Below are 51,050 nucleotides of genomic sequence, written 5' to 3'. Positions count from 1 at the left end.
TCAAAAGGTCAAAGAGCGACCTTTCGTCCAACCCATCTTATGCTTGTCGCTGCTGAGCAGGCGCCTTCCGCTTTTCTTATTCCCAGCGATTCCCATCCTTAGTGTCGTCATCGAGTTCTTCATTCATTTCGCCGTAACCCTCGCCATTAGGGTTTTCGCCGTTATTTAGTTTTCTTCCCTGAGGGGATTTTTTCATTGTCTTGATGGTGCCGTTGATGATTTGGTCAATGTCCCTGCTGTTTGAGTCCAGGTAGCTGTATCCTTCAATTTCTTCAATCAAGCGGGGATCGTCCGATACGTATACGTGATAGTACCGGGGCGCAACGGATATGGCAGTTTTTTTGACCTGATCCGCTGTTTCAAAGCGATTTTGGGTATCAGATTCATATGCGACCAGAATTTCTTCATCCGTTACAAGTGTTGCGATGTCCTTGACGTTAGGCAGCTGCACGCTGAGTCCACTGACGATGTTGGCAAGCTGCTCCCGGTCAATTCCGTAATATTTATGTTCATTTTTGTCATTGGCTAATGGGCTTTTTTGAACGCGGACATACCCAAAGTTGGAAGTATCTCCATCATCATCGTTAGCAATGCCATCTTCGTTATAAAGTTCACTTGAATCATGGACATTGATGGTGGTTCCACTTTCCTCAAAAAGATCTTCTGTGTGATTTGCTCCGTATTGACACCCTGTTAAAACGGTTAATCCGATGATAAAAGAAGAAAGTCCATATATCTTCATGGTTAACACCTCCTCAACGATAGTATTTGCTGAGGAAGGATTTACTCTCTTAGTAATTGATGGAGAAGTTACTCTTCTATATGGTAATATAAAGGAAGAGAGAAGCAAGAAAGTGAGTGATAGGATTGATTTGTATTCAAAATCAATGCTTTGAGTTAATCAAAGAGGAAAGAAACGGCTTTAATGAAGAGGCATTTAAAGGACGCTATTCCGAAATTTTAAATAAATACGATTATATTGTAGGTGACTGGGGTTATAACCAGCTTCGTCTGAAGGGATTTTTTGATGATCAAAATCAAAAATCCACCTATGACACCAAAATCAGTACGCTGGATGAATATCTTTATGAATACTGTAATTTCGGCTGTGCCTACTTTATTGTTAAACGTGTAAGAAAGTAAAGAAATCGGGGCTCATCGCTTCGATTTTTTTCTTCACCTTTTTTCCGGTATTCCCGCCCGCCTGCCTCCTCCGATATTAAGCACATTACTACTTTTTCTCCTGGGGTTTTTCTTTATTTCTTGGGGCTCCGTAAGGTCCTTCGGGGTATTCTACCTGTACATGCCTGTCCTTCATACTTTCAACATTTACAAAATCACTGTAGAGCTTTTCATTTTCTTTCAATTTGTCTCACCACCTTCCTGAATTATTGTGACTAGAATGTCTTGAAATTATGTTTCAGCTGCACTTCCCTCTTTTCAACTGTATGCGTTTCAACATAGATAAAATTTCCAAGAATAAAGTCGAATTCAGTCAAAATGTGGTAAAATAGTAATGCAAAGAAATGGAGTACAGAAGGGTTGAGAATATGGATAAAGGATCCTGGGATACACTCACATCAAGAATCAAAAAATGGAGCAAGATATTTATGCCCTACAAATTTTTGCGTTATTATCCCCCGCAGTTCGTCCTGCGCAATCCTGTACTTGAAGGAGTGTATTCTGCTGTCTCCCAAGGTATGCAGGTCGCAGTCATTGTGTTTAATTTGTCTAATACAAAAGAGCTGCAGCAGCAGCTTGAATCAACACAAGCAGCAGCCTTTAAGGAAGATTTTAAAAAATCCTTCAGGGAAGCGCTGGAGGGTTCAGCTTACCGGGAAGATGTTCTAGTCGTTCATGATCACAGCAGTGACGGCCTGATCCTATTTTTGAAAAACAATGAACATAAGCAAAATGTTGTTTATATAGAAACGTTTATTAAAGATATATCTCCTGCAATAAAAAAGGGGATTTCAAAGTTATATCCGTATTTTGACCTGGATTTTGATATTGGTTATATGTTTATTGAAAAACAGCATTATTCTACTCAAGATGCAATTTTTAAAGCGCAGCAGCAGGCGATTGCCATGGCTCAGAAGCGCGTTCAGTCGCAATATATTGAAATGGTCCTGGAAATGAGAAACATCATACATAAGCGTCATCTTTCATTGCTCGCCCAGCCAATTGTTGATTTGGCTGAAAATCAGGTGAAAGGCTGGGAGTTTTTAGCGAGGGGGCCGGAGAATACTCCCTATGAGTATCCTCTTCAGCTATTTTCAGTTGCCAGGCAGACAAATATGGTCTATGACCTGGAGCTGCTGGTATTGGAAAAGGCTTTTCTGATGATAGGTGAGTCTCAGTGCAAAGAAGATATTTTCATTAACTTTACACCGCTTACACTCGGCAATAAAAGATTTGTGGCTGCACTGGAAAAAATGCTTCTCGAGTACCCTTATATCAAGCCGCAGCAAATTATTTTCGAAATTACTGAAAGAGATTCTATAGAGGGACTGAAATTTTTTCACGAGAATATCGGCAGCCTGAGGCTGAAAGGCTTCAGATTTGCTGTAGATGACACTGGGGCGGGTTATGCAAGCCTGCACACCATCAGTGAAATTATGCCTGATATTATTAAAATTGACCGTTCCGTCATTCAGGATATCGATACGAATTCTGTAAAGGAATCCATGCTGAAAGGATTATTATTAATTGCAAAAGAAACAGGTTCCCTTGTTGTGGCAGAGGGAATTGAAAAAAAAGAAGAGGCGGAAGTACTCTCGAGAAACCGGGTTGATTTGGCACAGGGATATCTGTATGCCAAACCTGGAAAACTTTTATTAGATCGGGTAGCATTGTAGGAAGGGTGGTGAAGAGGAATGTATTTTGTAGATCGGGAAAAGATAGAAGCAACTTTGGTTTATCTGGATTCCAGGCTTCAGCTTATCAGCGGAAAAGAAACCTGGGAAAATGCATTTGAGCTTCTGGCTTTGGAAAGAGCAGCTCATATGATTATTGAGTCTATTTTGGACACAGGCAATGCCATGATAGACGGATTTATTATGCGTGATCCGGGCAGCTACGAAGATATTATCGACATTCTTTTGGATGAAAAAGTTGTACCGGTTGACCATGAAGGCAGCTTAAAAGAGGTTGTTTCTTTACGGAAGGTGCTGGTTCAGCAGTATTTAGATATCAATCACAGTGAGCTTTCCGCTATTCTTCATAAAAACATGGGCCAACTTTCTGCCTTTAGTACCCACATTAGGAGATACCTTGAGAATGAACTTGGTCCAGTTTCGGCATTTAAACCAAAATAATGTGTTCCTGCCGGCAGGTCAGCCCTGTTTTATATATGCTGCGGGGAAGTAAATTGATTGACTTCTGCAGCCAATCAAGGATATGCTTTTTTTCAGGGAACAAGCGCAGCAAAGGGGCGGACTTAACAGCCTGCATAATCGAAGGAGTGCATCAACATGAAAAGCTATAAAGGATATTTAATTGACCTCGACGGAACCATGTATCGGGGAAAAGAAAAAATAGAAGAAGCTTGTGCTTTTGTAAGAGCGCTAAAAGAAAAGGATATTCCTTATTTATTTGTGACAAATAACTCTTCAAGAACACCTGCACAGGTTGCGGATAAACTGAACCAGTTTAACATACCGGCAGCTGAGGAGCAGGTATTTACGACGAGCATGGCGACGGCACAGTACATAGCTGAAAAGAAAGAAAATGCCAGGGTTTATGTTATTGGTGAAGAAGGAATTCAGCAGGCTTTGCTTGAACGGGGACATGAGCTTGTGGATGAACATGCTGATTTTGTTGTCACTGGCATTGACCGCGGCATTAATTATGAAAAGCTTGCAAAGGGCTGTATTGAAATTCGAAACGGCGCAGTATTTATCTCGACAAATGGAGATATTGCCATTCCGACTGAGCGCGGACTTTTACCCGGCAATGGCTCGCTTACTTCTGTCCTGACTGTCTCAACAACGGTGCAGCCTTTGTTTATCGGCAAGCCGGAAGCCATTATCATGGAGCAGGCCTTAAAAGTTATCGGAACGGCTAAGGAAGACACGTTGATGATCGGTGATAATTATGATACGGATATTATGGCCGGCATGAATACCGGACTGGATACTCTGCTTGTTCATACGGGTGTTACAACAGTGGAGCTGCTGGGCGGATATGAGAAAAAGCCAACTTATACAGCTCATTCTCTCACAGAGTGGCTGCCGTACATTTAAGGAAATAAAAGAAGCATTCGGAGACGCATGGCATCCGAATGCTTCTTTTTTAACTTACAGCTGCAGGTTTTCACTCTGTATTCTGGGCACGGTGGGCAAGCCTGCTGGAAGCAGCTGCCGCAATGGCTCCAACAATATCATCCAGAAACGTATGGCACATTCCTGATTCTTTGTCATTTAGGAAGCCGAGAATTCCGGGCTTTTCCTTGTCGATATATCCATAATTTGTGAACCCAATGGAACCATATATATTAACAATGGAAAAGGCGAGTATTTCATCTACACCATACAATCCTTCGTCTTTTTGGATAATGGACAGCAAAGGCTCTTGAAGCTGGCCCTGTTCAGCCAGTACATCCAGCTGAATACCTGATAATATTGCATTTTGCACTTCCCGCTTAGCAAGTACCCGATCAACGTTTTCCATGCAGTCCTGCATGTCTAAGTTAGGGTGATATTTCTTTTGTAAAAAATAAACAAGTTCAGCTATATCTGATTGTGTCACGCCTCTTTCTTCAAGCCATTCTCTGGCACGAAGTTCTACTTCATCCATTTTTGCTTTTTCCTTCATCAACTTCACCCAATCTTTTTTACTATTTTATACATTGTCATTTTATTTGTGCTATATAAATATACCCTTTTTAAAAAGTCCTTAATACAACATTTCTAAATCTATTCATAATCTCCAGGGGAAAGGACTAATTTTATATTAAACCGTTTCATCTGGAGGGTATGAAATTGAAAAAAACAATCAGGGAGCAATATGGCCTGCAGGTCTATGACCTGTTCAAGGCAGGAAGATATGAAGCCTTTCGCACTCAAAATTCGGTGTGCTGCATTGTTCCGGTCAGTTCGTTTGAAGACGAAGAGCTGTACGAGCTTTATTATATGAGCCAATTTCTGCAGGAAAAGGGCGATCCTCATGTCGCAGCATTTCTCCTGACGAAAGACAACGGACTGTATTTTGAAGAAAAATCTGTCCGGTACAGCATTTGCCGGAGCAATCTCAGCCAAAAAAGGGCTGCAAGTTCACCAGGAAGAGAACTGGCGAGGTTTCATCAAAAAGCACGGGCCTTTCCATATTCAATAACCAAAGTGAACCGTATCGGGCAGTGGAAGCATCTATGGGAAAAAAGACTGGATCAGCTAGAGGGGTTTTGGAGAGGCAAGGTTCAGGCACATCCGCTTGATCCTTTTGAAAAATTGTTTATCGAATCTTTTCCCTACTACTTAGGTTTAGCAGAAAACGCCATTCAATATCTGGTAGATACGGAACTCGATGATCATCCGCAGCCAATTGATGCAGCGACAATCAGCCATAATCGTTTTTCTGCGGGACTGTGGCAGGGTGAACATCCTATGAAAATGCCCACTGACTGGATCTTTGATCACTGCAGCAGAGATATTGCAGAGCATTTGCGCCATGAGTTTCACCACAGGCAGGCAGAAATGAGAGAAGAGGGCTTTCGCTTTCTTGAAGAATACGACCGCACCACACCGCTTTCCTCATTCTCCTGGAGGCTTTTATACAGCAGGCTGTTGTTCCCGCTTCATTACTTTGAATGCATAGAAGAGTATTATTTATCAAATGAAGCAGGGAAAAAAGAAGCGGAAACAAGATTGAAAAAGATGCTAAAAGACTCGAATAAATATGAGGAGTTTCTTTCCGCTTATTCAAGCATGCTTTCCATTAGAACGAGAAAAATTAATTTACCGGCAATTTCATGGCTCTAACTTGGACAGTGCCTCCGCAATTGATACTATAGGAGTATTCAAACTAATACGTATCAGGAGTGAAGGCATTGAAACCATTTGTGTTTATAACAAGAAAGCTACCTTTGGAATTTATCCAGGAAATAAAAAGAGCAGCGGACGTTGAAATGTGGGAGGAAGAAGAAGTTCCTTGCCCGAGAGAGCTTCTGCTGAAAAAAGCGGCAAAAGCAGATGGTCTGCTGACTATGCTTTCTGATAAGGTGGATCAGGAGCTGTTGCATTCCGCACCGCAGCTGAAGGTGATTGCAAACTTGGCTGTCGGCTTTGATAATATCGACATAGATCACTGTACTGAAAAGGGAATTACCGTTTGCAATACACCCGATGTTTTGACTGACACCACAGCTGATTTGACGTTTGCCCTGATGATGGCAGCAGCCAGAAGAATTGTGGAAAGTGCTCAGTATGTAAAAGAGGGCAAGTGGAAAAGCTGGGGGCCATACTTGCTGGCAGGCACCGACTTGCATCATAAAACCGTCGGCATTGTTGGCATGGGCAAGATTGGCCGGACCTTCGCCAAAAGAACAACAGGCTTTGATATGAAAATTCTCTATCATAACCGTTCCAGGAACAGGGAAGCCGAAGAGGAGCTGGGAGCAGAGTATTGTGAATTCCATGACTTGCTGAAGCGTTCTGATTTTGTAGTCTGCCTCGCACCGCTTACCAATGAAACAAAGGAGCTCTTCAACAGAGAAGCATTTCAGCAAATGAAAAGGGAAGCTGTTTTTGTGAATGCTTCCAGAGGAGCAGTGGTCGTGGAGGAAGCGCTTCTTTTAGCCTTAGAAGAAGGATGGATCGCAGGTGCAGGGCTGGATGTGTTTGAAAGGGAACCGATAGGAGGAGATCATCCCCTTTTACGCTTACCCAATGTGGTTGCGCTTCCACACATCGGAAGTGCGAGCAGGGAAACGAGGACAGAAATGATTCAGCTTTGCAGCAGAAACCTCAGTGCAGTACTATCAGGGAAAAAACCTGAGACCCCTGTTCAGTAAAAACGGCTGAAATCACTTTATAAAAATAGTGGTAGCTATTCCGTCATTCGGGAATGTCTCAAATTGTCGACAAAAGGTAGTGAGAAGCCCTTCTCGCTACCTTTTGTCATTTTTTGTTTAGGAATGGTGGGGGAAAAGCTGCTTTCCGCTCCATGTGCTTGCTTGCCGGGGGGGCGGCGAGCCTCCTTGTTGCTGCTTGACTTCTGTGGGGTCTCGCCCCTCCCGCCAATCTCCCAGGAGTCAGGCACCCTCCGCAGTTATTTTCTTAGTACTTTAACTCACGATCTATTTAATTTCAGAGACAAGCATCTTGCCAAGGCAAAGTTGCCAATTGTCACTTCTAGATAAAACGGATTTCTCTAGAGTAATAAATTGATTGGAACGGTGGATGGCGACTTCTGCGAGGGAAGAGGTTCGGCTCCGCCCGCGGAAAGCGAATTAAGTTCGTATAATTGTGTAATAGTCCTTTTATTCACTCTTGGCAACACTGTTTTCAGCTGCTGAACAATCGTTCATGAATTTTAAATTCACGAGACGAAAAATCCCATCAAAGAAAAAATAAGCGTATAAATTCCGGTTACATTCAGAATAGTTCATTTTATAGGGGAAATAAGGGAACGAATTCCGCTTAAGCTGCTGAAAATCATCCATGTAGCGGTTTTTTAGGTGCATAGGCGGAATTCCTCCGTTTATTTGAGGCCATTTACCCTGTTTTCTAGGAATAGACGGAATTCCTCCGTTTATATATGAATAGCGGCTTCCAAGGCGCTTTACCACCCTTTCAAAAACAACAATCTATTTCTATTTATTTAGGTATTTACACAATCTAATGGACTTCATGTGAAAGCGTCCATCGTGAGTGGAGATCTAACCACATTGGTATCTATCTTTATTGTTACGGTCTGTTGTATTCCGTCTTTTGGAATGTCTTTTTTCTTAGACTTAAACAATTTTCTTTATCCTTTTTAAATATTTTGACAAATTACCCTTGTAAATCAGTAAAGGTTTTTATATAATGACAATTATATTATTGTCTACTGTATATAAACAAATGTCTATTCTAGATAGACAAAAAGGGAGAGTTCATATGAAAGCCATCAAAGTGGGATTGCTGGGTTTGGGCACGGTAGGGTGCGGTGTGGTCAGAATTATCGAGGACCATCAGGACAAATTGATGCATGTAGTAGGATGTCCTGTTGAGGTAAAGAAAGTGCTGGTAAAGGATTTGGATAAAAAAAGAGCGGTTAACATAGACCGAGAGCTGCTTACCCTGGATCCCTACGAAGTGATTAATGATAAAGATATTGATGTGCTGATTGAGGTGATGGGAGGAATTGATGAAACAAAAATCTATCTGCTGGATGCCATCCAAGAAAAGAAACATATTGTTACTGCAAACAAGGATCTGATTGCAGCGCATGGAACTGAGCTCCTGACAGCTGCCACTGAAAAGAAATGTGACTTATTTTATGAAGCCAGCGTAGCAGGAGGCATTCCTATACTTAGAAGTTTAGTAGACGGGCTGGCGTCCGACAGAATTAACAAGATGATGGGAATCGTCAATGGAACGACAAATTATATATTAACTAAGATGAGCAAAAACGGATCATCCTATGAAGAGATTCTTAAGGAAGCCCAAGAGCTGGGCTTTGCTGAAAGCGATCCTGAAAGTGATGTTGAAGGGCTAGATGCAGCTAGAAAAATGGCAATACTTGCGAGATTAGGATTTTCGATGAATGTAGATTTAGAGGATGTGAGTGTAAAAGGAATTACGCAGGTATCAGATGATGATATCAGCTACAGCAAGCAGCTGGGGTACACAATGAAGCTGATCGGCATTGCAGACCGCAGCAGCGGAAAGGCAGAGGTATCTGTTCAGCCTGCACTCCTGCCGGACTCTCATCCGCTGGCAGCTGTGAATAATGAATATAATGCGGTTTATGTGTATGGCGAAGCTGTGGGAGAAACAATGTTTTACGGTCCTGGAGCAGGAAGTCTGCCTACTGCTACAGCAGTAGTTTCGGATTTGGTTGGTGTTCTGAAAAATATGCGGCTGGGGGTTAATGGCCGAAGTGCTGTAGCTCCGCAGTATGATAAGCAGCTGAAACAGCCGCATGAAATTTTTGCACAATATTTTCTCCGCATTCATGTAAAAGATCAGGTGGGGGCGCTCGCTAAAATTACGGCTCTCTTTTCAGAACGGGGCATCAGTTTTGAAAAAATTCTTCAGCTGCCGCTGAAGGGTGAAAATCTTGCTGAGATTGTCATTATTACTCACAAGGCATCGAAGAAGGATTTTGATGAAATACTGAGCGAGCTGCATGATTTGGATGTTATTGATCAAGTGAAAAGCAAGTATCGTGTAGAAGGGAATGGAGAATCATGAACTGGCAAGGACTGCTGCACCATTATCGGGAGCATCTTCCAGTAACAGATGCTACCCCTGCTCTGACGCTGCATGAAGGCAATACGCCGTTGATTTACTGCGGCAGGCTGTCAGAAGAGCTGGGAATAAAGCTTTATGTTAAAAATGAAGGTGCTAATCCGACCGGTTCTTTTAAAGACAGAGGGATGGTGATGGCGGTTGCCAAGGCAAAGGAAGAGGGAAGCACTGCCATTATGTGCGCCTCTACCGGCAACACATCAGCTTCAGCAGCAGCATATGCGGCAAGAGCAAACTTGAAGTGCTTCGTTGTGATACCGGAAGGAAAGGTTGCTGTCGGAAAGCTCGCGCAGGCTGTTATGTACGGAGCTGAGATTTATTCCATCGAGGGAAATTTTGATGAAGCTCTTCAAATGGTCAGGAGTGTTTGCAGCCAGCTGCCGATTACCCTTGTCAATTCGGTCAATCCATACAGATTGGAAGGCCAGAAAACCGCTGCATTTGAAATATGCGATCAGCTTGGAAAAGCTCCGGATATTCTCGCGCTTCCAGTCGGAAACGCTGGGAATATCTCAGCCTATTGGAAGGGCTTTAAGGAGTATCATGAGCATGCGCAAACAGGGCTTCCCCAAATGAGAGGTTTTGAGGCGGAAGGATCAGCGGCCATTGTCCGAAACCAGGTTATTGAAAAACCGGAAACAATTGCAACAGCTATAAGAATTGGAAATCCAGCGAGCTGGCATCTTGCCGTAGAGGCCGCAGAGCAGTCCCTTGGAAAGATTGATGAAGTAACTGACAACGAAATACTTCAAGCCTACAAAAGACTTGCTAAAACTGAGGGGATTTTCGCAGAGCCTGCTTCCTGCGCATCATTGGCAGGAATTCTGAAGCAGCTCTCAACCGGCGAGATTCCAAAAGGCAGTACTGTGGCTGCTGTTTTGACAGGAAACGGATTGAAGGATCCTGACACTGCGATAAATTCGGCTTTGATGAAGCCTGTTCTGCTTCCCAATAACAAAGCTGAGGCAATGGAAATACTTGGAGGCGTTTTTTCATGAGGGATTGTGACTCTGTGAAAATAACTGTTCCAGGGAGTACAGCCAATCTTGGGCCGGGCTTTGACTCTATTGGTCTCGCAGTTAACCGGTATCTTGTGCTGACAGTAAAAAGATTTCCCACATGGAATTTCACGGCTTCTTCTAAAGAAGTGGAGGGGCTGCCTTGCGGGGAGGAAAACCTGATATGCAAGGCGGCTCTGCTTGCAGCGGGCTATAAAAACAGGGAGCTTCCTCCTTGCGCCGTTGAAGTTTGGAGCGATATTCCGGTAGCAAGGGGGCTTGGAAGCAGCGCTGCCGCTATTGTAGGAGGAATTGAACTTGCCAATCAAGTTTGCGGACTACAGCTGACAAATGAGGAAAAGCTGTTTCTTGGCTGCAGTATGGAGAAGCATCCTGATAATGTCGGAGCTTCCATATACGGCGGAATGATTATCGGCTGCTGGATGGAGGAAACCGCCCATGCAGTGTCAATGCCTGCGCCTGACGCTGAATTTGCAGCGTACATTCCTTCCTATGAGCTGTTTACGAAAGATGCACGAAGCGTGCTTCCAAGCTCCTTTGGCTATCCTGAAGCAGTTTCAGCGAGCGCTGTCAGCAATGTCATGATTGCTGCCCTCATAAGCGGGAATTTGAAAGTGGCAGGGAGCATGATGAAAAGTGATATGTTTCATCAACCTTACCGCAGAGTATTAATCCCGGAAATGGAAGAGGTTGAAAAAACTGCAGAAGAACATGGTGCCCTTGCCACTGTGATCAGCGGTGCCGGGCCAGCTTTAATCCTCCTGTGTGAAAAAGGGACGGGATCCCGTCTCATCTCAGCCCTAAAAGAGAGATTTTCGGAAGGTGATGTAGTAGAATTGAAGGCAGATCCGCTTGGCGTCCGAGTAACCTGGGATGTTCCTTTAGAGCAGAATGCGTAAGCTCAGCCGCCGGACGGCTGGGCTTTTTTCGCTGTTTTCTTCATACGTCCGTTAAACTCAACGGGCAATAGCGCTATGTGATATGTACCAAACTGAAAAAGGGGAGTAAATATGGAGAACATGAAAAAAAGGGCCATTACAGCGGAGGATTTATATTTGCTGACATCAGTCAATGATCCTCAAATGTCACCGGACGGAAAAAAAGCAGCATATGTACGAACAATGATATGCGACAAGGAAAATCGTTATAAGTCAAATATTTACATACTGGACATCGTAAACGGAACTAAAACACAGTGGACATTCGGGGCGGGTAAAGATTACCATCCCAGATGGAGTCCCGATGGAAGCAAGCTTTTATTTCTGTCAGACAGAAAAGGGAAAACGGAGCTTTATGTGATGCAGAGTCAGGGCGGTGAGGCGAGGAAACTGCCGCTGAAATTTGCAGGAGTATCTGAGCCAATCTGGTCTCCTGACGGCAGCTCCATCTTGGTCACCGTATTTGGAGAAGAAGAAAGAAATGCTGCTATCGATGAGCCTCTGCTGGTTAAAAATATTTCCTATAAGTCTGATGCTCATGGATTCTTAAGAGATAGAAAAAAACAGCTGATTTTGATTAGCGAAGGTACTGAAGAGGCAGAAGCTGTCACTGATGGAGTATATAATTGCTATTCCGGCGTATTTTCTCCTGACGGCAGCAGAATTGCGTATTTGTCAGATAAAAGAGAGGATGAAACTTCCCCATTAACAGATATTTACGAGCGCAGTCTTCCTGACAAAAACACCATAAATATTACTAAAGGAACCGGTGTGTATTCTTCAATCAGCTATTCTCCCGATGGGACATACATGAGCTTTACGGGGCATCAGCAGAAAAAAAAGGGAGCGACACTCAACAGAATCTGGCTGTACCGGTTTTCTGACAGTGTTCTTTTTGAATTATCAGCACAGCTGGACATTTACATTGGAGATGCTGCTGTAACCGACTTTTTATACGGTACTCCTCCGTCACTCATACAGTGGACTGCTGATTCTGCCGGGTTTTATTTTTTAGCATCTGATCAGGGAAGCACCCATCTGTATTATGGATCTCCTGATGGATATCTATTTCCCGTCAGATCAGAGGAAGAACATATTTATGCCTTTTCCGTACATCCATCTACCCATACTGCTATTGCTGCCATCAGTTCACCAGTGTCACCCTGTCAGCTTTATTTTCTGAATTTCGCCATGGGAAACTCACAGCAAATGACGCAGATCAACGATCAGTTTCTCAGGGATGCTGCTGTATCCAAACCTGAGAAATTCAGTTTTGCAGGAGCTGCAGAACAGGAAGTGCACGGCTGGGTGCTAAAGCCTTCTGCAATGGAAGAGGGTAAAAAGTATCCGTTTCTTCTTTATATACACGGCGGGCCGCATGCCATGTATGGGAACACATATTTTCATGAATTTCAGATGCTTGCAGCTTCCGGGTTTGGGGTGCTGTATGTGAATCCACGAGGAAGCCATGGATATGGCCAGGAGTTTGCAGATTTGGTCAGGGGAGATTATGGGGGTAATGATTATCATGATGTAATGGGTGCAGTGGATTATGCAATTGAACACTACTCCTGTATTGACAGTGACAGGCTGGGTGCAGCAGGAGGAAGCTATGGAGGATTTATGACTAACTGGATCATCGGCCAAACTAACCGTTTCAAGGCCGCTGTAACTCAAAGGTCAATCAGCAATTGGATTAGTTTTTTCGGAACCAGCGATATCGGCTATTATTTTACAGAGGGAGAGGTTGGCTGGAATCCTTTTGAAGAGGCTGAAAAGCTTTGGGAACGTTCTCCGCTTAAATATGTTAAACAAATGGAGACGCCCCTCCTGATCCTGCATAGCGAAAAAGATTACCGCTGTCCAATTGAACAGGCTGAACAATTGTACACTGCACTTAAATATTATGGGAAAACAGCAGAGTTTATGAGATTTCCTGAAGCCAATCATGATCTATCGAGAAATGGCGACCTCAAGTTGCGGATTCAGCGGCTTCATGCGATCAGAGACTGGTTTCATCGTTATTTATAAGGATGTTCCTTTTCTTTACACAAGAAAAAAACCTGCAGAAGGGCTGCAGGTTTTTTGTTTAATTAAAATACTTGTTCTACTTCTACTACTCCTGGCACTTCTTCGAGGAGTGCACGCTCGATGCCGGCTTTCAGTGTAATTGTAGAACTTGGGCAGCTTCCGCATGCCCCTAAAAGACGAAGCTTTACAATGCCATCTTCTACATCTACCAGTTCACAGTCTCCTCCGTCACGAAGCAAGAAGGGACGCAATTTATCTAAAACTTCCTGGACCTGTTCAATCATTTGCTCATGTTCAGTCATGTAAGATTAACTCCTTTCCTAATCCTTATCTCTATTATATTCAAAATGAGAATGAAAATCTAATGAGAAAATTCTAGATTATTTTAACACATCCAGCATAATAGTGGAAAGGTTAACATAGAAAAATCTTATCAACTGGCATACAATGGAGAAAACGGTTTGTGGAAGGATGATAACATGAAACAGGAAATCGAAGTTTGTGTATACGGGGCGGAAATACTCTGTCCAAGCTGTGTAAATCTCCCTTCCTCAAAGGAAACTTTTGAATGGCTGGAAGCGGCACTGCAAAGAAAATATCCCGACCAGCTCTTTACCATGTTATATATAGATATTCAACAGCCGCCCAAAGATCCCCAACAGAAGGACATATGTGAAAGAATCATGAAAGATGAATTCTTTTATCCTCTTGTTAGTGTAGAAGGGGCGATTGTGGGAGAAGGAAATCCTAAGCTGAAGAGAGTGTATGAAGAAGTAGAAAAACACCGCTCAGAGGTGCAAAGCATCTAATTCGTGCAGTGAGAGTAGAGCAGATAAAAAGAGGCTTCAAAAGGGTGAACCGTTATCTTTTGAAGCCTCTTTTGTTTGTAATAAAGGATACGCTGCTTCCCTTATTTTAATTCCTGATCCACAGTGCCTTCATAATAATCATCATTCACTTGCTCATGGGTAAGAGACAGCCCGCTGCTGACCTGTGATTTGCCTTCGTAATCAGAAGGATCGAATGTTCTGCCGGCTATTAAGAGGTTTTCATTGTTTGCTGCTTCCTGCTTTTTATCCATTTTTAAACACCTCCCTACTTGTACTATTATGCTTTGAAAGCTGAAATTTATGTTTTGCCTAAAGTACCGTACATAAGGCTATTTTGAATCGGAGAAGTTAAGGCGGGGAGGTGATAAAGATGACTAAAAAAACAACTGGAGCAGACAGGCCTGATGATTATAAAAGATTTTCAGGACTGGATAAAGGCTACGATACTAAAAAGGGTTCACTGTCAGATGCTCCTAACAGCCAAAGGGATGATCGGAACAAGTAGGCTTTCGCTTCTTAACCAGCCCTGCCACGGAAGTGGAAGGGCTTTTCGTCTGTGTTTGTAAATAGTATTCCAATATTTGGACGACGGTTAAGTTTTAATAATATTCCTCTTCTACCGATAATAATCAAGGATGTAGATTTAGAAAATGCTGATATGTTAGCTGTTGTCTTTCACAGCTGTCCAGAGCATGCCGGATATAGTGAATCGCTGTTGATGATGGCTTGTTTGCAATGCAGGCTCCACCTGCCTGGAAAAAGTTGTGTGCTGAAGAAACAATGCAGGAATTTATTGAAGTAGTGAATTACACAGTACCTTGCCAATGCTGATTTATTTCGTGCAGCGGCATTTGGTATACAGAAGGGGTTTCGTTTTAAAGATGTTTATAAATAGAGAAAAAAGACAGATAGAATTAAGGATGAAGAAAGTAAGTATGAAAGACATTCGGGAGAAAGTATCCGAAATGAACAGATTCAACGAGAAAAAGGACAAGATTCTTTTTGAATTACATGACCTTTTAGCAGACTTGGACAGAATGATTTCTGATCATCAACAAACAATGAAATAAGAAGTTAGAAAGAATATAGCAATCCATGAAGGTTTGCTGAACCCGAATACATAAAAAAGGGCTGCAGACAAGCACGTCATCAGTTGCTTGCCGGCAGTCCGGGGTACTACATGGGCTTACCCATTATGGTATTTATACATCCAGAGAATTCCTGACTTCAGCAATCGTGCTACACGGCCCGTCAGTGCCCGCTCGCCAACCAGGCCAAAGCCGTGCTTTTTACCGAGAGAACCAAGAATGCCCTTCAACTTAAATGGAGGAAAAGATTCTGGAAGAGGTTCATTTTTCCACCGGGCAGTAAGCACCTGCACAATTTGTTCAGCCTGAGCCTCAGCAAGCTGTGCACTCGGCGCGTGGGGCAGGCTTGCGCAGTCGCCTACAACAAACACATTTTCATCTTGGGGAAGATGGTGGTGCAAGCTCAAAACCACTCTTCCCTGAACATCCTTCTCCACTGGAAGTTCGCGGACAATCCGGCTTGGCTGAATGCCTGCTGTCCAGACAATTGCATCGCAATGAACAGGCTCATCATGGTTATAAATCGTATTTTCCTCAACCTTCGTGACATTGGCCCCATTAATAATGTCCACACCATTCTCTTCGAACCAGCTTTGCACATATCTGCTTAATCTTTCAGGAAAAGCGGACAAAATGATACTGCCGCGGTCAAACAATTTAACCTTCAAGTCAGTTCTGCTTTCTCTCAATTCACTGGCAAGCTCCACTCCGCTGAGTCCCGCTCCGACAATCCCGACAGTTGCACCCGCCGGAAGATTGTTCAGAAGCTGCGAAGCTTTTCTGGACTGATCAATCGTCTGGATGCTGCAGCTGTGTTCTTCTGCACCAGGAACATTATGATATTTATCTTCACAGCCGAGTCCGATGACTAATTCATCATAGAGAAGGGGTTCGCCATCTTGAAACAGTATCTGCTTGTTATCAAGGTCAACCGAGGTAACCTCCCCATATTTATAATGAAGATTTGGGTGTTCAGGGAAGGTAACGCGGATGTGATGATCTGAAATGGTCCCTGCTGCTAACGCATAATATTCCGTTTTCAAACAATGGTAAGGATTTTTATCAACTAGTGTAATGTTTACATCAGCAGGCAGCTGATTTGGAAGCAGACGATGAAGGATGCGCATACCGCCGTAGCCACCGCCAAGAATTACTAAATTCTTCATATGCGGATTCCCCTTTTCCCTGTTAGTATGTGAAAATTGACTACTTATTAATATAGTAAACTATAAGAAAACCTTTTCAAAATGCCATAAAAAAGTATATCGAATTTGAGGCAAAATCTCAATGATTTCATTAAAAATAACGATTATTGGCTAAAATATTTTATTTAGTACATCACTTTTCGATAAATATGTTGAATGATTGAAGAAAAACTGCTGGATATTGACTAAATACACGCAGAGAAGGTAGGATTAATTGTAATAAGAGGTGAAAGCATTGAAACCAATCATTGAATTCTGCATCAGCAATCTGGCCAACGGATCTCAGAAAGCATTGGAAAAACTGGAAAAAGATCCGAACCTCGATATTGTTGAGTACGGATGCCTCGGCTATTGCGGCAAGTGCTTTGAGTCAATGTTCGCTTTGGTAAACGGGGAAATTGTCTCGGGGGAAACGCCTGATGAGCTGGTGGATAATATATATCAGTATTTAGAGGAAAATCCTATGTTTTAAAGGTATGAGGGTGTCTCAAAGGTTGCTTTTGAGGCGCCTTTTTTGTATGTAAGGCTATGTGCCGACAAGGATAGATTTGTTGTTTTTATTCCGGATGAATGCAGCAACAAAAGTAAAATAAGCCCAGCTTTTCTATCTTACGCAAACGTGACAATTGTCACTTTGATCCTACCAGAGTTACTTAACCTAGCCTGCCGGCACTCGATGGACCGTCCTATCTATGTATATCAACAGAATCCTCAGCAGATGTGAGAGCTTCTCCTCCAATAAGACCGTTTCTTACATCCTGCCACCTTTCCTTCGCCATCAAAATCAACCTTTTTTCTTTTATTGAGGACTGATTTTGGATAATTCGGGAAAAGTAGATTGTAGCTTGCTGCTTATTTCCAGTTCTTCTGCTTAATTCACCGATAAGATACAGTAGTCTGGTTTCAGAGTAGCCCGCTGTTTCAAAGTCAAGATTCATATAGGATTGTATATACTCCTGAAGAGCAGCACTCATAAATCGTTTTTCCTCTTCTGCACCATTGTCAAACAAAGTCCGGTACAGCCAGGCCAGTCTCAGAAACATACCCGCTTTGATAATATGCAGTTCATTTGAAAGGGAAGCTGATAGTATTCCGAGCTTATAAGCTTGGATTGCCTGCAGCTTAGAGCGGATTATTCCATAATCTGATCCATTCCATTTTGAGCTGATGTGATTGTGAATGGCAGCTTTGGCAGCTGACGTTAGGGTCAGCTGGGAGTGATCGGAATAAGCGTATCCGCAGGACGGGCAAACGTTAACATAATAAAAAAGCGGATTGCAATCGTTATCCAGGTAATGTGAACAAAAATCAGTGTCATGAGAGAGAATGCGAATTTTAGAGGAGCGGACTTTCTTCGTTTGGAAGAACTTCATGCATACTGGACAATTTAGTTGTTTATCATATAAATATTCAGAAGCGTTCACAGTCATTCAATCCCTTTACGAAAAGTTGTTTAGGTAAATTGTACCACAACAACCACCGATTTTTAGGGATAAAGTACCTGTGTAAAAAATGTTTTTAATGGGAAAAGACTACTGTTATTTCAACCAATTTCTGGATGTGTCGAATTTAGGAAGAAAATGTCGAGAAAAAGTGGACAACTTACAGGATTATTGTTATTTTATTATGGTCTTTCTAAGTAATTAAATGGGGTGAAAGTAGTGAATAACTTTTTGTGGGGTATTCTTGGGATTACAACTATTTTTGTGATCGCTTTTTTATTGTCTGAAAACAAGAAAAGAATTAACGTAAGAACGATAGCCGGGGGTCTGGCTATACAAATTCTGTTTGCTTTTATTGTACTGCGATGGGAAACAGGACGGAATGCTTTTAAACAATTGACTGAAGCAGTACAGCAGGTTATTGGGTTTGCGGGAGAAGGTGTCGGGTTTCTATTTGGTTCATTAGGGGATCCTTCACAGGCAACAGGATTTATTTTTGCCTTTAATGTGTTAACGATTATTATCTTTTTCTCCTCTCTAATTTCTGTTCTTTACTACTTAGGAATCATGCAATGGATCATTAAAATTCTTGGCGGAGGACTTTCCAAGCTGCTTGGCACGAGCAAAGCTGAATCACTGTCTGCGGCTGCCAACATTTTTGTTGGCCAGACGGAAGCTCCTCTGGTTGTGCGTCCTTATATCAGCAAAATGACAAAATCAGAACTGTTTGCTGTTATGACAGGGGGTCTAGCGTCAGTTGCAGGTTCAGTATTGTTTGGTTATGCTGCACTTGGCATTCCGCTGGAATATCTGCTGGCTGGAAGCTTTATGGCTGCTCCGGCAGGATTAATTATGGCGAAAATGCTGATACCTGAAACAGAGGTTTCACAAACGCAGAAAAATATTAAAATGGAAAATGATGAAGATGCGGCAAATGTCATTGATGCTGCAGCAAAAGGTGCAGCTACAGGCCTTCAGCTTGCTCTGAATGTAGGAGCTATGCTTCTCGCATTTATTGCATTGATTGCCATGTTAAACGGCCTTCTCAGCGCCATTGGCGGATTGTTCGGAGCAGAATTCTTAACCATTGAATTTATTTTAGGTTATCTTTTCTCACCACTGGCCTTTATCATTGGGGTGCCTTGGGCAGAAGCAGTGCAGGCAGGAAGCTTTATTGGGCAGAAGCTTGTATTGAATGAATTCGTTGCCTACTCTAACCTCTCTCTTCAAATTGATGAACTGTCTGACAAAACGGTTGCGGTTATCAGCTTCGCGCTTTGCGGCTTTGCCAACCTTTCTTCCATCGCAATTCTGCTTGGCGGACTTGGCGGACTTGCTCCGAACCGCAGACAGGATATTGCACGGTTAGGTGTTCGTGCGATCATTGCCGGAACTTTGGCCAACCTGTTGAGTGCAGCGATCGCCGGTATGTTCCTGTTTTAATATTGGTAAGTAAAGCAAAAAACCTCTTACGGTGAATCCGTAAGAGGTTTTTCATATGTCACGGGGGATGTTCCTATTGTGAACACGTTACTGACAATTTATACTGAAGTAAAGAGAATTTTTCGGAGGACAGCATGAAATCATTTCAATTCACAAAAATGCACGCACTTGGCAACAATTATATATATATAGATATGTTTCAAGAACATTTGGAAGAGGAACAACTGGCAACTTTAGCAGTACAGGTTTCAACTGTACATACCGGTATTGGTTCAGATGGGATGATACTGATATGTCCGTCGGAACATGCACCAGTCAAAATGCGTATTTTTAACAGTGATGGATCTGAAGGGAAAAACTGCGGCAACGGCCTTCGCTGTGTTGCAAAATATGCGTATGAGAATAAACTGGTGACAGAAAGGGTATTTTTAATAGAAACCCTGTCCGGTCTAGTAAGAGCAAACGTTCATGTGGAATCAGGACTTGTGGAACAGGTGACGATTGATATGGGCAGCCCGCGCCTGCAGCAGAATGAGATTCCTGTAAAAGCTGATGACCCTCAAGCCAGGCTCATTAATGGTGAAATGGAGTTTTCCGGTGAGCAGCATTATGTAACAGCTGTTTCCATGGGAAATCCACATCTTATTTTCTATGTTGATGATATTGAACAGGCGCCACTTACTACGTTAGGACCACTTGTAGAAAAAGATCCAAGATTTCCTGAAGGTGTGAATGTGGAATTTGTAGAAGTTGTGAATAACAGAGAAATTCACTTTCGTGTATGGGAAAGAGGATCAGGCGTGACACAGGCGTGTGGAACAGGCGCCTGCGCGGCGGTTGTTTCTTCTGTACTGAACCACCATACTGCCAGGGGGAAAGACACGGTAGTTCATTTGGCAGGAGGAGACTTGATCATTAATTGGACTGAAGAAGGATCTGTCATGATGACAGGCCCTGCTGAAACAGTTTGCAAGGGAACCTATTATATTAAATCCTAGGCGGAATATTTGAGAGGAGCTGCTTTTCAGGCTATACTTGTGGTATTCCGTTGGATTTCTACGAAAAGGAGGTATTGCAATGGAAGAGTTAATCAAAATTACTGAATCTGCTGCCCTTCAAATAAAAGATATGATGAAAGAACACGAAGAAGAAAGCGCCTATCTCAGAGTAAGCATCAAAGGAGGAGGCTGCAGCGGCCTATCCTATGGAATGGGCTTTGAGCACGAAAAAAAAGATGAAGATACAGAGCTCCTGCTTCATGATCTTCAAATTCTTGTAGATAAAGAAAGTGCCAGCATCTTAAAGGGAACCGTGATTGACTATAAGCAATCATTAATGGGCGGAGGGTTCACGATTGATAACCCGAATGCCATCGCAAACTGCGGCTGCGGGTCTTCTTTTAGAACTGCGATGAATACGGGTACGCCGGAGAATTGTTAGGTTTTTAGACGTTGATATTACAACGGTAACCCAATCGGAGGAATTGCCGATTGTAGCGTAAAAGAGGCGATAATTCAGTTAGGCGATGTATAGAAACAACCCTCATCTACGCCTTTAAGGGTACAGAATAACGACTTTCTTTAACGGTTAAAATTCCGTTCAGAAGGTCGTTTTTTGTGGCTTTAAAGAAGCGAAAAGAAGGTGCGAAGTATCTAGCGTAACCTAAGCAGGACGGCCTAATGTTGGACGAAATCGCCGAAAAGGTTAGTGTGAGCCGGCAGACCAGACTATTTATCGCTGACGCTAGGACGTCAGCTTTAAAGATGATTAATCGAGAAATCAAGCGGAACACTATGCAGCAATTCCGGACGTTATCTATTCGCTTTACAAACAGGCGACAAAGGAGAATTAACCGTCAGCAAAGGCGGTTAAGCAGCTACTGAAAACGGTGAGCAGACTGAACGAACGCCTGGAAATCAAGAACAGGACGAAAGCAGGCAACGAGCCAAAAAACGACATCGATTTGATGAAAGCTGAAATTGAGTGCATAAAGCAAATGAGAGTTATGTAGAACCGACCTGCGCTGCCGTATTGGTATTGTGGGGCTTAAAAACAAGTTTAGTAGTACTATAGAACAGGAAAAGTATATATACATGTATAAAACAAGTAAAAAATGGGTCAAACTGGATAAAAATTACTGACGAGCTATTCCATATGTGTTATCATGCGTATAGGGGAGGAATTAAATATGGCTTATCAACCAACCAATGTCTTTTCTCGATTGAATCAGCCCTCGCATGTTAGGCATGTCGGATACAGACTCGCCTACAATGAGGGAGTGATTCTAGTGGCAAAACGTAAAGACTTATCACAAATTGAAAGAGAACTTGGTATCAGCGAGGTTCGTCCTTTAAACGTTTCTGCAAATGATCAAAGAGAAAATGACAGAATCGATGATTACTTCAGTTCTTGGTACGAAGAGGAGTTGCAAGAGATTTATGAGTCCTGATAAAAGAGTAAAGCTCGCCCGTGATCGAGCAAACGCTGATCAAGGCGAGTTTTTCTTTGCAAAAGCTAAAATGTCTAATGGAGATGTCATACCAAGACCTGTTTTTATTATAGGTAAAAACGAGGACTCTAACGATACCGAGGATGTAATCGTTTGCTCTTGTACTAAAAGTCCAGCACGAACTTTATATGATGTTGAAGTACAACTAAAGAAAAAGACAAGTGTAAGGACAAATAAAATCTACACCATACATAGAGATCAAATGGTGTTTAAAATTAATCATAATTTACCTGATGAAGTGATTGATAGCATCATAGAAAAAGCAACACAATCAGTTCAAAAAGACCCTAGGTAAATACCAAAGGTCTTCTTTTATTTATTCCATTTGATTGAATAATTCATAAACAAGCTCGGCCGAGCCTAGCGCATTAGCACCTTCCGCCTCCACTCTGAGATTACTCTTCGCATAGTAAATCCCTTCCGGCGTTTTCTCCACTCTTACGGTAATTGTCGACTTTTCATTATCGCCTAGCAATACGAGCATACCGAACCAATCCTTCGCATTCACAATTTTCCATGGACCGCATGCTTGAGAATAGACTTATAGCGAAATTAATAGAAGATTTACATATGTTACCTCGCATAATTAATGAATTAGCGCTTATATATATGGCCGACTTTGAGTAAGATGAAGGGAAAGGAATAGACTTTTATCGAAGTCGGATATTAAAGACCCTTATGAATAATATGAATAAAAATTAGTGCTTAAAACGCTAACAAACGTTGATAATACACGCTTTAACCTATTGTAGGTATACCCCCGGAGGGTTCACGATTGATAACCCCAATGCCATTGCAAACTGTGGGTGTGGGTCTTCTTTTAGAACTGCCGTGAATCAGGGAACACCTGAAGAGTGCTAATTAGATAGCTGATATTCACAAAGAATGTAAGTAAGATATGATGATTTATGGCAAGAGTCTCCTGAACCAAGTGTTCAGGGGCCTTTTTTTATGTTAATCAAAATTGCTTTTCGTCTGCATTTCTAACGGGTATGAAGTAATAGAAAGAGAATATCTTAACTCTCTATAGCAAAGGATAGTCCTAATAAGGTAATTACTGAAAAGGTGGTGAAAGAAAATGGTTGAGAAGAATAGCTTTATCACTGAACTGAAGGACCTGGCAAGAGATCAGATGGCAAATGCACAGAACAGGCTGGAAATTGCAGAAGCTTTGGAAAACAATATGGAAGACAAAGAGCTGCTGGAGAAGATTGAGGTTCTGTACCGGGAAAACCGTGATTTGTTTCAGAAATCAGCAGAGCTGGAGAGCAGGCTCTTTCATTCCAACTAGCAGAAAAGCCTTCGGAATTGTTTTCCGAAGGCTTTTTTAGTCAGAAGTTTTTTTATCTAATCAAGTCCTTTAGATTGCAACAATTGACATAAACAATTAGGAAAACGGAAATGCGACTTATGAAAGCCCGTGTACATATGTAAACGGAGGAATTCCGCCTATTCAGAAAAAACGAAGAAAATGGGCTGAAATAAATGGAGGATTTCCGGTTATGCCGCTGAAAAACCTTAAAATGGAGTGGTTTCAGCAGCTTAAGCGGAACTCATCCTCTTATTTTCTCTAAAAAGCAGCCTTCTCTGAACTTAACCGGAATCCTTCCGCTTATCTTTTCTTCATTGTGATGGGGAGGCGGCTTGAAAATGGTTTCCGTCGACGTATACAGTGTTCCACAAAAAAATGACTTACTCAATTATTCGGTCTTAAGCTTTTCTATCAGCTGCAGCATTTCCTGTGTGCTGACGATTGTAGCAAACTCTTTATGAAGTGCAGCAAGCTGAGCTTGATGAACGGCATCTGCACTGTAAAACGTTCCTTTGTGATCCGTAATGGCAAAAGCTGCACATGCATCTTCAGCCAGATAAGTTGTAAAGCCAAGATTGGCACTCATTCTAGTTGTGGTAGAAACACAATGCTGTGTGGACAGCCCTGTTATGACCACAGTCTTAACCCCCAGATCGTTTAAGACGGCTTCCAGCTGCGTCCCGATAAAAGCGGAATTGACTTGTTTTTGAAAAACGTACTCGCCCGGCATGGGTCTGGTCGCTTCTTTAAATGCAATCCCCTTTTTCTTCGTATAGTGAAAGGGGGAGCTGATATTCATTGAAAGATGCTGGGAATGCAGGACAGGCCAGCTTTTTTCTCTCCAAGCAGCTTGAAGTTCCAATATGTTCTTCTCGGCTTTGTGATTGTTTCGTTCTCCCCAATAAGGATCATCAAAGCCATTTTGAACATCAAGGACAAGCAGCCCCGGCGGCGGATATAAGGTGTTCATTTACATTCCTCCTATTCCCTTTCAGAATTTGTAACCAAGTGCAGCATTATTCATTGGGGATCTCAACAAAATACTGGAAAAGCTTCTATCTAGTCAAACTGCAGAAGTTATCCAGACAGTAAAAAAAGCTGATACAACAGCACCTGTTACGGTGTTTGTACCAGCTTTCAAATTAATGCTTTTGTTCAAACAGACTTGTACTGTGCAGGGGCTGCACTTTTGCTTTTGGATCCATATATGCTTTCGCATTGTTCACGGCAGTTGGCGCTTCGCCAAATCCGCTTGCAATTAATTTTACCTTGCCATCGTAGGTACAAATATCACCGGCAGCATATATTCCTTCAATGTTCGTTTCCATTCTGGAGTTTACCAAGATGGAATTCTTCTCAATTTCAAGGCCCCAGTTTTTAATTGGTCCAAGAGATGAAACAAAGCCGTAGTTCACGATAACAGCATCCACATCAATAACTTCTTTACGCTCGCCCTTCACTTCTTCAAGAACGACTTGTTCAATATTACCAGCACCGATAATCTCAGTAGGGACAAAAGGTGTTTTAATATCTACTCTGGAATTCGTTAAGTTCTCAACACTATGTTCATGGGCACGGAATTTATCTCTTCTGTGCACCAAGGTCACTTTCTCAGCAATAGGCTCAAGCATCAAAGCCCAGTCAACTGCAGAATCACCGCCGCCTGCAAGCAGGACTCTTTGTCCGGCAAATTTGTTTAAATCATCTACGAAATAGTGAAGGTTACTTCCTTCGTATTGCACTGCTTGTTCAAGTTCAAGCTTTCTCGGCTTAAATGCACCGTTTCCAGCAGTAATAATGATTGTTTTTGTATAATGGGTTTCGCTGTTGGTTGTTAGTTTGAATACTCCGTCAGCCTGTTTTTCAACAGTTTCAACAGCTTGCTCCAGGCATATGGCCTGCTCGAACTGGCCCATTTGCTCTTTTAGGTTGTCGACCAGCTCCTGAGCACGGATTTTTGGAAAACCTGCTACATCATATATGTATTTTTCGGGATAAAGAGCAGACAATTGGCCTCCAAGCTGCGGCAGGCTTTCGATGATTTTAACGCTGGCTTGTCTCATGCCGCCATAAAACGCAGTAAACAGGCCTACAGGTCCTCCCCCGATAATGGTTATGTCATATACTTTTGTATCTTCTTTCAAGATAAGTCCCCCTAACTGATAATTATTCTTATTCTTTATCATACCACAAAATTTGACGAATGGTTGAACGAAAAAGCCGGAAAGCACGTTACATGAATGAAAATATTTTAATATTCTTAAGGTTATAACAAGTGATTTTATGCTTGAAAATAAGCATATTAACCGATATTATGTAATATAGACATAATTATTAATTTTATATGAATTATTTATGATGGTTTTTTGTCGATTTTTGCAGAAGAAAGTGAAGGAATTCACAAAGGGTTAACCCTGTGAAATTGTAGAAAACCAAAATAAAATCTTATATAGCAGAGGATGCTATAAAAAAAGGGATAACCCAAATATTTCAGAAAAGGTGGATGTTTCCGTGAGAAAGCCAAAAGTAGTGGTTTTAGGTGCAGGATACGGCGGGCTTATGACAGTTACAAGACTTCAAAAAGCTGTCGGTGTCAGCGAAGCAGAAATTACGTTAGTGAACAAAAATGATTACCATTATGAGACTACATGGCTGCATGAAGCATCTGCAGGTACTTTACACCATGACCGCTGCCGTTATGACATCAAGAGTGTAATCAATGCCAGCAGAGTAAATTTTGTGCAGGATACCGTTGTTTCTATTAATAAAGATGAGCAAAAAATCGTACTCGAAAATGGCGAGCTGGATTATGATTACCTGGTTATCTCTCTTGGCTCTCATCCGGAAACGTTTGGCATTAAAGGCCTTAAAGAGTTTGCCTTCTCTATTTCCAATATTAATTCTTCCCGCCAGCTGCGCGAGCATATTGAATATCAATTCGCTACGTATAACACTGAAAAGCCTAGACGCGATGAGCGCCTGACGATTGTTGTCGGCGGAGCAGGATTTACAGGAATTGAATTCCTGGGAGAGCTTGCAAACCGTGTTCCTGAGCTTTGCCGTGAATATGATATTGATGCTAAGAAAGTGCGTATTGTATGTGTTGAGGCTGCTCCAACAGCTCTTCCAGGCTTTGATCCGGAACTTGTTGATTATGCAGTGAACCATCTTCAGCGCAAAGGTGTAGAATTTAAGATCGGCACTGCTATTAAAGAAGCAACTGAAACAGGCATCGTAGTTGCAAAGGACGAGCAGGTTGAAGAAATCTCTGCAGAAACAGTTGTATGGGCTGCGGGTGTCAGAGGAAACAGCATTGTAGAAGAAGCAGGCTTTGAAAACATGAGAGGCCGTGTGAAAGTTAATGCTGATCTGCGTGTACCTGGATTTGAAAATGTCTTCATTATTGGTGACTGTTCACTAATTATTAATGAAGAAATTAACCGTCCTTATCCTCCAACAGCACAAATTGCGATGCAGCAGGGTGAAACGGCTGCTAAAAATCTGTCTGCACTCATCAGAGGCGGAGAGCTTACAGAGTTCAAACCGGACATTAAAGGTACTGTAGCTTCACTTGGTGAAGATGATGCAGTTGGTGTTGCGTTCGGCAAGAAGATGGTAGGTTCAAAAGCTTCATTTATGAAGAAAATGATTGATAACCGCTCACTGTTTATGGTTGGCGGACCTGGACTTGTTCTGAAAAAAGGAAAGTTCAAATTCTTTTAATAGAAATTTAAAAAAGACAAGAGCCTGTGCTTTTGTCTTTTTTTTATATAGTCTTCGGACAGATCCGTTTTCTTTTCGATGAAAGAGTTCAGAGATATGTGTGCGAAGAAGAAGGGAAGGAAACGTATGGGTAAGAGGGGGAACATTTGGCTTGGAGTTTCAGGCTTGGTTACAAATGAAAAAGGTGAATGGCTGGTTGTAAAGAAGAAATATGGAGGCTTGAAGGGACAGTGGTCTTTTCCTGCAGGATTTGTAGATGAAGCGGAAACGCTGCATGAAGCAGTATTAAGAGAAATCAGAGAAGAAACAGGCGTAGAAGCCAGTATTGACGGAATAATCGGTGTCCGCTCAGGTGTGCTCTTGGAGAAAATCAGCGACAATATGATCATCTTCAAGCTGAGTGCGAAAAGCAGTGAAATCACGGTACAGGAAGATGAACTGGAGGACGTTCAATTCTTATCTCCTGCAAAATTAGGGCAAGATCCTTCTTCATCGTTGCTGCTTGTACATTTTGCCAAACAGGGAGTATACAAGGAACTTCATCTTATAGATGATGCAGACCCCGGAAAGCAGTTTGGATACAGCAGTTACACATTATTTTTATAATTTTCAAAATAATATGATAATTAGAGTATGAGGAAGATATTAAAAGATGAATTCGCTTACATGAGATTTTCTGTAGGATTTTCTCCCTTTATTATTGACAGCTTTGTCTGGTATAGTATCAAAAAACAAAGCGAATTCTACTTAAAAGGAGAGAGGGAGATGTCTACAGTGAAAACGGAAAGCAAAGACTGTCCATATTGTTCAGGAAAAGGGTATTTTCAATTGCTGCTTGGCGGATCAGAAACATGTGATTGCTGCAATGGTTCAGGAAAACTGAAGACATAAAATGTTCACTTTTTGAAATTGACTGTCTATTGCTTCTTCAGTACACTTAAAAGGGTGTACTGGAGGTGATAGGCATTGTTTATACCTGTTCTGATTATTTCAATGCTTTTATTTTTTGTCTTATTTTTTGGAATCGGTTTCTTATTGAATATGCTTTTGCGGATGACTTGGATTATGGCAATTATTTATCCTATTGTTTGTATTCTTATTATTGACAACGTCAGGCTGGTACAGTATTTTACAGCTCCTGGTGCATCTTTCTCTGCTCTAGGTGATAAAATATTATCTTTGGCTGCGGCTGACATACTCATTCTCTGCAGCGGTCTGGCAGGCGCGATTGCAGCCGGGTTTGTTATGATTGCCCTGAGAAAAAGAGGCTATCAGATGTTTTAAGCAAGAGGTTCTTTCATTAGAGCCTCTTTTTGTTTTTCTTTTATCATAAGGAGTAAAATCAGCCCCCTTTCTCTGTTCCAATAAATGGATTATCTCTAAACAGGAATACTTTCTGCTAAAAGTGGGAACTATTAGTTTGTGAGAGGAGAGATAGGATAAATGAAACAGATATCCCTTTTAACCAAGCGTTTTTTTATGTCGTTATTATTTTTAGCCGCTCTTTCCACCACCTTTAAAAGCATTTCCGGGCTGGAAGTGGAAGAGGTGGCAAACAGTTTATTAAAAAATTTCGAATTATCACCTGCTGAAAATGATTTATCAGCAAGATTTCTTGGTCTAAACACGAAGCATCTACATATGAATTCCCTTATTGCCACTGCGCTATCTGCTGAACAGGGAGAACGCAATGATAAGCCGGTTACGCTGGATGAATCAGATGACTGGGACAAGTATAAATCCAAAAAGGTGATCGCAACAGGCTACACTGCCGGCTATGAATCAACCGGTAAAAATCCAGGACATCCTGTTTACGGAATTACCTATTCAGGAGTGAAGGTTAAGCGGGATTTATACTCTACAATCGCTGCAGATTTAACCGTATTTCCAATCGGCACCGTTCTTTTTATCCCAGGCTACGGTTATGGAGTTGTAGCAGATAAAGGGGGAGCCATCAAAGGAAATAAGCTTGATTTGTATTACGAAACGGTAGATGATGTATTCAATCAATGGGGAAAGAAAGAGATTGATGTATACATAATTAAAGAAGGCAGCGGAAAGCTGTCTGAAGAAGAACTAAACATATTGAACGAAGATATTTCCAAACAAGTATTCAGGCAGCAGATTATTAAGCCTGAAACCAAAAGTTAAATTAGATTGTCGACATAAGGCAGCGAGAAGCCCATCTCGCTGTCTTATTCGAAATGGGGGAAACCCCACCATATTGGTATTCTATCTATATTTTTAGAATAAAATAAACCGCAGACGAACTCGAAATCCTCGAGTTTGTTTACGGTCTGAAACATGCTCTTTTTGAGCGTGTTTATTAAAAGTCTCTCACTTTACGCTGCCGAGAACTATCTTTATAATAGCTGGAAACGCAGCGGTTCTAAAGCTTTTGCTTCCTCAGGGTGAAGAAGGTGTGCCAGCTTTTCAAGTCCATATAGGAGCCTGGGAGACGGCCTGCAGTATAATTCTTCCTCCAGCAGGGATATCCTGCCGTTCTGCACAGCATCTACCTCCCCGCTATTTTCCCGCTTTAACACATGAGCAGGATTCATTCTGCTTTGCTGGACGCCTACCCATGCAAGGCCGATATGTTCCGGATTTCTTACCCTCACATCAGCCCAGCTAGTTTGGACACTGGCGAGATGAACATCAGAAAAAATATTTTCTGCTCCTGCAAGGTCACATATTTCTGTCAGCCAGTTCGTCCTTCCTGGCGTAAAAATCGGGTTGGGCCACCATTCTATGTATATCCTTGTCTTTTTGGGTATTCCTTTTGAAAATTCCCGGAAAGCATCCAGGTACCCATTATATTGTTTTACTGCTTCTAATGCCTTCTCATCCGTAGAAGTCAGCTTTCCTACTGTGAGAAGATCAGCTGCAATATCGTTGAGAGACTGGGGATTCAGGATCACATGGGGAATTCTTCTTTTCTCAAGTTCCTCAATATTGCGTTCCATCCCGGGAACACTGAGCGAAGCTAGTACCAAATCAGGCTTCAAAGCCTCTACGCGGTCCATATCAATGGATAAATCCGGCCCGAGTCTTGGCAGCTTATTCACATCCTGGGGCCAGTCCGAAAAATCGTCCACTCCTGCCAGGTGAGGCATAAGGCCAAGAAAGGCAGCCAGTTCTGTGTTGCTCGGGCATAGGGAAAGAAGTCTCATCACGTTCACCTACCTCATAAACAGATAGTAAAGAAAGAGTGTAAGAAAGATGCCTGTGAGTCCTCCGAAGAACACTTCAATCGGTTTATGGCCAAGAAGTTCCTTCAGTTTTTTCTGCTTTTCCTGTTCCTGTGTTTGAGGCCAGTGCTTAGCTTCTTCCATAAATCTTGTAAAATCAATCACAAGCTTGTTCAGCACTGTTGCCTGCTCTCCTGCATGCCGTCTGACACCTGTGGCATCAAACATGGTTATAATCGCAAATACAGCTGAGATCGCGAAAATAGAAGAGTGGAGGCCATTCTCGAGGGCAATTGCGGTTGCCAGTGCTGTTACGGCAGCGGAGTGGGAGCTCGGCATTCCGCCGGTGCTTGTCACGAGTGTCCAGTCCAGCTTTTTTGTTGCCACAAACTGAATGGGCACCTTAATGAACTGTGCGAAAAATATCGCAAATAATGATGCAATCAGCGGAAAGTTTAAAAATATTTCGACCATGGAACTACATTCCTTTCTATGGATCCCTGAATTTTTCATATTCCTCTATTCGCAGGCCCAAAAGTATAAAATAACCAGTGGATTTGCTACAATATAAAGGATGGATCTTTTATATCAGGGGCTGGCAGGCCCCGAAGTTTAACGGATGTTTCAACATTATAACATAACTTGTGTTCTGTTATTTTGCCTGATGTCTGACATCGAAGAAACAGCCTTCTTTTTTTATTCCTTGATGAAGTAAAATTTAAACACTAAATGGAGGTAGCGCATTGTTTAAAATTGAACAATACTTAAATTGGAAAGATGAAACGATTGTTTTAGGAATGTTTCAAAAAAATCAGCAGCTCAAAGGAATTGCAGCAGAGCTTGATGAGAAGCTTGACGGGCAGATATCTGCTTCTCTCAAGGAAGGAGACGTCTCTTCCAAACACAAAGACATAACGAAAATCCTTACATTGGGCAGGCTTGAAACAAAGCGCGTCTACATCGTAGGGCTGGGCAGAGAAAACGAATACAGCTTTGAGGGAGCCAGAGAAGCGTTTGGTATGCTGTTTAAAACACTGCATAAAAGCAAACTAAGAAACCTTACCATTGCGCTTGATACCTTTACATCAGAGAACGTGGATGAAAAGGAGGCAGCACATGCCCTTGGTGAAGCCCTGCCTCTGTCAACTTATCAAATTCAGGACTATAAGCAAAAATCAAATGAGCCTTCTGTTGAAATTGACACAGTTACTGTATTTTCTTCAAGTGAATCAGCAGAAATTCATGCTAGCCTTGAAGTAGGCTATACATATGGCAAAGCAACCAATTCAGCCAGAACGCTCGTAAACATGCCTGGAAATATACTAACTGCTTCCGAACTTGCAACATACTCAATTGATCTAGCTAAAAAATATGACTTTCAATATGAGATATTAGAGAAAGAAGAAATGGAGAAGCTTGGAATGGGGGCTTTTCTAGCCGTCAATCAGGGCTCTGCTGAACCACCTAAGATGATTGTTCTGAAGTATCAGGGCCTTGAAACATGGGAGAATGCCATCGGACTTGTCGGCAAGGGCATTACCTTTGACACTGGCGGATATTCAATCAAGCCGAAGGATGGCATTGTCGGCATGAAAACTGATATGGGCGGAGCTGCAGCTGTATTAGGTGCAATGGAAATTATCGGAGAGCTTAAGCCTGAAAAAAATGTCATTGCGGTTATTCCTGCAACAGATAATATGATTTCCGGAAATGCATTCAAGCCTGATGATGTGATTGTTTCTTTAAATGGAAAAACAATAGAGGTTCTAAATACTGATGCAGAAGGAAGGCTGGCATTAGCTGATGCGGTTACCTATGCCAAGCAGCACGGAGCGGAATATCTGATCGATGTTGCTACACTAACCGGCGGTGTCATCATTGCTCTTGGATCTGAGATGACCGGTGCCATGACAAACAGCCCAGAATTGTTTGAGATCGTGAAAAGCGCCGGCGAAGAGTGCGGAGAACCAATCTGGCAGCTTCCAATTACAGAAAAAGATAAACAAAAAGTAAGAAACAGCAAAATGGCAGATCTCAATAATTCACCGGGAAGAGAGGGTCATGCCATCATGGCTGGCGCATTTATTGGTGAGTTTGCAGAGAACACGCCATGGGTTCACTTAGACATTGCCGGTACGGCAACCACGTCTAAAGCGGCAGAACTGGGACCATCAGGTGCCACAGGGGTTATGGTCCGCACACTGGCTTCGTTTGTGGAAGTTTTTCAGCCAGAAAAGCTTTCAGAAAAATAAATGATATAGATAGGTATTACTAGCAATGACAAAAAATCCGGAGAAAAGGCAGAAGCAGTACCTGCAGCTTTCCTCCGGATTTTCTTATGATCATATGAATATGTGAGTCAATCTATTGGCAGCGGTGCGTTAGCCGCTACCAGTTTCTGATCCCTCAGGTTACTCCAAAATGCAGCTGGAATTTCTTCTCTGAAGGCAGCTATATTCTTCCTTACATGCTCAGCCCTGGTGGTACCCGGTATTACAAACTCAACAGCCGGATGAGCAAAGGAGAATTGAAGTGCCGCAGCTGTCATGCTGACTCCATGCTGATTGGCAAGCGCCTGAATTCTTTCCTTTTTCTTCGCAATGTCATCTGGAATCTCCCCATATTCGTAATGATCTCCTCCAGCTAAAACACCGGAACCATACGGAGCTCCCACCACAATTTTCACTTGTTGTCGGAGGGATTCAGGCATCATCTTTTGAAGAGCCTGTTCATGATCCAGAAGAGTATACCGGTTAGCCTGCAGACAAAGATCCGGTTTCAGATCTTCCAGTTCAATCGCAAGCTCAATCGGTTCTGTGCGATTGACCCCAAGCCCCCAGGACTGAATCACACCCTCCTCACGAAGCCTGGTCAGCACGCGGAAGGCTCCTTTTTTGGCTATGTCAAATTGAGACTTCCACTCATCCCCAAGAAAATCGGGAGACACATCATGCACATAAACAAAGTCCAGGGAGTCTGTATTCAATCGTTCAAGGCTTTGTTCAATAGAGCGGAGCGTTGTATCTTCACTATAATCCGTAGTGATCTTATTTTTCCTCCCAAACTCGAACATCCCGCTTTTTTCCTCTAGTTCATCTTCAATCACCCTGCCAACCTTTGTGCCAATCAGAAAGTCACTTCTATTGTATTGAGACAGAACCTTGCCAAGGCGGATCTCTGCCAGGCCTGCTCCATAAAACGGAGCTGTATCAAAATAACGGATTCCCTGATCCCAGGCTGTTTGAATGGTTTCAAGCGCTTCTTCCTCAGGAACCTCTCTGAACATGTTTCCAAGCGGAGCGGTACCGAGACCAAGTTTTTGTATGCTAATGCTCATTTGGTTACCTCCAGTTTCTTTGGTTATTTCTCAATAGGTGTACCTTTGTTCATTACCTTGTCCCCGGCGGCTCTAAACGTATAGATGAGATTTCAGGCTGAGGGCAGGAGAGGGCATAGGGGGCTGTTGCGGTTACGCTGTCTGCAAGCTGAACATTTGGTATGGGTCATGAAGCATCAAGGATTTTGCTGCAAATATGATAATGCAAAGAGCCAAAACAAAGAGCCAAAACAAAGAGCCAAAACAAAGAGCCAAAACCAAGAGCCAAAACCAAGAGCCAAAACCAAGAGCCAAAACCTCCTTTATTGAGATAATGGCTCTTTGCTGTTACTGTCGTTTTCATTTCTGATAGTTTTTGTCTATTATCTGGCATGATCGTATAACAAAGTGGGGGGGTTTGTTATACTATCTTCGCATTTTCACGAGATACTATAACAAAGAGAGGGGTTTTGTTCTACTATCTTCGCATTTTCGCAAGATACTATAACAAAGAGGGCAGTTTTGTTCTACTATCCTTGAGATACTATAACAAAGTGAGGGGTTTTGTTCTACTATCTTCGCATTTTCGTAAGATACTATAACAAAGAGAGCTGTTTTGTTCTACTATCCTTGAGATACTATAACAAAGTGAGGGGTTTTGTTCTACTATCCTTGAGATACTATAACAAAGTGAGGGGTTTTGTTCTACTATCTTCGCATTTTCGCGAGATACTATAACAAAGAGGGCAGTTTTGTTCTACTATCCTTGAGATACTATAACAAAGTGAGGGGGTTTGTTTAAAAAAGTAGATACAAGTCCTTATCAGGACATTTTATGCAGATTTTGAAAGATGGAGGTCATAAGCCAATCATCTCAAAAAGGCAAAGAGCGCCTTTTAGAGATGCTCGTCTTATGCTTGTCAGAGCCCGACAGGAGGTCGGACAGTCATGCGTTGCCACAGGACGTGGCGCTCTTAGCATGACTTCCTTTACTACGCCTTCCGCTTTTCTATTTGTCCAGCTCCGCCGGCTAGGCCTTCGAGGTCATAAGCCAATCATCTCAAAAAGGCAAAGAGCGCCTTTTAGAGATGCTCGTCTTATGCTTGTCAGGCCTGAGCAAGCCGGCTCTGCTTTTCGTTTTGTCCAGCTCCAGGCGCCAGCCCTTCGAGGTCATAAGCTGTCTTGGCCAAAAGGTCAAAGAGCGACCTTCCGTCCAAGCCATCTTATGCTTGTCAGGGCTTAACGGGCGCCTTCCGCTTTTCTATTTGTCCAGCTCCAGGCGCCAGCGGCTCGAGGTCATAAGCCAAACCGGCCTGAAGGTTAAAGAACAACCTTCATACCGGCTCGTCTTATGCTTGTCGCCGCTGAACGGGCGCCTTCCGCATTTCTATAAACCGAACAGCCCCGGCAGCCACAGGCTTAGCTGCGGGATATACGTGATGAGCAGCAGCACAATGAAGATGGCTCCGTAAAAAGGGAGAAGCGGCTTAATGACTTTTTCGACTTCAAGCTTTGCAATGCTGCAGCCTACAAAGAGGGAGCTTCCCACCGGAGGCGTGATGTTCCCGATACAGAGGTTAAATACCAGCATGATGCCAAAATGTACAGGGTCCATGCCAAAGCTTACTGCAATCGGAAGAAAGATTGGTGTGAAGATGAGAACAGCAGGTGTGATATCCATAAAGGTTCCAATAATCAGGATAATCACATTCATCAGCAAAAGAATGATAATCGGGTTATCTGATAAGTTCACCATGCCATTTGTAATTGCTTCCGGAATGCCCGTAAAAGCCATGACTGTTGACAGGATTGCAGAAGCACCGACAAGAAACATAATAATAGCGGTAATTTCAATGGTTTCCATTAGAATCTTAGGAACGCTGCTAAGCGGAAGTTTTCTATAAAGAAGTGCCAGCAAAGCTGAATATGCTACTGCAATGGCAGCTCCTTCGGTTGCCGTAAAAATACCTGCAACAATTCCTCCAATTACTATGAAAATCAGCAAAAGGCTTGGAATGGCTTCCAGCGTTACCTGCAATGCTTGTTTAGCAGTCACTCTGTCCGATACCGGGTAGCCTTTTTTTACTGCCAAAAATGAAGCAACCGCAATAACAGCAAGACCCCACAGCAGTCCTGGAAGATAGCCTGCAATAAATAAGGCAGCGATTGATGTCCCTCCGCTGGCTAGGGAATAGATAATCAGCAGTCCGCTGGGTGGAATTAACAATCCTGTTGGAGCGGATGCGATATTCACGGCAGCCGAGTATCTAGGATCATAGCCCTCTTTTTTCTGCAGGGGATGCATGATCCCTCCAATGGCAGCAGCAGATGCAACAGAAGAACCGGAAATGGAGCCAAACAGCATGTTACCGACCACGTTGGTGCTGTCAAGTGATCCCGGCACCCTGCCTGTCAGCATTTTGGCAAAATTGATCAGCCGGATGGCGATGCCTCCATTGTTCATAATAATGCCCGAAAGCACAAAGAAAGGGACAGCCAGAAGTGTAAAGCTGTCTATCCCTGTCACCAGCTTCTGCGCCGCTGTAAAGACAGCAACATCAAACGGAAACAGGGCAAGCATTGTAATAATAGAAGAGACCGCTATGCTTACGGCGATGGGAACGCCAATAAGAAGTAATATGAAAAAACTCACTAATAAAATCAGCCCTGCAGTTAATGCCATAATGTCAACGCCTTTCGTTTTAAGTTGCATTTAGATTGCTTGTTTAAAATCCTGCTTACGGCTTTCCTGCCTGTTAAATTGCAGCAAGTCCAGCACACTGTATCCGATAATGAGCACACCGGCAACCGGAAGCACACCGTAAATGAAGGCAAGGGGAATGCCCAGAGCTGCTGAAGTTTGCGCAGTTGTCAGTATAACAGCGTTAAGTCCTCCGTAGATCAGCACGAGGCCCGCAAATCCAATTAGAAGAAACTCCACAAATATAGAAGCCCCTTTATGAAGGCCTTCCGGAAGTTTGTTAACAAAAAAAGAAATTGCCAAATGCTTTTTCTCTCCAAAAGCATAAGCTCCTCCAAGAATTGATACCCAAATGAGCAGGTACCTCAGCAGCTCCTCGGATACTGTGCTTGGAGAATTAAGAACATATCTTGAAAAAACCTGCCACAGGGCGGTGACAACCATGACCAATAGCATTGTGCAAGTGATTGCTCCGATACTCCTGTTCAACATTCTCTTTGCATTTATCACGAACCATCAGCCTCCTCTCTGATTTTTCTATAAAATTCTCCTGTTTCCGGGTTGTTTTCAAACTGTTTATGAAGCGGCATAACCGCCTCTTTAAAAGGTTCTTTTTCCGGATACGAAAAATTCACACCCATCTTTTTTGCTTCTTCGATAGCACTTTCTGTCTCCTGTGCCCACAACTTTTTATGCAGCTGTGTTGATTCTTCGGCTGCTTCTTTTACCGCATCCTGTTCTTCAGGTGCGAGTCTTCCCCATTTAGTGGAGGAGATAATCAAGATATCGGGAACAATGCTGTGCTCTGTATACGAGTATTCCTTAGCTACTTCTCCGTGCTTTCCGCTTGTCAGAGCTGTTTCATTGTTTTCTGTGCCATCTATCACGCCTTGCTGAAGGCTGGTGTAGACTTCACCATAATCCATAGGGGTTGGAGCGCCGCCCATTAACTCAATCATGCGAATGGCTGTACCGCTTGGCTGCACCCTTATTTTCAGCCCTCTCATATCTTCCGGTGTCATGACGGGGGTCTGCCTTGTGTACACATTTCTGACACCTGAATCGTAATAAGTCAGTCCAATAAAACCGATCTCATCTGTTAAGCCGTAAATTTCTTCAGCAACACTGCTTTCCATTGACTGATAATAATGTTCTTTATCATCGAATAAATATGGAAGGTTGAATAGAGAGTACGTTCCTTCAAAGTTTTCCAGAGCACCGGCGCTGACTTTTGCAATATCTACAGCTCCTGTCTGGGTCAATTCAATAATCTCCCTTTCAGTTCCCAGCTGGCCGTTGGGATAAATAACTACCTTTACGTTTCCCCCGGTTTTTTCTTCAACAAGTGTTGAAAACTCAGTTAAGGATTTATGTATCGGGTGTTCGCTGTTTTGATTATGTGCAAGTCTCAGCAGAGTTTGTCCGCTGTTTGCTGCCTGCAGCTGACTGCATGACACTAGAAAGGCGAGCAGAGAACAGATCAGAATAATCTTAAAACGTTTCATATGTTCCTCCTTTGAAAGAAAATAGTATAATATGACAAATTTCGTGCTCTTCTCTATACCCAGGCAAGCTATTTAGCAAACTCGTTTTTACAAGTGTTTCCTTTCAGCTTATTGTTCGTTCCCTTTAGTTCGCTACCATATGAAAATATTGATTGACAGAGAATGAAAGCTATGATAATTTATGTTTATTGAATTTATCACTCTAATACATTAGCAGAGTAAAGTAACTTGATGGAGGTTCTTGCAATGAATGCAGTTATTATAGCAGTATTGGTTATGCTGATACTAAGCTTATTGAGAGTAAATGTTGTGTTTGCTCTTGTAACAGGTGCTCTTGCCGGAGGTTTGGCAGGAGGACTGGATTTAAAAACTACAATTGAAACCTTTACAGGAGGTCTTGGCGGAAATGCAACAGTAGCATTGAGCTATGCTTTACTTGGAGGGTTTGCGGTTGCGCTCTCTAAAACAGGCTTGCCTGATGCACTAGTGGAAGGTGCAATAAAGCTGGTTGGAAGAGAAGGGGACAGCAGGAGAAAATCATTATCAAAAGTACTTATCTTACTTATTATTCTAGCAATTTCAATTTTCTCTCAAAACTTGGTTCCTGTTCACATTGCCTTTATTCCGGTTTTAATACCGCCGCTGTTGAAGGTTTTAAATGAATTGAAAATAGACAGAAGATTAATAGCTACCATCATCACTTTCGGCCTCACAGCTCCCTATATATTGCTTCCGGTCGGATTTGGTGCCATATTTCATGAAATTCTTCAGACCAATATGGAAAACAGCGGTTTAACAATCAGGCTGAGTGACATTCCTGCTGCCATGCTGATTCCTGTAGGCGGAATGCTTCTCGGACTACTGACAGCCGCTTTGTTCACTTACAGAAAACCGCGTAATTATATTTCTGCAGAGGTAGAAGTTGAGAAGAAAGCTGTCTATACAAAACGCAGCATTACAACAGCTGTTTTGGCAATTGCTGTTTCTTTGGCAGTGCAGCTGACTTTGTCACAGGTTCTTGATGTGGAAGGTATGATTTTCGGTGCATTAGCAGGAATTATAGTCCTGTATGCCAGCGGCTCTATGAAATGGAATGAAGCAGATGCTCTCCTGACAAGCGGAATGCGGATGATGGCTTTCATTGGATTTGTCATGCTGGCCGCTTCAGGCTTTGCCACTGTTTTAAAGGCTACCGGCCATGTTGAAACACTGGTAGAGGCTTCGGCGAACTATATTGGAGGTAATCAGTCTCTTGGCGCCCTGCTGATGCTGATTGTCGGTTTGCTTATTACAATGGGAATTGGTTCCTCGTTTTCTACGATACCAATTATCGCAACCATTTTTGTGCCATTATGTATTCAGCTGGGCTTCAGCCCAATGGCCACCATTGCAATCGTAGGAACCGCTGCTGCACTTGGCGATGCAGGCTCTCCTGCTTCAGACAGTACGCTCGGTCCAACTTCAGGTTTGAATGCAGATGGAAATCACAATCATATTTGGGATACATGTGTTCCGACCTTCCTGCACTATAATATCCCGCTTATTTTGTTTGGCTGGCTTGCTGCTGTGCTCTTTTAAAGTAAATACTTAAGGCCATATTTCGATGAAATATGGCCTTTGTGCTATTGATTAAGCTGATACAGAAGTTCATGATCATCAAGCTGATAAACAAATTCAGAATCCTCAGGTTCCAACCGTCTCATCAAAATACTTTCGAAATCCTCGCGCTGCTTTTCTGACAGATAATATCTTTTTAAGCCTGACATCTCTTTTGCCCCTCTCACAATATATTTATCTTTCTATTATATTCCGTTTCTCTCGCCCTTTATTCAGGACTGAGAAAAAATAAATGGGGCAGGCTCCACTATTTTTATAAAGAAAAAACCTGCGGAACATTCCGCAGGCTGAAATAAATTATGCAGCTGATCTTCTTCCTAAGCGTGCTCCACGATGAACTGACTTGTAAATGCGCGGTGCAATCACTGCTCCCAAAACTGTGAATGCTGCGTCTTTCACAATAAACCAGCTCATAATTCCCCAGGCACCCAAGTAAGTCATTTCCACTTCCATCCAGAAATTTAAAGCGGCATACATATACGTTGTGCCAATAACATAAATCAGAACAATTCCTGCAAAAGATGCTGTGTAGAAGGAAGGTAAGCCGGGATTCTGACTTCTTTCGACTATTCTTCCTGCCACATATGCTGCTACAATATAGGAAAGAATAAAACCGCCTGTACTTCCAATAATGACTCCGGGTCCACCGCTAAAGCCTGCAAAAACGGGTGCGCCTGCTATTCCAATCAAAGCGTATACAATCATGGAGAGCGCTCCAAGCCTGCTTCCAATTAACAGGCCTGCAAGAATGCAGAAAAATGGCTGCATAGAGAGAGGTACACCGGCGACCTGGAGAAAAGGCGCAACAGAAGTAATGTTAGCTCCAATTGCCATTAATGCAGCGAACATACCAACAAGTGAAATATCATACGTTTTAAGCTTCATAAAGATCCCCCTTTGTTTAGTAAAATAAGTAAAATTTCTATGTATCTGATAAAAGAATAATTCACTCAATCATTTATGTCAACTTTATTTATAAAAAGGTTAACAAAGGAGTGCTGCTATATGTATTTTGGAAAAACAAAACAAAAAGACGAATCTGGGAGGGTGCCGCCTAACCAGAACGTGACAACATCATTTCCGGTTCTTCATGCAGGGAATATTCCTTACTACCAAAATCTTCAGCAATGGAATCTTCAGGTATACGGATTGGTGGAACATCCCATGCTTCTTACTTTTCAAGAATTGCTGGAATTTCCTCAGGCTGAGACTACAAATGATATTCATTGTGTAACAGGATGGTCACGGCTGGATAATATTTGGACGGGCGTAAGGGCAAAAGATATAGCAGAAAAAGCAGGAGTGAAAGAAAAAGCGGGTTTCGTGATTCTTCATGCAGAGGAAGGCTGGACAAGCAATTTGGCGATGGAGGACTTTTTAAGGGAAACCACAATTCTTGCTCATTCATTTAATCATGAGCCGCTGACTCCTGAGCACGGCTATCCTTTAAGAGCTGTCATTCCTCATTTGTATTTTTGGAAAAGTGCCAAGTGGCTGAGGGGCATACAGTTCTTAGAGCGAAATCATCCAGGGTTTTGGGAAAGAAACGGTTATCATATGAACGGTGATCCATGGAAAGAAGAACGGCTCAGCTGGGATTAACCGATCGGTTGTTTCGGGGCTGGAAAAATAAGCGGAGGCTTTCCGGCTAAATCCAAAATGAAGCTCTTTTTGGTGATTATAAGGGTAGCTATTCCGGTTAAGTTGAAAAAACCCTTATAAATCAAGCCATTTAAAGCCGTTAACCGAAATGTCTCCGTCTATATTGGCCTTTTTTTATGCAATCTAGCGCTTAAGCGGAAATGCTCCGTCTATTTTTTCCGCGCACCGTTCACAGATCTGGATAAGCGGAGGTTTTCCGGCTAAATCCAAAATGAAGCTCTTTTTGGTGAATATAAGGGTAGATATTCCGGTTGAGTTGAAAAAACCCTTATATATCGAACCATTTAAAGCTGTTAACCGGAATGTCTCCGTCTATATTGGCCTTTTTTTATGCAATCTGGCGCTTAAGCGGAAATGCTCCGTCTATTTTTTCAGCGCACCGTTCACAGCTCTGAATAAGCGGAGGTTTTCCGGCTAAACTGCATACTTCTATTCCCAGCCGGTAAAAGTTGCCCTTCATTCCAGCTACATATCCTAATCTTCTTTTGGCATTCTGCGATTACCTGCCATGTTTGTGCCCGCTACCCCTGCTAAAATAATCACTGTTCCAACTAGGTGGTGCCAGCGGATATCTTCATTCAACAGCACCGCTCCGGCAAAAATGGCAATAACCGTGGACAGGTTTGAAAAAACACTCATTTGGTAGGCCTGCAGTTTGGACAATGCATAGTTTGATAGAAAAGAAGTCAAAAGGGTTGATAATATTCCTAGGTAAAGAATGGCAGCAAGAAAGGTAGGGGATTTCCAGATTGAGAAAAACTCACCAAGGCTCCCAGACGCCATATGTGTTCCAATGGAATAGACGTTGAAAAACACAAATCCAAATCCCACCATAATAAAACTGAGCTGAAGGGGGCTGTAGGAAATTGATAAATAACGTGCTAAAACAGAGTAGCCAGCAATTGATAAACAAGAAATGAAGAGCAGTAACAAGCCGAGGCTGCTGCTTCCAATCCCATTGCCGCTAGCGAAAAAAATAAAGAGAACTCCTGATACGGAGAGGATGATAAAGAAGAATTGAAACAGATTCGTCCGCTCTTTCAGGACAAATGCAGCAAGTATTGTAATTAAGATGGGGGCAAAAGCCATCAGAATGCCACCTTCAGCTGAGGTTGCATATAGCAGGCCAAATGCTTGAAAACTAAAAAACATACCTGGGTAAAAGCAGGCAAGCAGAAGGAGATACAGCATATTCTTTTTATCAGTTTGTTGAAACTGAAACAACTTTCTTCTGAAAAAGAACAGAATAACTATGACCAGGAAAGCTGCGGTAAAGCGGTAGGAAAGGGTATCCGCAGGGGAATGATGCTCTAGAGCAATCTTCGTGAAGAAAAAAGATAATCCTACAATTACTGCGTTCAATACTGCTGCTGTGTATGCAAGGCTCTTTGCATGTCTCATGTTCTCAGTCCCCTTTGAATTCTATACGTACACTTTACCACAAGTGCACATGATAATCCCTATTCCGATTGTTCAGCTGGTAGCAGGAGTTTCGCTGGTTGTATCTAGGATTGAGTCGTTTAACAATACTTCTGTTTATAGGTGGTTTTCTTTCTGTGTGATAGGGAGGAGCGATCCAGCAGTCTGCAGCACTATTGAGAATTTGACCGGCTGAAGGCACAATGAGTATCATTCGTTATCTATAACTGGACAGGCAATACCAGAGTGTCAAAAACAAAATTAAAAAAGGTTTTGTCCCTTTATCATTTTGATGAAGGACATTTCCGTAGCTATTCCACAGAGTTATGTCCTTCATTGGCCTTATGAAGGACATTTCTGTAGCTATTCCACAGAGTTATGTCCTTCATCGCTCTTATGAAGGACATTTCACCTGCTTTTCCACTGGTTTTTGTCCTTCATCAGCATTATGAAGGACATTTCCGTAGCTTTTCCGACATTTCTGCAGCTATTCCACTCGGTTTAAACCGTTGAGCAGCGCAGCACCCACATCCATGTTCCGAGATTCCTTCAGTTACATTCAAAATCAAAAAAGCTGCCGAATTTCGGCAGCTCTTGCAGCTAAAACGATATTTAGTTTACAGAAAACTCTCTTTCGAACACAACTTCAACCGGTACAAATCCATGGCCAAGGTCTCTTGCTACTGCTTCGTACGTGATTTCGCCTTTTGCTACATTCACGCCAGCTTTGAGAGAAGGGTTGTCGTGGATTGCACGTACGACGCCTTTGTTGGCAATTTGAAGTGCGTATGGCACCGTTACATTTGTTAATGCCATTGTCGATGTTCTAGGAACAGCGCCTGGCATATTTGCAACAGCATAGTGAAGTACACCGTATTTTTCATAGGTTGGATTGTCATGAGTTGTGATATGGTCAACCGTTTCAACAATTCCGCCCTGATCAATTGCCACGTCAACAATCACAGATCCAGGGTTCATTGCTTTTACCATTTCTTCCGTTACAAGCGTAGGTGCCTTTGCTCCAGGAATTAGAACTGCGCAGATTAACAGATCAGCTTCTTTTACTGCAGCAGCAATGTTAATTGGATTAGACATCAGCGTTTTAATGGAATTGCCGAAAATGTCATCCAGCTGGCGCAGACGCTCTGCGCTTAAATCAATGATGGTGACATCTGCTCCAAGTCCGATTGCCATCTTCGCAGCGTTTGTTCCTACCACACCGCCGCCGATGATTGTTACTTTGCCGCGGTTCACTCCAGGTACGCCTGCAAGCAGGATACCTTTTCCACCTTTTGGCTTTTCAAGGAACTGTGCTCCAATTTGAGCAGCCATTCTTCCTGCAACCTCGCTCATTGGTGTGAGAAGAGGCAGTGTGCGGCCTTCTGTTACTGTTTCATATGCAATGGATGTTACACCTTTATCTTTCAATGCCTGAGCCAGAGAAGGCTCTGCAGCAAGGTGAAGATAAGTAAATAAAATTAATCCTTCGCGGAAATAATCATATTCAGATGGAAGAGGTTCTTTGACCTTCATTACCATTTCGGCATCTGCCCAAACTTTTGCAGCATCTTCAATGATTTCAGCGCCGGCTTCTTGATAGGCTTCGTTAGTGAAACCGCTTCCAATTCCTGCATTCTTTTCAATTAATACACGATGGCCCATTCCTATAAATTGGGCAGCTCCTCCTGGTGTGAGGGCAACACGGTTTTCATTATTCTTTATTTCTCCAGGTACTCCGATAATCATGTGATACACTTCCTCCTTTTGGCTAAGCAAGTAGATAGCTCTTTACTAAACTTCCCGCTTTTAAGTGCCTCTATATAAAAACATGTCAATTTAGTGAATACATAATTAGTATAGTATCTTTTGACAAAGTTTTCATTGTTGAAAAAGGAAAATAAAAATCAATGCCTTTGTGAAATTTCACAAAGGCATTTTTTGGAGTTTCAAATCGAGGTACACGCTCATTTTATGGTTTGGATTCTTTAAATTCAGTTCACCGATTTGACTGATTCTTTTCATTCTGTAGCTGAGTGTATTCACATGAACATTGAGTGATTTTGCTGCATCGTTCATATTGCTGTCGCTGTCGAGAAATACTTCCAGTGTTTCGACCAGGTCTGTTTTGTGTAAATGGTCATATTCCTTTAGTTTTTTTAACGAATAGTTTTCGTAAGGAAATTGCTTTCTTTTTTCCTGAAGCAATTCCAGATACTGATAAATGCCAAGCTCAGAGAAGTGGGAGAGTGCAGCCGTTTCGGTTGGAAATCTCCGCTTAATTGAGATTACATTTTGTGCCTCTTTGTAGCTTGAATCAATTTTGGCCAATTCTTCATGTATCGCACCAATGCTGGGAATGCAGCGCATTTTGAACCTTTCCTGAAGCTGATTCATAATCGAAACAGTAAACTGTTTAAAATCATTGAGGGGCTGGTCGGTTTTTGGCGAAACAAGAATCACCAGTTCATCGTAGTCAGCGGTAGATAAATATACATGAACTTGCTGTGTTGTTTGAAGAAGATAATTCAGCTGTTTCTCTGTTACAGCTGATATTTCAGTAGGGAACTTAAAAAGAACAATCGAAAAAACAGGAGGGGGAGTCATATTCATCTGAAGAAACCCATCGGTAATTTCATCTTCATCATTCATATGGCCGGTGAGCAGCTTCCAAAAAAATTCCTGGTTTCTTTCCTCTTTTTTCGTCTTCCTTATCTGCAGATTGAGCAGCTTATTTTTCACCGCCTGAGCAGCTTTTTTTAGCAGCTCCAAATCACTGTCAGACAGTTTTTTTTCAATTTCGAGCGCCCAAATAAAGCCCAGCACCTCATCGTTTTTCCATATAGAGATAGCGACCCTGTTTCCCAAGCCCACTTCATCAATATTTTTCACTCTTACAGGGGCACTCGTTTTCAGCAGTGCAGGAATCGTCCCGTCTTTCCATAAACTGTTGATCACTTTCTCGGGCACGCGCCTTCCGATAATAGTAGATATCCGTGCCTGATCGGTACACTCATCATGAGTGCTGTAAGCAAGCAGCCTGTGGTTAACGTCTTCAATTGTTATCGGACATTGAAGAACGTCACTTATTGAGTCTGCCACCTCCTCCAGCCGGTCAAATTGGTGGCGGAAAGGGTCATGAGAGAGATTTGACATTGCTGCTCCCTCCTTATAATGTTTTTTGACAATAAGTTATGATATAGCTATTATGTAATAAGTTATTGTTGAAATCAACAAGAACAAGCCATGATAATTGTGGAAAAGAACAATTGAAATTTTATATCTTAAAATTTATTATACTTATATAGGTGAAAGCGCTAACAATTATTTGGGGAGTGTGGGAGAGATGATGAATATACTTGAGAAGATAAATGGCGTTCTCTGGGGCACTCCAAGCTTGATTCTTCTGTTTGGAACAGGATTATTTTTAACGTTTGCTTTAAGAGGCTTGCAGTTTAGAAGATTGCTGTATGCTTTTAAGCTTGGGTTTTCCCGGGAACAGCAGGCTTCCTCTGCAAATGCAGAAGGAGATGTCAGCAATTTCAAGGCTTTGATGACAGCGCTTGCTGCTACAATTGGAAATGGAAATATAGCAGGTGTGGCTACGGCGGTCACGCTTGGAGGGCCAGGTGCAATTTTTTGGATGTGGATTGTCGGCCTCCTGGGAATGGCAACAAAATACTCAGAAGCACTGCTTGCCATGAAATACAGGGTAAAAAACAACTCAGGTGAATACTCAAGCGGGCCAATGTATTATGTCGAAAGAGGATTGGGGAAAAAATGGAAGTTCCTTGCGGTCGCGTTTGCCTTTTTCGGTGCCTTTGCCGCTCTCGGAATCGGAAACAGTGTTCAGTCCAACACAATTGCCAATGTTGTTGAAGACAGTTTTGGCGTTGCAAGCATCGTAACAGGGATTGTGCTTGCTTTGCTGACAAGCTTGATTATTTTTGGAGGAATACAAAGAATCAGTACTGTTGCGAGCTTTTTTGTACCTATGATGGCTGTCCTTTATATGGGCGGCGCTTCCATTATTCTTATTGTCAACTATGACCAGATTCTTCCGGCTTTTCAGTTGATTTTTCATTATGCGTTTAATCCGATTGCTGCTACCAGCGGCTTTTTGGGAGTCGCAGTTTCAGAGGCAATTCGAAGCGGCGTGTCGAGGGGGATTTTTTCCAACGAAGCAGGTCTGGGCACGGCAGCTTTGATAGCAGGAAATGCCAAAGCAGAACATCCAGTTAAGCAGGCTCTAGTAGCCATGACAGGTACATTTATTGTGACGATTATTGTGTGTACCATGACTGGGCTGGTGCTGATTATAACAGGTTTCTGGGATCCGACCGGAGGTGCATTATCCGGCGTTGCCCATAATGCAAATCTGGACGGCGGCGCTCTTACCTCCGCGGCTTTCTCATCTACGCTGGGGATTGTCGGAGAATATATCGTTGCCTTTTCAGTTATCTTTTTCGGTTTTTCCACTATTGTAGGCTGGTATGTTTATGGGGAAAAATGCTTTGAGTATCTTGCAGGCTATAAAGCTATTGCCGGCTACCGTTTGGTTTATATTTTTGCATGCGGTGCAGGTGCGGTGGCAAATCTCTCAGTTGTTTGGGCTTTTGCAGATATGGCAAATGCATTGATGATGATTCCTAACTTGATTGCGCTGATTCTTCTTTGGAAAGTGATTGTTAGTGAAACCAATGATTATTTTGAAAATCACTATAAACTCAGTGAGCTTAAAAAAGCAGGCTGATGTTTCTTGTTGAAAGTGCGGATACTTCGTCGCACTTTTTTTTTGCTTTCAGGAAAATATTCCTGTTAGGATGAAAGAACAGTGATTTTTTTACTGATAATCATCATTCAGGAGGCAGAATATATGGATGTATATATCGTTACCGGAGCTTCACGCGGACTTGGAGAGAGTCTGGCAAAACAAGTTCTGAAGAAGGGTGCAGCTGTTGTCTGCATTGCAAGGAATGTAAATCAGCAGCTTCAAAGCTTTGCCGAAGAAGCAGAAGGAACTTTATATGTTGTAAGAAGTGATTTATCTGTGCCCGAAGAAGCTGATCAAGCAATGGACAAAGCCTTTTCATTTCTTCAATTGAATGATGCTTTTTCCGTCACGCTGATTAATAATGCCGGAATGGTAGAACCGATTTCTCCTGTGGGCAAAACAGATACCGCTTCTTTAAGCAGTCAAGTAAACCTTAATCTACTGGCACCAATGATTCTATCATCAGCGTTTACAAGGCTCTTGGAGAACTTTCAGGGAAAAAAACGAATTGTAAACATTTCTTCAGGAGCTGCATCAAATCCTTATCAGGGTTGGAGTGCTTACTGCAGCACCAAGGCGGGGCTGGACATGTTTACAAAGACTCTTGCGGCAGAACAAAGAGATCACAGTGCTCCGGTTGAGTCTATCTCTTTTTCCCCGGGTGTGATGGATACAGAAATGCAGAAAATCATCAGGGAGACTAATAAGAATGATTTTGCACATGTGGATAGATTCCGGGAACATTATATAAAGGGAGAATTAAGGTCGACTGACTTTGTTGCAGAACTCCTGCTGAATCTGCTGTCGGGTCATGTTGAAAACGGCCGTATATACAGTGTGAAGGAAATGATCTAGATAACTGCTTGATTTTTAGATGACGTAAGTGGTGAGCAAGGGAATTCTAGAAAGATTATTAACAAGGACCCTGCTTCTCTCTAAATAGAGCAAGCGGAGGTCTTTTTAACAGAGGATATTCTTTTATTCTTTAATGATTTCAGTTTTTTTGCGACCGAATGAGATGGAAAAGACTCAAGTTCACCTATATCTGGATCCACCCACACTTTAGTTTATCTCCAACGTTAAGTATGTTGGATATCTCAGAAGAATACCAAGTAAGATCTTGATTATCTTTAGAAACCAGATTTTCCCCATCAAGGATAACTAGTACGTTGTACGTTTTTTTGCTAACATTTTCCGCAAGTAAAAACGCCCATCTTCTACTTTTAACACATAGCCCCTAATAAGTGAATGCTTCATTTATAATCCCAGGCAGCCAAAAGCATGAAAATAAGGGTGAAGGATAATAACTTTAAAGATCCAAATTAACCCCTCCTCAACATTTTAAAGAGCTGGTTTTCAAATTGATACTTTACAGCTGTCTCTTCCTCATCTTACTATCCAATAACAACAACTTTGTTTTCACATCATCAAGGCCGATTTCAGTTTGATACTGCACAATCTTGTCCATTGCGCATAAACTGTACAAATAATTGCAGCAAGTTTAGCAAACAATTTATACAGGTAGAAAAGGAATAGGAAAACTTAATGATTGTTATAAGAGAATATGCCAATTTTGTTGAGAGTTGGTTCATCATATGGTATTTTATTCAGAACTATTTTATTGAGGAGGGAGAATGTATTGTCACGCAGAGTTACGTTAACAGAGGTTTTCACCCATCCTATCGCACAGAAGTACTTAAGGAGATCAGGGGTTGCACATGCAGTAGCCGTAGCTTTTCATGCGTTCAGGCTTGCAGTCAAGCATGGGGTAAATCCTGATTTGGCTGCTAAAGCTGCGCTTCTTCACGATATAGGGCATTATGAGTGGTACACCAATGGAGAATGGGATTATGAAAAGTATAAAACCAATGATATTCATGCAATTAAGGGGGCTGAACGCGCCCATAAACTGCTGATCCGCCTTGGCGAAGAAAGGCGTGCTGCAAAAGAGGTAGCACTCGCTGTCCTTCTTCATACAGACTCTTATTTGCCTGAAGGCTCCTTACAGCAAAAGCCGCTGCAGCAGATTGTAAAACTTGCTGATGAACTTGATGAAGAGCCTGGAGGGAAGCACCATTACAGGGAAATTGACCCTGATGTGGCTTTGAAGAAGATACAGCAGCTTGACGAAATGATTGAAAAACAATTGAATCCCATCCAAAAATCAATGTAGGAATCTCAGGGAAAAGGAGATTCCTTTTTTCATTTTTTCTGAATATATTACTACAAACAGCCCGCTGTAAAATATATCCGCACCATCGGCGGCTCCTGACTTTCAGCCACTCTTTCTGATGGGCAAGGGGGAATAAACATGATACTGAAAAGGCTCTCGGAATGCCGGCTGGATGAGGCAGTCCAGACATGGAACAGAGCATTCGGCGATTTTGCTTCTCAGCAGCTCTTTACCAGCGAAACATTGCTATTAAAGATCAGACAAGAAGGATTGTCTCCTTCAATGTCCGTCATGGCATTCGATCAAAATGCTCCTGCAGGTATCCTGCTTTGCGGAAAGCGTACAGCAAATGGAAAGGTAAGAGGCTGGAACGGAGGAACAGGCGTTGTCCCAGAAGCAAGGGGCAAGAGGATAGGAAGAATGATGCTGGCCAGGTCTATGGAACATTACAGGGAAGAAGGAGTGGAAATAGCTACTTTAGAAGTTTCGGCAGAAAATGAGGCAGCCATCAAGCTGTACGAATCTGCAGGTTACAGGCTCAAAGAGGTATTGGGTATTTTTCATCAAAGAGGCAGACTTCCTTTCCTTGCGCTGCCGTACTCTGCAGCAATTCAACAAATTTCCGTTGAAAGGCTTCTGCTAATACCCTTTTATAACCACGATTCACCCTGGCAGACCCAGCCGGAAAACATCATAAACCCAAGTGCTATTTTACTATCCTCTCAAACAGGGCAAGAGCTTGGGTATGCCCTGTTCAAAAGAATATTCTCATCTGACAGAACATTGCTGGAAATTCAGCTGTATCAATGTAATGTACACCCTGAGGCTCCAATGCCAAAGCTGCTTGCAGCATATTTGCTGGACGCAGTTTTTCAGCCACAATTAAATATTTCCAGAAGTGCTGTAAACGTAGGAAAGTCCAGTATTGATGTGGTGGAACATCTTCATTCCGCGGGCTTTGATTGCTGGCTGCAGCAGCTGGAGCTGATGTGGGAGATTGAAAAACAATAAGTCATTCAGTAGCCTCTTTCTCTGGGCAGCATATAGTGTAACTGTATGAAAGCCGGGGGGAGGGATATCATGCAGCAAAATCAAGGAACGACACAGTATGTCACTGTCATTGATCCTTATGTGTATCAAACGCTTCAAAGTGTGACGGGAAGCATGCTGGTTGTGCAAACAGTGAGAGATACAATTCGAGGAAGGCTTACCGATGTGAAACCAGATCATATCATCATTCAAGTGAATTCAGATTCTACATTTTTCATTAGAATTCAGCAGATTGTTTCCATCATGCCGGATTAACATATTCAGCATTGCAACTGGCACAGCCATGACAATAAGTATACCAGCTGAGCCAGTTTTCCTTTTTATAGAGCTGAGGTAAATAAACAGATTGTCCATCATTAAGCAATAGGGAAAATAAGCGGAGTATTTCCTATTAAGGGGAGAAATAAGCGTTTTTTTTTTGAAAATAAGAGAAGTTTTTCCGGTTATGCTGTTGAAAAGCCCTCCATTATATGCTGTTTAGGGTCAATAGACGGAATACCTCCACTATCATTGCATATGTATCCACAGGCCAAAAGATCAATTTAATTACCCTCTATTAATTGAAATTATAGGGGAATTTTTTATGGACGAATGCAAAAAAATCTCCTAAACTAGAAGCTAAACCCACGTTATCCGTGACTTCTAATAAAGGA

53 protein-coding genes and 3 pseudogenes are annotated in these 51,050 nt (G+C 42.4%); 35 read left to right on the top strand and 21 right to left on the bottom strand.

Translation table 11 applies throughout. The annotated features are described in order from the left end of the window. Positions 1-76 precede the first annotated feature (76 nt). Positions 77-742 (bottom strand): YhcN/YlaJ family sporulation lipoprotein, encoded by a 666-nt coding sequence (locus GJU40_RS14010; RefSeq protein ID WP_154308679.1) that lies wholly within the window; start codon positions 740-742, stop codon positions 77-79. A 125-nt stretch (positions 743-867) separates the two neighbouring features. Here GJU40_RS14010 and GJU40_RS14005 point away from each other — a divergent pair, with 125 nt between their 5' ends. Further along, positions 868-1,143, top strand: coding sequence for a YutD family protein (locus tag GJU40_RS14005; RefSeq protein WP_154308695.1), 276 nt, complete (start codon positions 868-870; stop codon positions 1,141-1,143). 88 nt (positions 1,144-1,231) lie between these two features. On the opposite strand, the gene GJU40_RS21270 is transcribed toward GJU40_RS14005, so the two are convergent. Then, complete coding sequence (locus GJU40_RS21270; protein ID WP_281350712.1) at positions 1,232-1,366, bottom strand: hypothetical protein; 135 nt, start codon at positions 1,364-1,366, stop codon at positions 1,232-1,234. A 184-nt stretch (positions 1,367-1,550) separates the two neighbouring features. On the opposite strand from GJU40_RS21270, the gene GJU40_RS14000 reads away from it, so the two are divergent. From GJU40_RS14000 to GJU40_RS13990, 3 genes are all read left to right on the top strand, one after another. Then, complete coding sequence (locus tag GJU40_RS14000) at positions 1,551-2,858, top strand: EAL domain-containing protein (RefSeq protein ID WP_154308677.1); 1,308 nt, start codon at positions 1,551-1,553, stop codon at positions 2,856-2,858. A gap of 18 nt (positions 2,859-2,876) precedes the next feature. Then, entirely contained in the window at positions 2,877-3,317 is a 441-nt protein-coding gene (locus GJU40_RS13995) for a DUF86 domain-containing protein (protein ID WP_154308675.1), read from the top strand. Positions 3,318-3,473: 156 nt separating this feature from the next. Next, a complete protein-coding gene (locus GJU40_RS13990; RefSeq protein ID WP_154308673.1) occupies positions 3,474-4,244 on the top strand; it encodes a TIGR01457 family HAD-type hydrolase in 771 nt (256 codons plus the stop codon). Positions 4,245-4,314: 70 nt separating this feature from the next. Here GJU40_RS13990 and GJU40_RS13985 read toward each other — a convergent pair whose 3' ends face one another. Continuing rightward, a complete protein-coding gene (locus tag GJU40_RS13985; protein WP_246188369.1) occupies positions 4,315-4,815 on the bottom strand; it encodes a phosphatidylglycerophosphatase A family protein in 501 nt (166 codons plus the stop codon). Positions 4,816-4,976: 161 nt separating this feature from the next. Here GJU40_RS13985 and yutH point away from each other — a divergent pair, with 161 nt between their 5' ends. The 6 genes from yutH to GJU40_RS13955 all read left to right on the top strand — a co-directional run bounded on the left by yutH (position 4,977) and on the right by GJU40_RS13955 (position 13,440). Further along, on the top strand, positions 4,977-5,978 hold the full coding sequence (gene yutH, locus GJU40_RS13980; protein ID WP_154308671.1) for a spore coat putative kinase YutH: 1,002 nt from the start codon (positions 4,977-4,979) through the stop codon (positions 5,976-5,978). Between the two features lie 68 nt (positions 5,979-6,046). Further along, positions 6,047-7,009 (top strand): 2-hydroxyacid dehydrogenase, encoded by a 963-nt coding sequence (locus GJU40_RS13975; RefSeq protein WP_154308668.1) that lies wholly within the window; start codon positions 6,047-6,049, stop codon positions 7,007-7,009. A gap of 1,087 nt (positions 7,010-8,096) precedes the next feature. Continuing rightward, a complete protein-coding gene (locus tag GJU40_RS13970; protein WP_154308666.1) occupies positions 8,097-9,395 on the top strand; it encodes a homoserine dehydrogenase in 1,299 nt (432 codons plus the stop codon). Next, positions 9,392-10,450, top strand: coding sequence for a threonine synthase (thrC, locus tag GJU40_RS13965; protein WP_154308665.1), 1,059 nt, complete (start codon positions 9,392-9,394; stop codon positions 10,448-10,450). Before GJU40_RS13970 ends, thrC begins: the two co-directional genes overlap by 4 nt. Continuing rightward, entirely contained in the window at positions 10,447-11,370 is a 924-nt protein-coding gene (gene thrB / locus GJU40_RS13960; protein WP_154308663.1) for a homoserine kinase, read from the top strand. Before thrC ends, thrB begins: the two co-directional genes overlap by 4 nt. A gap of 111 nt (positions 11,371-11,481) precedes the next feature. Beyond that, complete coding sequence (locus GJU40_RS13955) at positions 11,482-13,440, top strand: S9 family peptidase (RefSeq protein ID WP_154308661.1); 1,959 nt, start codon at positions 11,482-11,484, stop codon at positions 13,438-13,440. Positions 13,441-13,502: 62 nt separating this feature from the next. On the opposite strand, the pseudogene GJU40_RS13950 reads toward GJU40_RS13955, so the two are convergent. After that, a pseudogene (locus tag GJU40_RS13950) lies at positions 13,503-13,814 on the bottom strand (NifU family protein). A 105-nt stretch (positions 13,815-13,919) separates the two neighbouring features. On the opposite strand from GJU40_RS13950, the gene GJU40_RS13945 reads away from it, so the two are divergent. Beyond that, the gene (locus GJU40_RS13945) at positions 13,920-14,249 is read left to right on the top strand and encodes a YuzD family protein (RefSeq protein ID WP_154308657.1); all 330 of its coding nucleotides are present in this window, start codon (positions 13,920-13,922) and stop codon (positions 14,247-14,249) included. Positions 14,250-14,350: 101 nt separating this feature from the next. Here the strand turns inward: GJU40_RS13945 and GJU40_RS13940 are convergent, their stop codons facing one another. After that, on the bottom strand, positions 14,351-14,521 hold the full coding sequence (locus tag GJU40_RS13940; protein WP_154308655.1) for a YozQ family protein: 171 nt from the start codon (positions 14,519-14,521) through the stop codon (positions 14,351-14,353). A 119-nt stretch (positions 14,522-14,640) separates the two neighbouring features. Between GJU40_RS13940 and GJU40_RS13935 the strand changes: the two are divergent. After that, positions 14,641-14,715 (top strand): annotated as a pseudogene (locus tag GJU40_RS13935) (YozQ family protein); the annotation flags it as partial. Positions 14,716-15,151: 436 nt separating this feature from the next. Beyond that, on the top strand, positions 15,152-15,340 hold the full coding sequence (locus GJU40_RS13930) for a hypothetical protein (protein ID WP_170289416.1): 189 nt from the start codon (positions 15,152-15,154) through the stop codon (positions 15,338-15,340). A gap of 116 nt (positions 15,341-15,456) precedes the next feature. Here the strand turns inward: GJU40_RS13930 and GJU40_RS13925 are convergent, their stop codons facing one another. Continuing rightward, positions 15,457-16,524 carry an NAD(P)/FAD-dependent oxidoreductase gene (locus GJU40_RS13925; protein WP_154308651.1) on the bottom strand — a complete coding sequence of 356 codons (1,068 nt, stop codon included), beginning with the start codon at positions 16,522-16,524 and terminating at the stop codon, positions 15,457-15,459. A gap of 274 nt (positions 16,525-16,798) precedes the next feature. On the opposite strand from GJU40_RS13925, the gene GJU40_RS13920 reads away from it, so the two are divergent. Continuing rightward, a complete protein-coding gene (locus tag GJU40_RS13920; RefSeq protein ID WP_154308649.1) occupies positions 16,799-17,035 on the top strand; it encodes a YuzB family protein in 237 nt (78 codons plus the stop codon). Positions 17,036-17,249: 214 nt separating this feature from the next. On the opposite strand, the gene GJU40_RS13915 is transcribed toward GJU40_RS13920, so the two are convergent. Further along, the gene (locus GJU40_RS13915; RefSeq protein ID WP_170289415.1) at positions 17,250-17,987 is read right to left on the bottom strand and encodes a DUF2225 domain-containing protein; all 738 of its coding nucleotides are present in this window, start codon (positions 17,985-17,987) and stop codon (positions 17,250-17,252) included. A 237-nt stretch (positions 17,988-18,224) separates the two neighbouring features. Between GJU40_RS13915 and GJU40_RS13910 the strand changes: the two genes are divergently transcribed. The 6 genes from GJU40_RS13910 to GJU40_RS13890 all read left to right on the top strand — a co-directional run bounded on the left by GJU40_RS13910 (position 18,225) and on the right by GJU40_RS13890 (position 22,252). Next, a complete protein-coding gene (locus tag GJU40_RS13910; protein WP_343031560.1) occupies positions 18,225-19,448 on the top strand; it encodes a NupC/NupG family nucleoside CNT transporter in 1,224 nt (407 codons plus the stop codon). Positions 19,449-19,582: 134 nt separating this feature from the next. After that, the gene (gene dapF / locus GJU40_RS13905) at positions 19,583-20,446 is read left to right on the top strand and encodes a diaminopimelate epimerase (RefSeq protein ID WP_154308645.1); all 864 of its coding nucleotides are present in this window, start codon (positions 19,583-19,585) and stop codon (positions 20,444-20,446) included. A gap of 79 nt (positions 20,447-20,525) precedes the next feature. Continuing rightward, complete coding sequence (locus GJU40_RS13900; RefSeq protein WP_154308643.1) at positions 20,526-20,888, top strand: HesB/IscA family protein; 363 nt, start codon at positions 20,526-20,528, stop codon at positions 20,886-20,888. 239 nt (positions 20,889-21,127) lie between these two features. After that, entirely contained in the window at positions 21,128-21,331 is a 204-nt protein-coding gene (locus GJU40_RS13895; RefSeq protein ID WP_154308641.1) for a hypothetical protein, read from the top strand. A gap of 305 nt (positions 21,332-21,636) precedes the next feature. Next, complete coding sequence (locus GJU40_RS20725; RefSeq protein WP_170289414.1) at positions 21,637-21,897, top strand: hypothetical protein; 261 nt, start codon at positions 21,637-21,639, stop codon at positions 21,895-21,897. Next, a complete protein-coding gene (locus tag GJU40_RS13890; protein WP_170289413.1) occupies positions 21,887-22,252 on the top strand; it encodes a type II toxin-antitoxin system PemK/MazF family toxin in 366 nt (121 codons plus the stop codon). Before GJU40_RS20725 ends, GJU40_RS13890 begins: the two co-directional genes overlap by 11 nt. A gap of 21 nt (positions 22,253-22,273) precedes the next feature. Here GJU40_RS13890 and GJU40_RS13885 read toward each other — a convergent pair whose 3' ends face one another. Next, entirely contained in the window at positions 22,274-22,441 is a 168-nt protein-coding gene (locus GJU40_RS13885) for a hypothetical protein (RefSeq protein WP_154308637.1), read from the bottom strand. A gap of 278 nt (positions 22,442-22,719) precedes the next feature. Between GJU40_RS13885 and GJU40_RS13880 the strand changes: the two are divergent. Together GJU40_RS13880 and GJU40_RS13875 are read left to right on the top strand one after the other, a co-directional pair. After that, positions 22,720-22,818 (top strand): annotated as a pseudogene (locus GJU40_RS13880) (iron-sulfur cluster assembly accessory protein); the annotation flags it as partial. A 217-nt stretch (positions 22,819-23,035) separates the two neighbouring features. Further along, complete coding sequence (locus GJU40_RS13875) at positions 23,036-23,248, top strand: hypothetical protein (RefSeq protein ID WP_154308635.1); 213 nt, start codon at positions 23,036-23,038, stop codon at positions 23,246-23,248. Positions 23,249-23,657: 409 nt separating this feature from the next. On the opposite strand, the gene GJU40_RS13870 is transcribed toward GJU40_RS13875, so the two are convergent. Further along, on the bottom strand, positions 23,658-24,239 hold the full coding sequence (locus GJU40_RS13870) for a cysteine hydrolase family protein (protein WP_154308633.1): 582 nt from the start codon (positions 24,237-24,239) through the stop codon (positions 23,658-23,660). 172 nt (positions 24,240-24,411) lie between these two features. Beyond that, positions 24,412-25,413: a ferredoxin--NADP reductase 2 gene (gene yumC, locus GJU40_RS13865; protein WP_154308631.1), complete on the bottom strand. Its 1,002-nt coding sequence runs from the start codon at positions 25,411-25,413 to the stop codon at positions 24,412-24,414. 367 nt (positions 25,414-25,780) lie between these two features. Between yumC and GJU40_RS13860 the strand changes: the two genes are divergently transcribed. From GJU40_RS13860 to GJU40_RS13845, 5 genes are all read left to right on the top strand, one after another. Next, positions 25,781-26,992 carry an NAD(P)/FAD-dependent oxidoreductase gene (locus tag GJU40_RS13860; protein ID WP_343031559.1) on the top strand — a complete coding sequence of 404 codons (1,212 nt, stop codon included), beginning with the start codon at positions 25,781-25,783 and terminating at the stop codon, positions 26,990-26,992. 126 nt (positions 26,993-27,118) lie between these two features. Beyond that, positions 27,119-27,598, top strand: coding sequence for an NUDIX domain-containing protein (locus GJU40_RS13855; RefSeq protein ID WP_154308629.1), 480 nt, complete (start codon positions 27,119-27,121; stop codon positions 27,596-27,598). Between the two features lie 159 nt (positions 27,599-27,757). Beyond that, positions 27,758-27,883: a YuiA family protein gene (locus GJU40_RS20720; protein WP_170289412.1), complete on the top strand. Its 126-nt coding sequence runs from the start codon at positions 27,758-27,760 to the stop codon at positions 27,881-27,883. 102 nt (positions 27,884-27,985) lie between these two features. Further along, entirely contained in the window at positions 27,986-28,276 is a 291-nt protein-coding gene (locus GJU40_RS13850; protein ID WP_154308687.1) for a YuiB family protein, read from the top strand. A 159-nt stretch (positions 28,277-28,435) separates the two neighbouring features. Then, the gene (locus tag GJU40_RS13845; protein ID WP_154308627.1) at positions 28,436-29,143 is read left to right on the top strand and encodes a 3D domain-containing protein; all 708 of its coding nucleotides are present in this window, start codon (positions 28,436-28,438) and stop codon (positions 29,141-29,143) included. A gap of 212 nt (positions 29,144-29,355) precedes the next feature. On the opposite strand, the gene GJU40_RS13840 is transcribed toward GJU40_RS13845, so the two are convergent. Next, on the bottom strand, positions 29,356-30,165 hold the full coding sequence (locus tag GJU40_RS13840; RefSeq protein ID WP_154308685.1) for a cobalamin-binding protein: 810 nt from the start codon (positions 30,163-30,165) through the stop codon (positions 29,356-29,358). 9 nt (positions 30,166-30,174) lie between these two features. After that, on the bottom strand, positions 30,175-30,657 hold the full coding sequence (locus GJU40_RS13835) for a divergent PAP2 family protein (protein WP_154308625.1): 483 nt from the start codon (positions 30,655-30,657) through the stop codon (positions 30,175-30,177). A gap of 269 nt (positions 30,658-30,926) precedes the next feature. Here GJU40_RS13835 and GJU40_RS13830 point away from each other — a divergent pair, with 269 nt between their 5' ends. After that, positions 30,927-32,435 (top strand): leucyl aminopeptidase, encoded by a 1,509-nt coding sequence (locus GJU40_RS13830; RefSeq protein ID WP_154308623.1) that lies wholly within the window; start codon positions 30,927-30,929, stop codon positions 32,433-32,435. 107 nt (positions 32,436-32,542) lie between these two features. On the opposite strand, the gene GJU40_RS13825 is transcribed toward GJU40_RS13830, so the two are convergent. From GJU40_RS13825 to GJU40_RS13805, 4 genes are all read right to left on the bottom strand, one after another. Then, complete coding sequence (locus GJU40_RS13825) at positions 32,543-33,520, bottom strand: aldo/keto reductase (protein ID WP_154308621.1); 978 nt, start codon at positions 33,518-33,520, stop codon at positions 32,543-32,545. Between the two features lie 1,366 nt (positions 33,521-34,886). Next, positions 34,887-36,182, bottom strand: coding sequence for a TRAP transporter large permease (locus GJU40_RS13815; protein ID WP_154308682.1), 1,296 nt, complete (start codon positions 36,180-36,182; stop codon positions 34,887-34,889). A 30-nt stretch (positions 36,183-36,212) separates the two neighbouring features. Beyond that, entirely contained in the window at positions 36,213-36,710 is a 498-nt protein-coding gene (locus GJU40_RS13810; protein ID WP_154308617.1) for a TRAP transporter small permease subunit, read from the bottom strand. Then, positions 36,707-37,705, bottom strand: coding sequence for a TRAP transporter substrate-binding protein (locus tag GJU40_RS13805; RefSeq protein WP_154308615.1), 999 nt, complete (start codon positions 37,703-37,705; stop codon positions 36,707-36,709). The genes GJU40_RS13810 and GJU40_RS13805 overlap by 4 nt, the downstream gene beginning before the upstream one ends. A 246-nt stretch (positions 37,706-37,951) precedes the next feature. On the opposite strand from GJU40_RS13805, the gene GJU40_RS13800 reads away from it, so the two are divergent. Next, positions 37,952-39,283, top strand: a complete 1,332-nt coding sequence (locus GJU40_RS13800) for a Na+/H+ antiporter family protein (protein ID WP_154308613.1) — start codon at positions 37,952-37,954, stop codon at positions 39,281-39,283. Between the two features lie 44 nt (positions 39,284-39,327). On the opposite strand, the gene GJU40_RS13795 is transcribed toward GJU40_RS13800, so the two are convergent. Beyond that, the gene (locus GJU40_RS13795; protein WP_154308611.1) at positions 39,328-39,471 is read right to left on the bottom strand and encodes a hypothetical protein; all 144 of its coding nucleotides are present in this window, start codon (positions 39,469-39,471) and stop codon (positions 39,328-39,330) included. Between the two features lie 148 nt (positions 39,472-39,619). Next, the gene (locus GJU40_RS13790; protein ID WP_154308609.1) at positions 39,620-40,207 is read right to left on the bottom strand and encodes a biotin transporter BioY; all 588 of its coding nucleotides are present in this window, start codon (positions 40,205-40,207) and stop codon (positions 39,620-39,622) included. Between the two features lie 120 nt (positions 40,208-40,327). Between GJU40_RS13790 and GJU40_RS13785 the strand changes: the two genes are divergently transcribed. Continuing rightward, positions 40,328-40,924, top strand: a complete 597-nt coding sequence (locus tag GJU40_RS13785) for a sulfite oxidase-like oxidoreductase (RefSeq protein ID WP_154308607.1) — start codon at positions 40,328-40,330, stop codon at positions 40,922-40,924. Between the two features lie 534 nt (positions 40,925-41,458). Here the strand turns inward: GJU40_RS13785 and GJU40_RS13780 are convergent. The 3 genes from GJU40_RS13780 to adeR all read right to left on the bottom strand — a co-directional run bounded on the left by GJU40_RS13780 (position 41,459) and on the right by adeR (position 45,556). Then, the gene (locus GJU40_RS13780) at positions 41,459-42,385 is read right to left on the bottom strand and encodes a DMT family transporter (protein WP_154308605.1); all 927 of its coding nucleotides are present in this window, start codon (positions 42,383-42,385) and stop codon (positions 41,459-41,461) included. Positions 42,386-43,015: 630 nt separating this feature from the next. Beyond that, positions 43,016-44,149, bottom strand: a complete 1,134-nt coding sequence (gene ald / locus GJU40_RS13775) for an alanine dehydrogenase (protein ID WP_154308602.1) — start codon at positions 44,147-44,149, stop codon at positions 43,016-43,018. A gap of 177 nt (positions 44,150-44,326) precedes the next feature. After that, positions 44,327-45,556, bottom strand: a complete 1,230-nt coding sequence (gene adeR, locus GJU40_RS13770) for a sporulation transcriptional activator AdeR (RefSeq protein WP_154308600.1) — start codon at positions 45,554-45,556, stop codon at positions 44,327-44,329. Between the two features lie 190 nt (positions 45,557-45,746). Here adeR and GJU40_RS13765 point away from each other — a divergent pair, with 190 nt between their 5' ends. From GJU40_RS13765 to GJU40_RS13745, 5 genes are all read left to right on the top strand, one after another. After that, entirely contained in the window at positions 45,747-47,153 is a 1,407-nt protein-coding gene (locus GJU40_RS13765) for an alanine/glycine:cation symporter family protein (RefSeq protein WP_154308598.1), read from the top strand. A gap of 123 nt (positions 47,154-47,276) precedes the next feature. Next, positions 47,277-48,029 (top strand): (S)-benzoin forming benzil reductase, encoded by a 753-nt coding sequence (locus tag GJU40_RS13760; RefSeq protein WP_154308596.1) that lies wholly within the window; start codon positions 47,277-47,279, stop codon positions 48,027-48,029. Between the two features lie 784 nt (positions 48,030-48,813). Continuing rightward, complete coding sequence (locus GJU40_RS13755; RefSeq protein ID WP_246188368.1) at positions 48,814-49,347, top strand: HD domain-containing protein; 534 nt, start codon at positions 48,814-48,816, stop codon at positions 49,345-49,347. A gap of 138 nt (positions 49,348-49,485) precedes the next feature. Then, positions 49,486-50,358 (top strand): GNAT family N-acetyltransferase, encoded by an 873-nt coding sequence (locus GJU40_RS13750; RefSeq protein ID WP_154308592.1) that lies wholly within the window; start codon positions 49,486-49,488, stop codon positions 50,356-50,358. A 69-nt stretch (positions 50,359-50,427) separates the two neighbouring features. Next, positions 50,428-50,652 carry a YuzF family protein gene (locus tag GJU40_RS13745; RefSeq protein ID WP_154308590.1) on the top strand — a complete coding sequence of 75 codons (225 nt, stop codon included), beginning with the start codon at positions 50,428-50,430 and terminating at the stop codon, positions 50,650-50,652. The last annotated feature ends 398 nt before the right edge of the window (positions 50,653-51,050 follow it).

The organism is Metabacillus lacus (assembly GCF_009674805.1).
GTDB lineage: Bacteria > Bacillota > Bacilli > Bacillales > Bacillaceae > Metabacillus_C > Metabacillus_C lacus.
Note: the sequence above shows the minus strand (reverse complement) of the source record. Positions and strands in the feature narration are given on the sequence as shown.

What these genes read in the sequence shown, in the direction of transcription:
- GJU40_RS14010 (WP_154308679.1), bottom strand. Translation starts at nt 742, where the DNA reads ATGAAGATATATGGACTTTCTTCTTTTATCATCGGATTAACCGTTTTA.
- GJU40_RS14000 (WP_154308677.1), top strand. Translation starts at nt 1,551, where the DNA reads ATGGATAAAGGATCCTGGGATACACTCACATCAAGAATCAAAAAATGG.
- GJU40_RS13995 (WP_154308675.1), top strand. Translation starts at nt 2,877, where the DNA reads ATGTATTTTGTAGATCGGGAAAAGATAGAAGCAACTTTGGTTTATCTG.
- GJU40_RS13990 (WP_154308673.1), top strand. Translation starts at nt 3,474, where the DNA reads ATGAAAAGCTATAAAGGATATTTAATTGACCTCGACGGAACCATGTAT.
- GJU40_RS13985 (WP_246188369.1), bottom strand. Translation starts at nt 4,815, where the DNA reads ATGAAGGAAAAAGCAAAAATGGATGAAGTAGAACTTCGTGCCAGAGAA.
- yutH (WP_154308671.1), top strand. Translation starts at nt 4,977, where the DNA reads ATGAAATTGAAAAAAACAATCAGGGAGCAATATGGCCTGCAGGTCTAT.
- GJU40_RS13970 (WP_154308666.1), top strand. Translation starts at nt 8,097, where the DNA reads ATGAAAGCCATCAAAGTGGGATTGCTGGGTTTGGGCACGGTAGGGTGC.
- thrC (WP_154308665.1), top strand. Translation starts at nt 9,392, where the DNA reads ATGAACTGGCAAGGACTGCTGCACCATTATCGGGAGCATCTTCCAGTA.
- thrB (WP_154308663.1), top strand. Translation starts at nt 10,447, where the DNA reads ATGAGGGATTGTGACTCTGTGAAAATAACTGTTCCAGGGAGTACAGCC.
- GJU40_RS13955 (WP_154308661.1), top strand. Translation starts at nt 11,482, where the DNA reads ATGGAGAACATGAAAAAAAGGGCCATTACAGCGGAGGATTTATATTTG.
- GJU40_RS13945 (WP_154308657.1), top strand. Translation starts at nt 13,920, where the DNA reads ATGAAACAGGAAATCGAAGTTTGTGTATACGGGGCGGAAATACTCTGT.
- GJU40_RS13940 (WP_154308655.1), bottom strand. Translation starts at nt 14,521, where the DNA reads ATGGATAAAAAGCAGGAAGCAGCAAACAATGAAAACCTCTTAATAGCC.
- GJU40_RS13930 (WP_170289416.1), top strand. Translation starts at nt 15,152, where the DNA reads ATGTTTATAAATAGAGAAAAAAGACAGATAGAATTAAGGATGAAGAAA.
- GJU40_RS13925 (WP_154308651.1), bottom strand. Translation starts at nt 16,524, where the DNA reads ATGAAGAATTTAGTAATTCTTGGCGGTGGCTACGGCGGTATGCGCATC.
- dapF (WP_154308645.1), top strand. Translation starts at nt 19,583, where the DNA reads ATGAAATCATTTCAATTCACAAAAATGCACGCACTTGGCAACAATTAT.
- GJU40_RS13900 (WP_154308643.1), top strand. Translation starts at nt 20,526, where the DNA reads ATGGAAGAGTTAATCAAAATTACTGAATCTGCTGCCCTTCAAATAAAA.
- GJU40_RS13895 (WP_154308641.1), top strand. Translation starts at nt 21,128, where the DNA reads ATGTTGGACGAAATCGCCGAAAAGGTTAGTGTGAGCCGGCAGACCAGA.
- GJU40_RS20725 (WP_170289414.1), top strand. Translation starts at nt 21,637, where the DNA reads ATGGCTTATCAACCAACCAATGTCTTTTCTCGATTGAATCAGCCCTCG.
- GJU40_RS13890 (WP_170289413.1), top strand. Translation starts at nt 21,887, where the DNA reads ATGAGTCCTGATAAAAGAGTAAAGCTCGCCCGTGATCGAGCAAACGCT.
- GJU40_RS13885 (WP_154308637.1), bottom strand. Translation starts at nt 22,441, where the DNA reads ATGCTCGTATTGCTAGGCGATAATGAAAAGTCGACAATTACCGTAAGA.
- GJU40_RS13875 (WP_154308635.1), top strand. Translation starts at nt 23,036, where the DNA reads ATGGTTGAGAAGAATAGCTTTATCACTGAACTGAAGGACCTGGCAAGA.
- GJU40_RS13870 (WP_154308633.1), bottom strand. Translation starts at nt 24,239, where the DNA reads ATGAACACCTTATATCCGCCGCCGGGGCTGCTTGTCCTTGATGTTCAA.
- GJU40_RS13855 (WP_154308629.1), top strand. Translation starts at nt 27,119, where the DNA reads ATGGGTAAGAGGGGGAACATTTGGCTTGGAGTTTCAGGCTTGGTTACA.
- GJU40_RS20720 (WP_170289412.1), top strand. Translation starts at nt 27,758, where the DNA reads ATGTCTACAGTGAAAACGGAAAGCAAAGACTGTCCATATTGTTCAGGA.
- GJU40_RS13850 (WP_154308687.1), top strand. Translation starts at nt 27,986, where the DNA reads ATGCTTTTATTTTTTGTCTTATTTTTTGGAATCGGTTTCTTATTGAAT.
- GJU40_RS13845 (WP_154308627.1), top strand. Translation starts at nt 28,436, where the DNA reads ATGAAACAGATATCCCTTTTAACCAAGCGTTTTTTTATGTCGTTATTA.
- GJU40_RS13840 (WP_154308685.1), bottom strand. Translation starts at nt 30,165, where the DNA reads ATGAGACTTCTTTCCCTATGCCCGAGCAACACAGAACTGGCTGCCTTT.
- GJU40_RS13835 (WP_154308625.1), bottom strand. Translation starts at nt 30,657, where the DNA reads ATGGTCGAAATATTTTTAAACTTTCCGCTGATTGCATCATTATTTGCG.
- GJU40_RS13825 (WP_154308621.1), bottom strand. Translation starts at nt 33,520, where the DNA reads ATGAGCATTAGCATACAAAAACTTGGTCTCGGTACCGCTCCGCTTGGA.
- GJU40_RS13815 (WP_154308682.1), bottom strand. Translation starts at nt 36,182, where the DNA reads ATGGCATTAACTGCAGGGCTGATTTTATTAGTGAGTTTTTTCATATTA.
- GJU40_RS13805 (WP_154308615.1), bottom strand. Translation starts at nt 37,705, where the DNA reads ATGAAACGTTTTAAGATTATTCTGATCTGTTCTCTGCTCGCCTTTCTA.
- GJU40_RS13800 (WP_154308613.1), top strand. Translation starts at nt 37,952, where the DNA reads ATGAATGCAGTTATTATAGCAGTATTGGTTATGCTGATACTAAGCTTA.
- GJU40_RS13795 (WP_154308611.1), bottom strand. Translation starts at nt 39,471, where the DNA reads ATGTCAGGCTTAAAAAGATATTATCTGTCAGAAAAGCAGCGCGAGGAT.
- GJU40_RS13790 (WP_154308609.1), bottom strand. Translation starts at nt 40,207, where the DNA reads ATGAAGCTTAAAACGTATGATATTTCACTTGTTGGTATGTTCGCTGCA.
- GJU40_RS13785 (WP_154308607.1), top strand. Translation starts at nt 40,328, where the DNA reads ATGTATTTTGGAAAAACAAAACAAAAAGACGAATCTGGGAGGGTGCCG.
- GJU40_RS13780 (WP_154308605.1), bottom strand. Translation starts at nt 42,385, where the DNA reads ATGAGACATGCAAAGAGCCTTGCATACACAGCAGCAGTATTGAACGCA.
- ald (WP_154308602.1), bottom strand. Translation starts at nt 44,149, where the DNA reads ATGATTATCGGAGTACCTGGAGAAATAAAGAATAATGAAAACCGTGTT.
- adeR (WP_154308600.1), bottom strand. Translation starts at nt 45,556, where the DNA reads ATGTCAAATCTCTCTCATGACCCTTTCCGCCACCAATTTGACCGGCTG.
- GJU40_RS13765 (WP_154308598.1), top strand. Translation starts at nt 45,747, where the DNA reads ATGATGAATATACTTGAGAAGATAAATGGCGTTCTCTGGGGCACTCCA.
- GJU40_RS13760 (WP_154308596.1), top strand. Translation starts at nt 47,277, where the DNA reads ATGGATGTATATATCGTTACCGGAGCTTCACGCGGACTTGGAGAGAGT.
- GJU40_RS13750 (WP_154308592.1), top strand. Translation starts at nt 49,486, where the DNA reads ATGATACTGAAAAGGCTCTCGGAATGCCGGCTGGATGAGGCAGTCCAG.
- GJU40_RS13745 (WP_154308590.1), top strand. Translation starts at nt 50,428, where the DNA reads ATGCAGCAAAATCAAGGAACGACACAGTATGTCACTGTCATTGATCCT.